This window comes from Collinsella sp. SGI.033 (assembly GCF_050315135.1).
Taxonomy (GTDB): Bacteria; Actinomycetota; Coriobacteriia; order Coriobacteriales; family Coriobacteriaceae; genus Collinsella.
The window spans coordinates 55,966-113,636 of record NZ_JBNPOK010000001.1; the positions used below are offsets into that span (position 1 = coordinate 55,966).

General features: G+C 60.3%; 54 protein-coding genes (2 of these 54 only partly in view). 3 read left to right on the forward strand and 51 right to left on the reverse strand.

Going from position 1 to position 57,671, the window contains the following annotated elements:
* The 32 genes from rimO to pyrR form a co-directional block, all read right to left on the reverse strand.
* Positions 1–285 carry the beginning of a 30S ribosomal protein S12 methylthiotransferase RimO gene (gene rimO / locus ACQRC0_RS00310; protein ID WP_154516325.1) on the reverse strand. Its footprint begins 1,065 nt before the window's first position, so 285 of the gene's 1,350 nt are visible here — the first part of the coding sequence; it begins with the start codon at positions 283–285; its stop codon lies off the left edge, out of view.
* A 26-nt stretch (positions 286–311) separates the two neighbouring features.
* Positions 312–809 carry a YajQ family cyclic di-GMP-binding protein gene (locus ACQRC0_RS00315; RefSeq protein ID WP_427726817.1) on the reverse strand — a complete coding sequence of 166 codons (498 nt, stop codon included), beginning with the start codon at positions 807–809 and terminating at the stop codon, positions 312–314.
* A gap of 26 nt (positions 810–835) precedes the next feature.
* Positions 836–2,326 (reverse strand): RodZ domain-containing protein, encoded by a 1,491-nt coding sequence (locus tag ACQRC0_RS00320; RefSeq protein WP_427726819.1) that lies wholly within the window; start codon positions 2,324–2,326, stop codon positions 836–838.
* A complete protein-coding gene (locus tag ACQRC0_RS00325; RefSeq protein ID WP_427726821.1) occupies positions 2,326–5,106 on the reverse strand; it encodes a DNA translocase FtsK 4TM domain-containing protein in 2,781 nt (926 codons plus the stop codon). The genes ACQRC0_RS00320 and ACQRC0_RS00325 overlap by 1 nt, the downstream gene beginning before the upstream one ends.
* 1 nt (position 5,107) lies before the next feature.
* The gene (locus tag ACQRC0_RS00330) at positions 5,108–6,778 is read right to left on the reverse strand and encodes a ribonuclease J (protein WP_117654800.1); all 1,671 of its coding nucleotides are present in this window, start codon (positions 6,776–6,778) and stop codon (positions 5,108–5,110) included.
* A gap of 653 nt (positions 6,779–7,431) precedes the next feature.
* The gene (locus ACQRC0_RS00335) at positions 7,432–9,678 is read right to left on the reverse strand and encodes a polyribonucleotide nucleotidyltransferase (RefSeq protein ID WP_427726823.1); all 2,247 of its coding nucleotides are present in this window, start codon (positions 9,676–9,678) and stop codon (positions 7,432–7,434) included.
* A gap of 150 nt (positions 9,679–9,828) precedes the next feature.
* Entirely contained in the window at positions 9,829–10,107 is a 279-nt protein-coding gene (rpsO, locus tag ACQRC0_RS00340) for a 30S ribosomal protein S15 (protein WP_154516313.1), read from the reverse strand.
* A gap of 138 nt (positions 10,108–10,245) precedes the next feature.
* Positions 10,246–10,995: a DNA repair protein RecO gene (recO, locus tag ACQRC0_RS00345; protein ID WP_154516310.1), complete on the reverse strand. Its 750-nt coding sequence runs from the start codon at positions 10,993–10,995 to the stop codon at positions 10,246–10,248.
* A 15-nt stretch (positions 10,996–11,010) separates the two neighbouring features.
* Positions 11,011–12,084 (reverse strand): GTPase Era, encoded by a 1,074-nt coding sequence (era, locus tag ACQRC0_RS00350; protein ID WP_195838553.1) that lies wholly within the window; start codon positions 12,082–12,084, stop codon positions 11,011–11,013.
* Between the two features lie 12 nt (positions 12,085–12,096).
* Positions 12,097–12,474, reverse strand: a complete 378-nt coding sequence (locus tag ACQRC0_RS00355; RefSeq protein ID WP_427726826.1) for a diacylglycerol kinase family protein — start codon at positions 12,472–12,474, stop codon at positions 12,097–12,099.
* A gap of 9 nt (positions 12,475–12,483) precedes the next feature.
* Positions 12,484–12,993 (reverse strand): rRNA maturation RNase YbeY, encoded by a 510-nt coding sequence (ybeY, locus tag ACQRC0_RS00360; protein ID WP_427726828.1) that lies wholly within the window; start codon positions 12,991–12,993, stop codon positions 12,484–12,486.
* Positions 12,990–13,976: a PhoH family protein gene (locus tag ACQRC0_RS00365; RefSeq protein ID WP_427717503.1), complete on the reverse strand. Its 987-nt coding sequence runs from the start codon at positions 13,974–13,976 to the stop codon at positions 12,990–12,992. The genes ybeY and ACQRC0_RS00365 overlap by 4 nt, the downstream gene beginning before the upstream one ends.
* Positions 13,957–15,249: a MiaB/RimO family radical SAM methylthiotransferase gene (locus ACQRC0_RS00370; RefSeq protein WP_427726830.1), complete on the reverse strand. Its 1,293-nt coding sequence runs from the start codon at positions 15,247–15,249 to the stop codon at positions 13,957–13,959. Before ACQRC0_RS00370 ends, ACQRC0_RS00365 begins: the two co-directional genes overlap by 20 nt.
* Before the next feature lie 9 nt (positions 15,250–15,258).
* Positions 15,259–16,407, reverse strand: a complete 1,149-nt coding sequence (gene dnaJ / locus ACQRC0_RS00375) for a molecular chaperone DnaJ (protein ID WP_427726832.1) — start codon at positions 16,405–16,407, stop codon at positions 15,259–15,261.
* An 81-nt stretch (positions 16,408–16,488) separates the two neighbouring features.
* Positions 16,489–17,592, reverse strand: a complete 1,104-nt coding sequence (locus tag ACQRC0_RS00380; protein WP_427726834.1) for a DnaJ domain-containing protein — start codon at positions 17,590–17,592, stop codon at positions 16,489–16,491.
* 58 nt (positions 17,593–17,650) lie between these two features.
* Positions 17,651–18,883 (reverse strand): radical SAM family heme chaperone HemW, encoded by a 1,233-nt coding sequence (gene hemW, locus ACQRC0_RS00385; RefSeq protein ID WP_427726836.1) that lies wholly within the window; start codon positions 18,881–18,883, stop codon positions 17,651–17,653.
* A 2-nt stretch (positions 18,884–18,885) separates the two neighbouring features.
* Complete coding sequence (gene dusB / locus ACQRC0_RS00390; protein WP_427726838.1) at positions 18,886–19,929, reverse strand: tRNA dihydrouridine synthase DusB; 1,044 nt, start codon at positions 19,927–19,929, stop codon at positions 18,886–18,888.
* A gap of 4 nt (positions 19,930–19,933) precedes the next feature.
* Complete coding sequence (gene lepA / locus ACQRC0_RS00395) at positions 19,934–21,745, reverse strand: translation elongation factor 4 (RefSeq protein WP_427726840.1); 1,812 nt, start codon at positions 21,743–21,745, stop codon at positions 19,934–19,936.
* Between the two features lie 96 nt (positions 21,746–21,841).
* Positions 21,842–22,108, reverse strand: a complete 267-nt coding sequence (rpsT, locus tag ACQRC0_RS00400) for a 30S ribosomal protein S20 (RefSeq protein WP_022094714.1) — start codon at positions 22,106–22,108, stop codon at positions 21,842–21,844.
* A 133-nt stretch (positions 22,109–22,241) separates the two neighbouring features.
* Complete coding sequence (gene holA / locus ACQRC0_RS00405; RefSeq protein WP_427726842.1) at positions 22,242–23,204, reverse strand: DNA polymerase III subunit delta; 963 nt, start codon at positions 23,202–23,204, stop codon at positions 22,242–22,244.
* A gap of 78 nt (positions 23,205–23,282) precedes the next feature.
* Positions 23,283–25,586: a DNA internalization-related competence protein ComEC/Rec2 gene (locus ACQRC0_RS00410; RefSeq protein ID WP_427726844.1), complete on the reverse strand. Its 2,304-nt coding sequence runs from the start codon at positions 25,584–25,586 to the stop codon at positions 23,283–23,285.
* Positions 25,583–26,293 (reverse strand): helix-hairpin-helix domain-containing protein, encoded by a 711-nt coding sequence (locus ACQRC0_RS00415; protein WP_427726846.1) that lies wholly within the window; start codon positions 26,291–26,293, stop codon positions 25,583–25,585. Before ACQRC0_RS00415 ends, ACQRC0_RS00410 begins: the two co-directional genes overlap by 4 nt.
* A gap of 214 nt (positions 26,294–26,507) precedes the next feature.
* Positions 26,508–27,752 (reverse strand): tRNA uracil 4-sulfurtransferase ThiI, encoded by a 1,245-nt coding sequence (thiI, locus tag ACQRC0_RS00420; RefSeq protein ID WP_427726849.1) that lies wholly within the window; start codon positions 27,750–27,752, stop codon positions 26,508–26,510.
* Positions 27,753–28,034: a DNA-directed RNA polymerase subunit omega gene (locus ACQRC0_RS00425; RefSeq protein WP_370450597.1), complete on the reverse strand. Its 282-nt coding sequence runs from the start codon at positions 28,032–28,034 to the stop codon at positions 27,753–27,755. It abuts the gene before it with no gap.
* Between the two features lie 5 nt (positions 28,035–28,039).
* Positions 28,040–28,609, reverse strand: a complete 570-nt coding sequence (gene gmk, locus ACQRC0_RS00430) for a guanylate kinase (RefSeq protein ID WP_370450596.1) — start codon at positions 28,607–28,609, stop codon at positions 28,040–28,042.
* Complete coding sequence (mihF, locus tag ACQRC0_RS00435) at positions 28,610–28,918, reverse strand: integration host factor, actinobacterial type (RefSeq protein WP_427726852.1); 309 nt, start codon at positions 28,916–28,918, stop codon at positions 28,610–28,612.
* 240 nt (positions 28,919–29,158) lie between these two features.
* Entirely contained in the window at positions 29,159–29,875 is a 717-nt protein-coding gene (pyrF, locus tag ACQRC0_RS00440; protein ID WP_427726855.1) for an orotidine-5'-phosphate decarboxylase, read from the reverse strand.
* A complete protein-coding gene (locus tag ACQRC0_RS00445) occupies positions 29,869–30,777 on the reverse strand; it encodes a dihydroorotate dehydrogenase (RefSeq protein WP_427717595.1) in 909 nt (302 codons plus the stop codon). The genes pyrF and ACQRC0_RS00445 overlap by 7 nt, the downstream gene beginning before the upstream one ends.
* 14 nt (positions 30,778–30,791) lie before the next feature.
* Positions 30,792–31,559, reverse strand: coding sequence for a dihydroorotate dehydrogenase electron transfer subunit (locus ACQRC0_RS00450; RefSeq protein ID WP_427726986.1), 768 nt, complete (start codon positions 31,557–31,559; stop codon positions 30,792–30,794).
* A gap of 116 nt (positions 31,560–31,675) precedes the next feature.
* Entirely contained in the window at positions 31,676–32,965 is a 1,290-nt protein-coding gene (locus tag ACQRC0_RS00455; RefSeq protein ID WP_427726857.1) for a dihydroorotase, read from the reverse strand.
* The gene (locus ACQRC0_RS00460; RefSeq protein WP_035138537.1) at positions 32,949–33,893 is read right to left on the reverse strand and encodes an aspartate carbamoyltransferase catalytic subunit; all 945 of its coding nucleotides are present in this window, start codon (positions 33,891–33,893) and stop codon (positions 32,949–32,951) included. Before ACQRC0_RS00460 ends, ACQRC0_RS00455 begins: the two co-directional genes overlap by 17 nt.
* A 4-nt stretch (positions 33,894–33,897) precedes the next feature.
* On the reverse strand, positions 33,898–34,482 hold the full coding sequence (gene pyrR, locus ACQRC0_RS00465; protein WP_138374176.1) for a bifunctional pyr operon transcriptional regulator/uracil phosphoribosyltransferase PyrR: 585 nt from the start codon (positions 34,480–34,482) through the stop codon (positions 33,898–33,900).
* 450 nt (positions 34,483–34,932) lie between these two features.
* On the opposite strand from pyrR, the gene rpmB reads away from it, so the two are divergent.
* Positions 34,933–35,121 (forward strand): 50S ribosomal protein L28, encoded by a 189-nt coding sequence (gene rpmB, locus ACQRC0_RS00470; RefSeq protein WP_022094725.1) that lies wholly within the window; start codon positions 34,933–34,935, stop codon positions 35,119–35,121.
* A gap of 195 nt (positions 35,122–35,316) precedes the next feature.
* Here rpmB and ACQRC0_RS00475 read toward each other — a convergent pair whose 3' ends face one another.
* Positions 35,317–36,093, reverse strand: a complete 777-nt coding sequence (locus ACQRC0_RS00475) for a transposase (RefSeq protein WP_427726860.1) — start codon at positions 36,091–36,093, stop codon at positions 35,317–35,319.
* Positions 36,094–36,423: 330 nt separating this feature from the next.
* On the opposite strand from ACQRC0_RS00475, the gene adhE reads away from it, so the two are divergent.
* Both adhE and ACQRC0_RS00485 read left to right on the forward strand, forming a co-directional pair.
* Complete coding sequence (gene adhE, locus ACQRC0_RS00480; RefSeq protein WP_154516260.1) at positions 36,424–39,072, forward strand: bifunctional acetaldehyde-CoA/alcohol dehydrogenase; 2,649 nt, start codon at positions 36,424–36,426, stop codon at positions 39,070–39,072.
* An 87-nt stretch (positions 39,073–39,159) separates the two neighbouring features.
* Positions 39,160–39,924 (forward strand): aminoglycoside phosphotransferase family protein, encoded by a 765-nt coding sequence (locus ACQRC0_RS00485; RefSeq protein ID WP_154516259.1) that lies wholly within the window; start codon positions 39,160–39,162, stop codon positions 39,922–39,924.
* Between the two features lie 187 nt (positions 39,925–40,111).
* Here the strand turns inward: ACQRC0_RS00485 and ACQRC0_RS00490 are convergent, their stop codons facing one another.
* The 18 genes from ACQRC0_RS00490 to ACQRC0_RS00575 form a co-directional block, all read right to left on the reverse strand.
* The gene (locus tag ACQRC0_RS00490; RefSeq protein ID WP_154516538.1) at positions 40,112–41,821 is read right to left on the reverse strand and encodes a proline--tRNA ligase; all 1,710 of its coding nucleotides are present in this window, start codon (positions 41,819–41,821) and stop codon (positions 40,112–40,114) included.
* Between the two features lie 12 nt (positions 41,822–41,833).
* Complete coding sequence (gene ispG / locus ACQRC0_RS00495; RefSeq protein ID WP_427726863.1) at positions 41,834–42,916, reverse strand: flavodoxin-dependent (E)-4-hydroxy-3-methylbut-2-enyl-diphosphate synthase; 1,083 nt, start codon at positions 42,914–42,916, stop codon at positions 41,834–41,836.
* A 13-nt stretch (positions 42,917–42,929) separates the two neighbouring features.
* The gene (locus ACQRC0_RS00500; protein ID WP_427726866.1) at positions 42,930–44,291 is read right to left on the reverse strand and encodes a M50 family metallopeptidase; all 1,362 of its coding nucleotides are present in this window, start codon (positions 44,289–44,291) and stop codon (positions 42,930–42,932) included.
* A 25-nt stretch (positions 44,292–44,316) separates the two neighbouring features.
* Positions 44,317–45,504, reverse strand: a complete 1,188-nt coding sequence (gene dxr / locus ACQRC0_RS00505; protein WP_427726869.1) for a 1-deoxy-D-xylulose-5-phosphate reductoisomerase — start codon at positions 45,502–45,504, stop codon at positions 44,317–44,319.
* Positions 45,504–46,403 (reverse strand): phosphatidate cytidylyltransferase, encoded by a 900-nt coding sequence (locus ACQRC0_RS00510; RefSeq protein ID WP_427726872.1) that lies wholly within the window; start codon positions 46,401–46,403, stop codon positions 45,504–45,506. The genes dxr and ACQRC0_RS00510 overlap by 1 nt, the downstream gene beginning before the upstream one ends.
* 2 nt (positions 46,404–46,405) lie before the next feature.
* On the reverse strand, positions 46,406–47,200 hold the full coding sequence (locus ACQRC0_RS00515) for an isoprenyl transferase (protein ID WP_427726874.1): 795 nt from the start codon (positions 47,198–47,200) through the stop codon (positions 46,406–46,408).
* A 1-nt stretch (position 47,201) separates the two neighbouring features.
* Positions 47,202–47,738 carry a ribosome recycling factor gene (gene frr, locus ACQRC0_RS00520; RefSeq protein ID WP_006236112.1) on the reverse strand — a complete coding sequence of 179 codons (537 nt, stop codon included), beginning with the start codon at positions 47,736–47,738 and terminating at the stop codon, positions 47,202–47,204.
* Positions 47,739–47,740: 2 nt separating this feature from the next.
* Positions 47,741–48,463 (reverse strand): UMP kinase, encoded by a 723-nt coding sequence (gene pyrH / locus ACQRC0_RS00525; protein ID WP_427717558.1) that lies wholly within the window; start codon positions 48,461–48,463, stop codon positions 47,741–47,743.
* A gap of 117 nt (positions 48,464–48,580) precedes the next feature.
* The gene (gene tsf, locus ACQRC0_RS00530) at positions 48,581–49,450 is read right to left on the reverse strand and encodes a translation elongation factor Ts (protein WP_022094736.1); all 870 of its coding nucleotides are present in this window, start codon (positions 49,448–49,450) and stop codon (positions 48,581–48,583) included.
* A 45-nt stretch (positions 49,451–49,495) separates the two neighbouring features.
* On the reverse strand, positions 49,496–50,224 hold the full coding sequence (rpsB, locus tag ACQRC0_RS00535) for a 30S ribosomal protein S2 (protein ID WP_055285135.1): 729 nt from the start codon (positions 50,222–50,224) through the stop codon (positions 49,496–49,498).
* 230 nt (positions 50,225–50,454) lie between these two features.
* Complete coding sequence (locus ACQRC0_RS00540) at positions 50,455–51,408, reverse strand: tyrosine recombinase (protein ID WP_427726988.1); 954 nt, start codon at positions 51,406–51,408, stop codon at positions 50,455–50,457.
* A complete protein-coding gene (gene trmFO / locus ACQRC0_RS00545; RefSeq protein WP_427726877.1) occupies positions 51,372–52,709 on the reverse strand; it encodes a methylenetetrahydrofolate--tRNA-(uracil(54)-C(5))-methyltransferase (FADH(2)-oxidizing) TrmFO in 1,338 nt (445 codons plus the stop codon). Before trmFO ends, ACQRC0_RS00540 begins: the two co-directional genes overlap by 37 nt.
* A gap of 14 nt (positions 52,710–52,723) precedes the next feature.
* The gene (locus tag ACQRC0_RS00550) at positions 52,724–53,656 is read right to left on the reverse strand and encodes a DNA-processing protein DprA (protein ID WP_427726879.1); all 933 of its coding nucleotides are present in this window, start codon (positions 53,654–53,656) and stop codon (positions 52,724–52,726) included.
* The gene (locus tag ACQRC0_RS00555) at positions 53,656–55,179 is read right to left on the reverse strand and encodes a YifB family Mg chelatase-like AAA ATPase (protein WP_154516248.1); all 1,524 of its coding nucleotides are present in this window, start codon (positions 55,177–55,179) and stop codon (positions 53,656–53,658) included. The genes ACQRC0_RS00550 and ACQRC0_RS00555 overlap by 1 nt, the downstream gene beginning before the upstream one ends.
* Entirely contained in the window at positions 55,179–55,664 is a 486-nt protein-coding gene (locus tag ACQRC0_RS00560) for a YraN family protein (RefSeq protein ID WP_154516246.1), read from the reverse strand. The genes ACQRC0_RS00555 and ACQRC0_RS00560 overlap by 1 nt, the downstream gene beginning before the upstream one ends.
* A 188-nt stretch (positions 55,665–55,852) precedes the next feature.
* Positions 55,853–56,641, reverse strand: a complete 789-nt coding sequence (locus ACQRC0_RS00565; protein WP_154516244.1) for a ribonuclease HII — start codon at positions 56,639–56,641, stop codon at positions 55,853–55,855.
* A 93-nt stretch (positions 56,642–56,734) separates the two neighbouring features.
* Positions 56,735–57,076: a 50S ribosomal protein L19 gene (gene rplS / locus ACQRC0_RS00570; RefSeq protein WP_117583231.1), complete on the reverse strand. Its 342-nt coding sequence runs from the start codon at positions 57,074–57,076 to the stop codon at positions 56,735–56,737.
* A 148-nt stretch (positions 57,077–57,224) separates the two neighbouring features.
* A protein-coding gene (locus ACQRC0_RS00575) for a hypothetical protein (protein ID WP_427726883.1) crosses the window boundary here: on the reverse strand, positions 57,225–57,671 show its end. 2,313 nt of this gene lie beyond the right edge of the window; 447 of the gene's 2,760 nt are visible here — the last part of the coding sequence; the start codon falls outside the window, past its right edge; its stop codon occupies positions 57,225–57,227.

Sequence of the window (57,671 nt, forward strand, 5' to 3'; positions counted from 1 at the left end):
CAGGTCGTCGCCGTAACGAGACGGCACGCAACCGCACATGACAATGGGGCAGGAGCGAACGCCGTCCTGCACCTCGTTAGCGAGCTCGAGCGTGGTCTCGATGCTCTCAGACGTCGCCGAGGTAAGAAACGAGCACGTATTGACAATGGCGATATCGGCATCCTGAGGATCGAATGCCTCCTCGTAGCCCGCAGCGGTCAGCAGCGAACGCATGCGGTCGGTATCGACCTCGTTCTTGGCGCAGCCAAGCGTGATATAGAGTACGGAACCCAACGGAGTATCCATGTTGGAGAGCGGTCCTTTCGAGTAAATTAGCGGTAGTTGGTAAACTGCAGCGGCTGGCCGTAGTCCTGTTCGCGCAGGAACTGAATCACCGTCTGTAAAGCGTCCTTAGAAGCCGAGGAAACGCGCAGCTTATCGGCCTCGATGGTCACCTTGACCTTAAGCTTTTGATCCTTGATGTCTTTATTGATCTTCTTTGCGGTCGTCTGGTCGATGCCCTCGACGATATGACCGAGCACGTGCACGGTACCGCCCGAAGCCGCCTGCGGGGTGTCCCAAGAGACAGCCTTGAGGTCGATACCGCGCTTGATGAGCTTGGAGCTCAAAACATCGATGATCTGCTTGGAGACAAAATCGGCCGGAGCGTTAATCGTAAAGAGCTTGTCGCCCTTCGAAAGCTCGATGGTGGCGCCGGAGTCTTTAAGGTCATAGCGCTGGGAAATCTCGCGGGCGGTCTGCTGGAAGGCGTTATCGACCTCCTGCATGTTAACCTCGGACACAACGTCAAAGCTGGAATCTTTAGCCATGGTTCTTCCTTTCGGTACGGGGAGCCTTAGTAGCTGTCGTACGAATAGTCATCTGTATTGTTCACTGTCTGGTCGTCGGATGCCGTGTCGGTGCCGACGGTAGACTGGGCATCGGTGCCGTCGGCATTATCGGTACCGCCGGCATTAACGCCGTTCTCGGAGTCGGCGGTCTCCTTCTTGGGAACGGTAATGGTCACGCGCGCCACACCCGATGTCTTGGTGTCATAGCGAACCTTTTCACCATTCTTGGTGACCGTGACATCGGAGGGCTTGGACGTGGTGATCTCAATCGAGGACTCGGGCGTGTACTCCTGCTCAAAAGGACCGGTCGCTTGAGCGCCATAGACCGATTTACCGTCGACCTTGACCTCGATCCAGGCGGTCTTGCCCTTGGCAACAGAGACCTTGACCTTGGTGACCTCGTCCTCTTCCTTTTCCACCGTCGCCTTGGCGGCATCGGAACCGGCCGCATCCGTCGCCTCGTCGGCGTCTTCGTCCTCGTCAGTGGATTCGGTCTCCTTGGAAGATTTCTTAGTCGTCGTCTTGGTAGCAACGGGTGTCTCGGGCGTCGACTCGGGTGCAGCAGAGCCGCAACCACGCAGGAGTACCACGATGAGCAAAATCAACAGTAGCACCACGGCACCGATGCCGACGTAAACAATGCGCGGATCGATCGTGTTGTATTGAGAGGCGCGCCCAACGCCGCGTCCGCGATTGGAGCTACCACGACCATTACCCTGCGGTATGCGGCCGCGACCGCTATCGGGACGACCACGATAGCTACTCTGGCGCTGCGAACCCCGCCGGCCCGGACGCGGCGCAAGCTCGCCACGGCCCTGATAGCCGCGCTGGCCAGAACGAGGCGCCGAAGAGCGCTGCCCATAGGGCTGGGATTGCGAACGGAGGCGCGGCGTCACCTGCGTGGTATCGGCGTCGGAATAGCCATCGCGGGAACGCCCGGCGGGTACTCCGCGATAGCTACGACCGGAGTATCCACCGTCGCCGTAACCGGCGCGAGGATCGCGACTCAACCCGCGAGCGGCGGGAAGCGCACGGTCATCTGGCAGGGGCGTACTGCGAAAACGATCTCGCTGAGAACGAATTTCCTCGCTGGAGCCCGTCTCGGTGATATAGCCCGCTTGCGGAGGGCGCTGGCCGTACCGTGTCGTACGACCACCCTGAACCATCAAAAAACGACCGTTATCGACCGAAGAACGCGAGTTAACGTAGCCGGCAGCATCCTGAAAACGACCGCCCTGCTGCGAGGTATCGCGTTCATATGCCATGAGGTCGTCAAAATAAGCGTTGACGACCTCGCGCGGGTTAAGCCCCAAAAAGCGAGCGTAGCTCGAAATCATGCCCTGCGCATAGCCACGCGGAGGCATCGATGCAAAATTACCAGTCTCGAAAAACTCGATGATCTGCGGCCTGATTTTGATGGTGTTGGCGACCTGCTGGATGGAAAGGCCCATCCGGCGACGCTGCTCGAGCAGCATGTCACCAAAGCGTGCAGCCATCAGAATCCTCCAAACTCACGATCTTCACGTACCATCTCGGCGTCGACAGACTCCAGCGCGGCAAGCCCTTCGTCATCCAGCAGGACCTCGCGCGGCTTGGAACCGTCGGGCGGGCCGACGACGCCCTTTTCTTCCAGCATGTCCATAATACGCCCGGCGCGCGCATAGCCAACCTTGAGGCGGCGTTGCAGGCCAGATGTGGAGCCAAGCTGCGATTCCACCACAATATGGGCGGCCTCCCAGATAAGCGGGTCGTCATCCTGCGGCTCGGCAACGCCCGTGCGAACAATGCCGCCACCAGCCATGGACATGGAAGCAGGCGCCACGGCAGACAGAATCTCCTCGTGATAGTCGGGCTCGCTTTGCGACTTAACGAACTCGACGATCTCGTTGATCTCATCATCCGAGACAAAACAGCCCTGGATACGGCGGGGCTTGCCCCAGTCGACCTTGGAGAACAGCATGTCGCCCAAACCGGTGAGCTTTTCGGCGCCCATCTGGTCGATAATGACGCGGGAATCGATGCCCGTGGCCACGTTAAAGGCGATACGATTGGTGATGTTGGCCTTAATGAGGCCCGTCACCACGTTGGAGCTGGGGCGCTGCGTAGCCACGATAAGGTGAATACCGGCGGCACGGCCCAGCTGGGCGATACGAACGATCGAGGCCTCGACATCCTTGCCGGCAACCATCATCAGGTCCGATAGCTCGTCGATGATAATGACCAGATAGGGCATCTTTTGCGGCGGGTTATCGTAGTGTTCGAACTCGCCGGCGGCCTGCTTTTCGTTATACGTCGAGATCTTGCGAACGTTGAGGCGCTCGAAGACCTTCAGGCGACGCTCCATCTCGGAAACAGCCCATTGCAAGGCACTCGCAGCCTGCTTGGGTTCGGTCACCACGGGCACATAGAGATGGGGCAGGCCGTTATAGCCGGCAAGCTCAACGCGCTTGGGGTCGACCATGATCAAGCGAACGTCCTCGGGAAGCGCGCGCATGAGCAGGGTCGTGATGATGGAGTTGATCATGACCGACTTACCCGAACCGGTGGTACCGGCAATAAGCAGGTGGGGCATCTTGGCGAGGTCGGCGACGACGGGCGTACCCTCGGCATCGCGGCCGATAGCCAGCTCGAGCGGACCGCCCTTCACATAGGGAAGCACGTCGCCCAGGTTAACGTTCTGGCGCTTGCGATTGGGAATCTCGATACCCACAAGCGAGGTGCCGGGAATCGGCGCAAAGATACGCACCGACTGGGCGGCAAGCGAAAGCGCGATATCGTCCTCGAGGCTCGAAATCTTGCTCACGCGCTCGCCCTCGCCGGGCTGCAGCTTAAAGGTCGTCACCGTGGGACCGGCAATCCAGCCGACGACACGAGCGCTACGGCCAAACTCCAGCAACGTGGACTGCAGCGACTCGGCAGTCTGCTCCAACTCCTTGTCAGAAGACGCGGCGGACGCCGACTGCGGGTTGGCGTGCAGGATTTCGAGCGGCGGGAGTTTGAGGCCATCCTCTTGCTCGCCCTCGACATCGGCAGCGGTGCCGTCAGCTCCCCCATCGCCGGCTGCAACAGGAGCAGCGGAAGCCGTAGGGGTGGGGGCATCGGCAACCTTGGGGTGTTTCAGGAAATCGGGGATCTGAGGGGCAGCAGAAACGGGGTTCACGGCAAACGGCGGCTCGGACTCGTCGACCTTGTCCGGGTCGTCTTCCATCGAAAGCTGTCCGGTGACCTGTCCTCGCCTGTCTTGGCGACGCGGCAGCAAAGTTGTCTTGGCGGTCTCGAGCGGACACTCGTCATCCTCGTCATCGCCCGCGGTGAGCTCGATTTCGCTGTCGGACCAAGACGGGTCGGGCTCACTCGTGTTGAGCTTAGGCGCGGACTTGCCATTCTTGGCATGGCGACGCGGCAGCAGCGTAGTCTTGGCGCGCTCGGCCTCCACAGCCTCGGACACGTCGACAAACGGATCATCGTCCTCGTCATCATCGTCCAAAACCGGGTCCGCATCATTGCCCATGACCGTGGTCACGGCCATATCGGAGCCCTTCTGACGAAGAATGCTCAGGTGCGGACGGGCGACGCCGGGAACCGACAGGGCCTCTTCGTCGCCCCACGGGCTCGCATTGACATCGGCACGACGGCGCTCGGCAAAATCGGCAGCGCGATCGCGCGCAGAGCGCAAAACGCCACCCACCGAAAAGCCGATGATGACAAAGCCAACGACGGCCAAACCCAACAGGACCACCATCGCGATAGGTTTACCCAGGGCATTCTGCAGCGCACTCGCAATAAACGCACCGATGTAGCCACCCGAGGCGGACAGGTTTTGCGGCACAAACATGAGGTCGCACGAATCGCTCGTGCCCGGCACCATCAACGAAAGAATGGAGACGACGGCGATAAAGACAACGGCGCCACCCGCGACCGAGCGAATGTTGAGCGGCGAGTCCTCACCCAAAAAGAGCGTGGCGGCAAACAGCAAAATGACGATCGGCAGCACGTAGGCGCCCAGGCCAAAGCCAAGATGGTAGAAACCGGCAACCGCTGCCGTCACGGGTGCCGTTGCCGGAGAAATCACGGCAATGAAAGACGCAATCGCCAAAACGGCAATGACCACGCCGGCGATATCGCGGTTGGCCGAAGGCTCGACCAGGGGCTCAAAATCGTCGAACTCGGCCTCGTGGCCCTTATTGGCACGAAGATGGGAACCGGCACCCTTAGCAGATGCCGGTTGGTTGTTGGCTTTATTGCCTTTGGCGTTATGTGCAGATCCGCGCGCCAAACTAAACCTCCATAACGACCGGGATGATCATCGGACGGGTGCGCGTACGGCTCCAAATGAAGTTGGAGAGCGAATCGCGCACGGCCTTGCGAATGGCATCGGAGCCGCTGCTCGTAAAGCTAAACTTGCCCTTCTCGATTGTCTTCATGATGGATGCGGAGGCATCTTCGGAGAACTGGTCATCGATGGCAAAAGAAACACCACGGCCCGAGAACTCAATAGCCTCGATCTTCTTATGCTTGAGCGAAACGATGGCGACAGCCGTGACCATACCGTCATTGGCAAGCTTCTGACGATCGCGCAGGACGATGGGGTCGGTATCACCGATGCGCAGGCCGTCGACGTAGACGACACCGGATTCGACGGGCGTGCCGCGCTTGACAATACCACCGCGCATCTCGAGCGTGTCGCCGTTATCGAGGATAAAGATGTGATCATCCTTAATGCCCATCTTACGGGCAAGCTGGGCATGGGCTCGCAGGTGCACGGCCTCGCCGTGAACCGGCATAAAGTAGGTGGGCTTGGCCATGGCCATCAGGAGCTTGAGCTCCTCTTGGCTGCCGTGACCCGAGACGTGAACGAGGGCGCGGTTCTTGTCCCACACGTCGCAGCCAAGCTTGGCCAGGCTGTTGACGACCTGCTGGACGGCCTTCTCGTTGCCGGGAACAGGGGTCGCCGAGAGGATGACGGTATCGCCCTCGTGGATGGAGAGCGTCTTGTGCTCGCCGTTGGCCATACGGGACAGTGCCGACAGCGGCTCGCCCTGAGAGCCGGTGCACATGACGACAATCTTGTCGTCAGGCAGGTTATCGATATCGAAGGCATCGATGATATCGGCATCGTCGATGTTGAGGTAGCCCAGCTCGCGCGCCACGCGGGTGTTGGTGAGCATGGAACGTCCGGTCACGACGACCTTGCGGCCGCACTTGCGGGCGGCGTCGCAAATCTGCTGCAGGCGATGGATATGGCTCGAGAACGACGCGACGAACACGCGGCCCGGGGCATTCTTGATGGCGTGCAGCAAGTTGGGGCCGACTTCGGCCTCGGACTTGGTAAAGCCCGGAACCGTGGCGTTGGTGGAGTCGGAAAGCAACAGGTCGATGCCCTGCTTGGCAAAGCGACTGATGGCGGCATAATCGGGCGTGACGCCATCGATGGGCGTCTGGTCGAGCTTAAAGTCGCCCGTGTGCATAACGGTGCCCTGGTTGGTGCGAATGAATACGCCCAAAGCGCCCGGAATTGAGTGCGTCATAGAGAAGAAGTCGAGCGAAATGCCACCAAGATTGACATGGCTACCGCCCTTGACCTCGCGGAACTTTGGCGCGCGGATGCGGAACTCGGAAAGCTTGCCCTCAATGAAACCAAGCGTCAGCTTGCTCGAGAAGATGGGCACCTTGTTGTTGAGGTCCTGCAGCAGGTACGGAAGCGAACCGGTATGGTCCTCGTGGCCGTGGGTGACGATGATGCCGCGGAGCTTCTCCTCGTTCTCCAGAACATAGGTGTAGTCGGGAAGCACCAAATCGATACCGGGCTGGGAGTCGTCGGGGAACATAAGGCCGGCGTCGACGAGCACCATGTCGTCGCCGCACTCGAAGACCGTCATATTCTTGCCGATGCCGTCAAGGCCTCCGAGCGGAATGATCTTCAAGGGAGATGATTTTTTAGCTGCCATAGGTTCGTGCGGTTTCCTTTCTTCGAAACGGGTCTGGAACAACCGACGGGGCGCTTCTGGCAAACCGACCGCCGGGAACGTACAAACATGCATCACGGAGTCGATGCAGTAACCGCATTATGATACCCATTTGCCCACCAACAGACCAGCCATGCATCAAAGCCCCATCCAAACCGGTCTATCCCGCCGGTCTGGGGCCATCGGGGGCCGGGGCGGGTTAAGTTTGCTGCTCTACAGTCCTGCGCAAGACGGAAAACACATTAAGTGCTTTTCTTTGCGTGCGGAACTCGCGACAAACTTAACCCGCCCCGGCCCCCGATGGCCCCAGACCTGCCAAAAAGGGACAGGTTTATTTTGGTCGGTTTTATCTGGGAATATGCCGAAAGTTCAGCTACCAACAGCTCGGAAATCTGATGACTATGTAGAAATGTCTAACCAAATCGCAAGCAGCACCCACCAGCCCTTTTGCTATTCCCGGCGGGGGCCGCGGGTAAAGTTTATCGCGAGTTCCGCACGAGCCGGAGAGCACTTAATGTGCTCTCCGTGCGAGCAGGACTGTAGAGCAGGAAACTTTACCCGCGGACCCCGCCGGGAATAGCAAAAGGGCGACCCCTATCCGGAGTCGCCCTTGTTGAGCCGCTTATGTGTAGCTGTTACTCGGCGTCGTGGTGACGGCGGGGCTTGCGGCCTCCGTTGTCACCGGGACGGCGCGGACGGTCGCTGCGCTCGGAGCGCTCGCGACGCGGACGCTCACGGCGCTGGAAGTGCTCGCCATCGCCCTCGGGGGCACCCTCGGCACGAGTCGGGGCCTCGGGCTTATCCAAACGATCGAGCGAGATCTTGCCGCGATCATCGACCTCGATGACGACGACCTTAACCTCGTCGCCCACATTGAGGACATCCTCGACCTTCTCCACGCGGCCCTTGGCGACGCGGGAAATGTGCAGCAGACCGTCCTTACCGGGCAGCAGGTTGACAAAGGCGCCAAAGGGCTGGATGGAGACCACGCGACCGGTGTACTCCTCGCCCGGCTCGGGGACCTTGATGATGAGCTTGATGCGCTCGACAGCCTGGTCGACGGACTCGCCGGTGCCACCGACAAAGACAGTGCCGTCCTCCTGGATGTCGACCAAAGCACCGGTCTCGTCTTGGATGCCGCGGATGACCTTACCGCCGGAACCGATAACGTCGCGGATCTTGTCGGTCGGAACCTGGATGGAGACGATGCGCGGAGCGGTGCTGCGCGTGGTGTGGCGCGGCTCGGGGATCACATCGAGCATCTTCTGCAGGATGAAGGCGCGACCCTCCTTGGCCTGCTGCAGGGCGCGGGCCAGGATGTCAAAGGTAAGGCCGGTGGCCTTGTTGTCCATCTGCAGAGCGGTAATGCCCTCGGTGGTGCCGGTGACCTTAAAGTCCATATCGCCCAGGAAGTCCTCAAGACCCTGGATGTCAGACAGGACCACGGTCTTGCCCTCCTCCTGGATCAGGCCCATGGCGATACCGGAGACCGGGCGCTTAATGGGAACGCCGCCGTCCATAAGGGCGAGCGTGGAGCCGCAGGTCGAAGCCATCGAAGAGGAGCCGTTGGACTCCATGACCTCGGAGACCACGCGGATGGCGTAGGGGAACTCGTTCTCGTCGGGGAGCACCGGAAGCAGGGCGCGCTCGGCCAGGTTGCCGTGGCCGATCTCGCGGCGCTTGGGGCTACCCATGCGGCCGGTCTCGCCGGTGCAGAACGGCGGGAAGTTGTAGTGGTGCATGTAGCGCTTGCCCTCGGTGGGCTCGATGGTATCCAGACGCTGGCCCTCGTTGAGCATGCCGAGCGACAGGACGGAGAGCACCTGGGTCTGGCCGCGCTGGAACAGGCCGGAGCCATGAACGAGCGGCAGGTAGTTGTCCTTCACCATAATGGGGCGAATCTCATCGGCGGCACGACCGTCGACGCGCTCACCGGTCTCGACGACCATGGTGCGCATGGCCTTCTTCTCGAGCTTCTTGAGTGCCACGGGGATCTCGCGCTCCCAAGCGGCCTGCTCCTCCTCGGTGAACTCGGCACGGATGGACTCCTTCAGAGCCTCGACCTTGCCGATACGGGATAGCTTGTCGGCGTCGCGAAGGGCGGCTGCCATCTCGTCGTAGTGGGCGAAGATGCGCTCCTGGACCTCCTCGACAGGCTGGTCAAGCGGGTACTCCTTCTTGACGATAGCGCCGTTGACCTGCTCCCACTCGGCAATGAACTCGTCCTGAGCCTGGCAGAAGGCAGCGAGGGCCTCCTGGCCAAACTTCATGGCGGCGAGCATATCGTCCTCGGAGATCTCATCGGCGCCGGCCTCGACCATCGAGATGAAGTCGGCAGAGCCGCCCAGCTCCAGGTCCAGATCGGAGTTCTCGCGCTCCTCATAGGTGGGGTTGACGATAAACTCGCCGGTCTCCACGTTGCGGCCGATGCGCACGCACGCAAGCGGGCCCTCGAAGGGCACGCCGCCGAGCGTCATGGCCAGGGAGGCACCCATGACGTTGATGACGTCGAAGGGGTTGACCTGGTCGGCGACGAGCGAGGTGGCGACGATGTGCACCTCGTTGCGGAAGCCGTCCGGGAAGCTCGGGCGAATAGGACGGTCGATCATGCGGGCCGTGAGCGTAGCCTTCTCGCTGGGACGGCCCTCACGCTTGAGGTAGCCACCCGGGATACGGCCGGCAGCGTACATCTTCTCGTTGAAGTCGACGGTCAGCGGAAAGAAGTCGTAGTTCTTGCGCTCCTTGGAGACGACCACGGTGTCGAGCATCGTGGTGTCGCCCTGCTTGACCAGACAGGCGCCGGTGGCCTGCTTGGCAAGCTCGCCCGACTCAAAGGTGTAGGTCTTGCCGTACAGCTCAAAGGTCTTGGATACGAGTGTCATTGTTCTCCTTTACCCCACAGGCCCCTTGCCTGCGGGCTTCTCATGTGACGCGGGCCCCCTGCCCCCGCCACGCTTCAGAGCGTGATTGTTCACGCCCTTACACAAAAAGAGCGCCCCGCTGCGCAGGACGCTCTTAGCATGTACAAATCCTTACTGGATGTTGTCGCGGATGCCCAGAGCCTTGATGAGCTCACGATACTCGACGACGTCGTTCTTCTTGATGTAGGAGAGAAGACGACGACGGCGACCGACGAGCATGAGCAGACCACGACGGGTGTGGAAGTCCTTCTGGTGGGACTTCATGTGCTCGGTCAGCTCCTTGATGCGCTCGGTCAGGATGGCGACCTGAACCTTGGGGTTGCCGGTGTCGACCGGGGTGTTACCGAACTGGGCAGTCAGCTCCGCCTTGCGCTCTTTGGAAACAGTCATTGTTTCACCTTTCGTTTCGCGTCGCCCGCGGGCGACTCTATTCGCCTCGGACTGGGAAGCCGCCGGTGGAGCGAGCATCCAAGGTCGAGGTACCAACAGGTCGGTATGTTACCACAAGCGGACCGCGTATGCCCATCATCACCGACCCAACATGAATTCCATCGCGCGAAGACGCTGATCGGTGTGCGTCGCAGCCCAAACATGCGAAAGCCCCAGCAAAAAGGCGGCAGTATGGGGATCGACCCTCTCGGCCATGAGCGCATCGAAGGTCATGGACATGAGGGCGCGCAGCCATGCGACCTCGCCGGTCGACACCAGCTCGGCACCCGGAACGCTCGACGCGCACGACCCGCACATGAGCCCGCCCGCCTGGGGCGAAAAATACGACAGCATGGGGTCTCCGCACAGTACGCAGGCCGAAAAATCGGGTCGATAGCCAACGTGCGACAACAGCTTAAAGACATATGCCGCCACAAGCAGGTCCATATGTGCCGTGTCGAGCCTGCTGCCCACCAGGGCAAGTGCTCGCTGCGTAATGGCAAAGGTAAACGGGTCCTCGGCGTCCTCGAACGAGCACACGCGCGCGACCTCGGCGATCGCGCTTGCGGCGCAGGTCGTCTCGTAATCGGGCGCGGCGCCGAGCGGCGCCTCCATAAGCTCGGCCTGGGAAACCACGTCGAGCGACCGTCCGTGCGCGAGCAGCATATCGACGGTACAGAACAGCTCGCAGCGCGCCGCCAGGCGCCCGCCGGGTTTGCGCGCGCCCTTTGCCACGGCACGGACCTGCCGACCACGCTCATCAAGCATCGTCAAGATCAGATCGGTCTCCTTGAGCTTGGTCTTATCGAGGACGAGTACCTTTGTGCGATATGTCCGTGAGCCTGCCATGAGCGCCGCGCGCCCTTAGTCCTCGGCGTTGTAGCCAAAACGGCGAATCTGGGCCTCGTCGTCACGCCAGCCGGCCTTTACCTTCACATCCAGCTCCAAAAAGACCTGCGTGCCAAAGATGCGCTCAAGATCGCGACGGGCGTCGATGCCGATATGCTTGATCATCTCGCCGCCCTTACCGATGATGATGCCCTTTTGGCCCTCGCGCTCGACGTAAATGGTGGCATGCACGCGCAGCACCTTCTTGGTCTGCTCGAGCGCATCGCAGATTACGCCAACGGAGTGCGGAATCTCATCACGGGTGCGGCGCAAGACCTTCTCGCGCACAAACTCGGCAACGAGCGTCTCGTCGGAAGCGTCGGTACCCATGTCCTCGGGGAACCAACGCGGGCCCTCGGGCAAAAAGTGCGCAACGGTCTCGATGAAGGCATCGACGTTAAAGTTCTTGACCGACGACGTCACGATCTCATCGTCATATTCCATGAGCTCGTGGGCGGCCTTAAGCTGCTCCATGACCTGTGCGGGATCGGCCTCATCGGCCTTGGTGAGCACCAGGACCTTCTTGGAACGGGCGCATCTAACGCGCTCGGCAACCCAGGCGTCTCCCCTGCCGATCGGTTTGGTGGCATCAATCAAAAACGCGACGACATCGACATCGTTCAGCTCGAACAGCGCGCTCTTGTTGAGCTCGGACCCCAGGCCGTCCTTGGGTTTGTGAATACCCGGGGTATCGACAAAAACCAGCTGGTAACCGGGGCGATTGACGACGGCGCGCATGCGACGGCGGGTCGTCTGGGCCACCGGCGAGGTGATGGCGACCTTTTTGCCATAGCAGGCGTTGAGCAGCGTGGACTTACCGGCGTTGGGGCGACCGACCAGGGCCACGAAGCCGCTGCGGAAACCGGGCTCAACGTCGCCAAAGCCCGCGAGGCTGTCGTCCTCGTCGCACAGGGCGTCGAGCTCCTCGTCACTCATGCCCTCAAACGGGTCGAACTCCTCGACCTCGCAAGCCTCAGTCGCTTCGGCATCCACAGCATCCAGGGGCTCGTCGTCCAGCGTTTCATCGATAGGCTGCATATTGTCGGACATGAAGATCCCTTTCTAAATAAAGCCGAGCGCGTGGGCAAATACCAACAAGCCCACAATCGCGGCGGTGATGGAAAGAACGTATACGGAGGCGGCGGCGATATCCTTTGCACGCTTTGCCAGCGGATGGAACTCCTGGGTCGCCAAATCGACAATCGCCTCCATGGCGGTGTTGCACAGCTCGCCGTGAATCACCAGGCCGCAGCAAATGATAATCGTAGCCCACTCGGCAATGTCGAGCCCCACGATGCAGCCGGCAATGACAGTGCACACACCCGCCACGAGCATGACCTTAATGTTACGCTCGGTCTTGACGGCGGTAACGAAGCCCTCCATGGCGTAGGAGAACGACTTTAAAAAGGACGGATGGTCCTTGTTCGATCCGGGAATCATAGACGGCTCCTAGTCGTGGGCATGGTTGGTGATGGGGCCGACGTGAACCAGCTTGGGGTCCTCGCCGCGCTCGAGCGCCAGATCGCGCAGGATGGCGTCCTCGCGGGCCTCCATGACCTCGGCCTCGTCGTCCACGATATGATCGTAGCCCAGTAAATGCAACATGCCATGCACGAGCATCAGGCGGCACTCATCGGCAGGGCTATTGCCAAAGCCGGGAGCCTGACGGGCAATGACCTGCGGGGCCAAGATGATATCGCCGAGCTCGAGCGTCTCGTCGGCTGGGATATCCTCGTCAAAGGCCGAGTCGCATTCGAACGAGAGGACATCGGTGGTACGGTCGATACCGCGCCACTCGTGGTTGAGCTCGCGCATCTCATCCTCATCGACATACGAAAGGGAAATCTCGACTTTTCGCTCAACGCCCTCGGCAGCAAGCACGACCTCGCAGATGTGCTCTACCTCCTGCGCGTCAAGCAGCGTATCGAGCTCGGCATCGTTGCTGATCAATACACTCAACGGGACTCCTTTCGGTCGCGCACGCGTTTCTCGCGCACGTCATCATAAGCATCATATGCCTCGACGATTCGCCCCACCAAGGCGTGACGCACCACGTCGGCACGCTCGAGGTGCGAAAACGCGACATCGTCGACACGACCCAAAATCTGCTCAACGTCTGCAAGACCGCCGCGACGACCTACCAAGTCACGCTGGCTCAGGTCACCGGTAATCACAAACTTGGAGTTAAAGCCCAAGCGCGTCAGGAACATCTTCATCTGCTCGGGCGTGGTATTTTGAGCCTCGTCGAGCACCACGAAGGCATCGCTCAGCGTACGACCGCGCATGTAGGCAAGCGGGGCGATCTCGATCACGCCACGCTCCATAAGCTCATCGGTGCGCTCGCGATCCATCATGTCAAAAAGGGCGTCGTAGAGCGGACGCATGTAGGGATCGATCTTTTCCTCGAGGGTACCGGGCAAAAAGCCCAAGTTCTCCCCCGCCTCGACAACCGGACGCGTCAAGATCAGACGGCCCACCTCGTGACGCTTGAGCGCGGCAACGGCGAGTGCCATGGCCAGATAGGTCTTACCGGTACCGGCAGGACCCAAGCCAAACGTGATGGTATGCGAGCGGATGGCATCCACATAGCGCTTTTGACCGAGCGTCTTGGGGCGAATGGCACGACCGCGATACGAAAGCAGCACATCATCGCGAAGCGACGTAGCCCCGTACTCACCGTCGCGCAAGACGGCCAGGCAGCGAGAGACATCGTCGACAGACAGCGTCCGTCCGGCGGCAACCTCGCGAAAAGCATGCTCGAAAAAGCGCGCCACAAGCTCGACCTCGTCCGGGTCACCGCACACGGCGATACTGTCGCCACGGGCGACCACGTGGGCGCGAACCAAGCTCTCGAGCGCACGAAGGACGCCGTCGCCGGCACCCAAAACGCGCGAGGGATCAATTCCATCGGGAACGGTAAGTCTAATCTTCGAGGCTTCCATGAACCTCCCTGCGTGCATGGACCAAGCCGGAATCATCGACTCCGATGATAGCAACATCGAGCAGGCACGGGGCTGTGAGTCCGCAGGTATCGTCAAGACGGGCATGATGGAACGAACCGAGCGTCAGGTTGTCGCCATACTCGAGCACGGCACGCTCGACGGTGCCCACGCGACGGCGGGCGTCGGCAATGGCGAGTTCCTGCGCCGCGGCTCGCATACGACGGCTGCGCTCAGCCATAACCTCGGGCGGCACCTGGTCGGGCATATCGGCAGCAAGGGTACCGGGACGCTTGCTATAGCGGAAGACATGCATGCGCGAAAAGCCCACGCGACGGCACAACGCCAGCGACTCCTCAAATTCCGCGTCCGTCTCGCCGGGAAAACCGACGATGACGTCGCACGAAAGGGACGCCTGAGGCAAGTTGGCGCGGATCATGCGCACCGTCTCCTCAAATGCCTCGGCGCTATAGGGACGGCCCATACGATGCAGGGTCGCCGTGCAGCCAGACTGCACGGGCAGGTGCAAAAACGGGGCGATGCGCTGCGGATAGCGCGCCATGACCTTAAGCAGGGGCTCGGAGATATCCATGGGCTCGACCGAGGAAATGCGCACATGAGGAATAGACGTACGCTCCATGATGGCCTCGAGCAGCTCGTCGATCTCGACGTGTTCGTCGGTCGCACTCTTGCCATCGTAGGCGCCCAGGTTCACGCCCGTCAGCACCACCTCGGGCACGCCGGCCTCCTGAGCCTCACGAACTTGTTCGAGCACAGACTCGACCGGCACGGAGCGCTCGGGGCCGCGGGCCTTCCACACAATGCAATAGGTGCAACGATGATTGCAGCCGTCCTGGATCTTCACACCCAGACGCGAGCGACCGAGCGCGTCGACCACATCGACGTCGCTACAGGCGGCCACACTATCGGACTCAACGCCCAGCACCTCGCAGACGCGTTCGGCGACATCGATCTTAGACGGCTCCGCGATCACGCGGTCCGAAAGCTCCAGAAGCTCCTCGGGGTGCAAATTGACAACGCACCCGGTCACGACCACATAGGGCTCTTTTGGATGAGCCAGCGCATGGCGGACGGCCTTACGGGTCTTGGCCTCGGCCTCACCCGTAACGGCACAGGTGTTAATGACGATCAGCTCCGCATCCTGAGGCTCCACCATTGCAAAACCCAGGCGCATAAGATCGGCAGTGATACGGTCGGACTCAACCCGGTTGACACGGCAGCCGAGGTTGACAACAGAGATATGAGGTGCGAGCACGCGGGCTCCTTAATCGAGGATGTCGTCGAGAGCGCTCTTAATTCGATCGGTCACCGATTTCTTGCCGGAAGCGACATCGTCGCCCGACTCGGCGGCGAAAGCCTCGAGCAGCTCGCGCTGCTTGGCGGAAAGGTTCGTGGGGACGAGCACGCGCAGCTGAACGATCAAGCGTCCACGCGAGCCGCCACCGCCTATACGGGGCATACCGTAGTTGTTGACACTCACGGTGTCGCCGTACTGCGTACCGGCGGGGACGCACACCTTGACGACCTCGTCGGGCAAAATGCCCTCAACCTTAATTTCGCAGCCGAGCGCAGCCTGCGCAATCGAGATATCGCTCACGAGGTACAGGTCGTCGCCGTTGCGTTTAAAACGCTCGTGATCGGCGACGCGCACGTTGACGATCAGGTCGCCCGAGGGCTCACCACGAAGGCCTGCCTCGCCAAAGCCGCTCACGCGCAGCTGGCGACCGGTCGAGACGCCGGCGGGGATATCGATGTCGATCTTTTCATGCGAAGGCGTGCGGCCCTGACCGTCGCAGGTCTCGCAGGGATGGTCGATGACCGTGCCTTCGCCATGGCAGTCGGGGCAGGGCGAAGAGGACTGAACCTGACCCAGGAACGAGCGCTGGACCGTCGTGACATAGCCCGTGCCGTGGCAACGGCTGCACTGCTTTTCGGCCGCACCCTCGGCCCTACCGGTGCCATTGCAATCATCACAGGGGGCAAGGCGGTCATAGCTGATCGTCTTTTTGCAACCGAGCGCCGCCTCCTCAAGGGTCACCGAAAGGGAGATGGCCATATCGCGGCCGCGACGACGCTCGCGGCGATTTCGGGCGCCACCGCCGGCGCCGCCGCCAAAGAACGACGAAAAGAGGTCGTCCATGCCCATGCCGCCAAAGATATCGTTAATGTCGACATAGCCGGAGCCACCGGGGCCGTCGGGCGAACCGTAGCGATCGTAGTTTGCACGCTTCTGCTCGTCGGAAAGAACGGAATATGCCTCGTTGAGCTCTTTGAACTTGGCCTCGGCATCGGGGTCGTCCGAAACGTCCGGGTGTACGATACGGGCCTTCTTTAGAAACGCGCGCTTAATCGTCCGCGCGTCGGCATCCTTGTCGACGCCAAGTACCTCGTAGTAATCCCTATTTTCCGACACGACCGAATCCTTCCGACTTTCATTATTGTCACAGTGCGTCCTATACCCAAGCTGGGCCGACCGCAAACAAAGGGTTTGATGTTATTGCATTACGTAGGGCGAAAGCATGGCACGTTGCGAGCAGCTCGCAAACCAAACCGACACGAGAGCAAACATAAATCCGTTGGCAAAACCGTTGGCAAACTGCATCGCGCCGCGCTTCCACCACAGCAGGCTGCGGTGAAGCACGCCGTCCGAGAGCACCATGAACAAGCCCATGGCAAACGGAACAAAGCACATCATGGCAAAGGCCGAGAACACGCCCGAGATGGCCGACAGCACCAAAAAAGGCGCCACGATGCCCATCAGGTAAAAACCGGTACGAGCCTTGCCCTCCAGGCGTTCGGCCTCGACATGGGCGCGCCCGACCAAATCGCCGCCCGAGGCACCGTTGGTGCCGGCGTGACCCATGCCGTCAATATGGACCTCGTCGCCATCATGCGTGCCGGCGGGAAACTCAATCGTCTGCTCGGAGGTCACACGGGTCCGCCCGCTGCCACCGCAATAGGGGCAGGGGTCGGCGACGACCTTACCGGAACCGCCGCACTCGGGGCAGACCGACTGGAACGTTCCGGCACCAAACAGGAAGGACAGGTCGACGTCGATGTGGCCGCGACCGCCGCAGCTCGGACAGGTATGTGCATGCTCGGACGAGACAGAGCCCGAGCCTCCGCAATGACCACAGGTATCGAAGCGCGTATAGCGGACGGTCTTGCGGGCACCGCCCTTGGCCTCCTTGGCGTCGAGCTTAATATCGACCACCACGTTGGCGCCGTTCTCGGGATTATAGGCAGCCTGGCTGCGACGCTGCTGGCCCCAGGCGCCACCAAAGGGAAAGCCGCCCTCAAAGGGATTGCCATAGCCTGCGCTGCCGGCGTAGCCGCCGCCATAGGGCGAAGCAGAAGGAGCGCCGGCGAAGGGATTGCCCGAGCGCATGGCATCATAGCGCGCACGCTTCTGCTCGTCCGAAAGCACGGCATAGGCCTCGGAAACCTCTTTAAACTTTTCCTCGGCATCCGGCTCTTTGTTGACGTCCGGATGGAGCTTGCGGGCCTTTTGCTGAAAGGCCTTCTGGATATCACGCGAGGTGGCGTCCTTGGAGACACCCAAGATCTCGTAGTAATCTTTTTCGTTCATCGTCGCCATGCGCGGCAACCTCCTGCTCACAGCAGCGTATATATTGCGGTAATTCTACCCGAGCGGCCTAAGCTAGACCCCAAAACAGCTCGAACAGCATATTTCCATCGAGCCAGCCCAAGTGGGTGGGCGCTAAACGGGCGCGGGCGCGACCTGCTACAACATCTTTTGAGGTGATGCGCCCCGCATGCCCCTCGACATTATCGGGTACCCAGGTGGCAAGGCCCAACTCGAGCGCACGGTCGCAGGACGCCGCCAGCTCGTCTGCAGGAATCACGCTTGCCGAGCGAACCAACAGGTCGGGCCCAATGCCACGCGTCATGCGGCAGGCGAGCATCAAATCCTCCGCCGCCGCCTCGCGCTGCGAGAGATACTCGGCATCAAACGTCGTCGCGGCATCGTCGCGTTGCACCAGACGCACGCGATACGCATCGCCGCGAGCGGGCACGTCGGGATAAAGCCCGGCCAAGCGATCGAAATCCTCGGCGTCGAGCATGCCCGCGGCAGAGCGACCCAGGCCCAGATAGCCCCGTCCGGTCCAATAGGCGATGTTATGCGAGCACTCATGTCCGTCGAGTGCATAGCTTGCCACCTCATACGGGTGATAGCCGGCCGCACCAAGACGCTCGCGCGCCGCTTCCATGCACGCAGCCTGAAAATCCTCGTCGGGCTCGAGCGACTCGTCGTAACACGCCATGCGGTAGAGCGGCGTGCCTTCCTCGAGCGTGAGCGGGTACACCGACACATGATGCGGCGCCGCTGTCAACATGCCATCGAGCGTGCGCTTCCAACTCGCTGCGGTCTGCCCGGGAAGGCCGCACATAAGGTCGCACGACACATCGAGTCCAGCGTCCTTAACCGTCGTGATGGCAGCGAGCGCCCGATCGGCATCGTGAATACGGCCGATGGCGGTAAGTTCGGCATTATCGAGCGTTTGCACACCCAGAGAGACACGTGTGACACCAACCTTGGTAAGCGCAGCGGCAAGCTCGGCGGTCAGCGACTCAGGATTAGCTTCGCAGGTAAACTCAACGGGCTTGCACCACATGCAAATACGCCGGGCAAGCTCCACCAGACGCTCTCCCGCCAGCGACGGTGTGCCGCCGCCAACATAGACGGTGCGGACCTGTGCAAGCGCCCCGGTGTCTCCAAAGGCATCTAGGCGCGTATACAGCTGCTCAAAATAGGCATCGAGCGCAGCGCTCAGGTCGCACGGAGCAAAGCTGCGTGAGTCAAAGTCGCAGTACCGACACTTTTGAGCGCAAAACGGCACATGCACGTACAGCGCGGTAACGGCCACCGTTAGGCCTCCAGCGGATGAGCGGGCACCGACTCGCCAGCGGCAAGTGCGGCCTCGCAGGCCACCACATCGTGCTCGATATCATCGACCAATGCCATGAACTCCTCATATGTGGAGCAACGCACCACCTGGGCACGCCAGGCGGCAGCATGGGGCATGCCCTTTAGATACCAGCTTGCATACGTACGGGCACGAGACATGAGCGGCAGAAGCTCATGCGTCAGCGTGAGATGCTCGCGCAGGGCGTCCAGGCGCTCGACAGAGCTGCGCACCGGCACCTGTACGCCATTGAGCGCAAGGGCGCGAGCATCACCAAAGACCCAGGGATTACCGTAGATACCGCGTGCGATAAACACCGCGCTGGCACCCGAGTTGCGCAGATGCTCCGCGGCATCCTCGGCCGAGAACACGTCGCCCGAACCGATAACGGGAATCTCGACGGCATCGGCCACCTCATCGACGACCGACCAATCGGCCTGACCCGTATAGAGCTGCGTGGCACAGCGACCATGCACCGCCACAGCAGCGGCGCCCGCCCCCTCGAGCATCTGGGCAAACGTCGCGGCATTGCGATCTTCGGCGTAAAAGCCTTTGCGGATCTTAACGGTCACGGGCACGTGCGCCGCGCCCACCGCCGCCTCGACGATCTTTTCGGCCAGCTCGGGCGTGCGCATGAGCGCCGAGCCCTCGCCTTTGGTGACGACCTTGCGAGCCGGGCAGGCCATGTTGATATCGATCAGCGACAGGCGATCGCCCACACGCTCCTCGACGGCAGCGACGGCACTCGCAAATTGATCGGGCTTGGAGCCAAAGAGCTGTACGCAGATCTGCCGCTCCTCGTCTGCCGGCAGCACCAGGCGCCACGTCTTATTGCTGGCATAGGCAAGGCCCGCCACGCTCACCATCTCGCTATAGGCAAGATTGGCGCCGCGGCGTCGGCACATGATGCGATAGGCGGGATCGGTCACGCCGGCCATGGGAGCCATAAGGAACGGCTGCTCGGCATAGGCACCCAGCAGCCGCGTACTGTATTCAGAAAGCGCCATGGAACTACTCGTCCACCTTGAGGATCGCCATAAAGGCCTCTTGCGGGACCTCGACCGAACCGATGGCCTTCATGCGCTTCTTGCCCTCTTTCTGCTTCTCGAGCAGCTTGCGCTTACGCGAGATATCGCCGCCATAGCACTTGGCCAAAACGTCCTTGCGGCGCGCCTTGACGGTCGAGCGGGCAATGATCTTGTTGCCGATGGCACCCTGAATGGGCACCTCGAACAGCTGGCGCGGAATAATTTCCTTAAGCTTGTCGCACAACCCGCGGGCCAGGCCATAGGCCTTGTCCTTGTGCACGATAAACGAAAGCGCGTCCACCTCGTCGCCCGAAAGCAGGATATCGAGCTTGACGAGCTCGGAGGGACGATACTCGTTGAACTCATAGTCGAGCGACGCATAGCCCTTGGTGCGGCTCTTGAGCTGGTCAAAGAAGTCCAGGATGAGTTCGGCGAGCGGCATGTCGAAGCGCATCTCGACCGATTTGCTCGTGAGGTGGATCATGTCGGTCGTAATGCCGCGGTGCTCGATAGCGAGCTGCATGACGGCTCCCGTATACTCGGGCGGGCAGATAATCTTGGCCTTGAGGTAGGGCTCCTCAATGCGCTCGATGCGCGTAGCCTCGGGCAGATCCTGCGGGCTGCGGACATCAATCATCGCGCCGTCGGTCTTGTAGACGTGGTAGTCCACCGAAGGGCTCGTGGCGATGAGGTCCAGGTTGAACTCGCGCTCCAGACGCTCCTTGACGACCTCCATATGCAGCAGGCCCAAGAAGCCAACGCGGAAGCCAAAGCCGAGCGCCACCGAGGTCTCGGGCTCCCACACCAACGACGGGTCGTTGACATGCAGCTTATCGAGAGCGTCACGCAGGTTCTCGTAATCCTTGTTGTCGATCGGGAACAAGCCCGTATAGACCATGGGCTTGGCCTCACGGTAACCGGGAAGCGGCTCAGGGCAGGGATTCGACGCCCACGTGAGGGTATCGCCCACGCGAACGGCCTCAGGGTCCTTCAGGCCCGTGACCACGTAGCCCACCTCACCGACCGTCAGCGCGTCGACCGGAGTCTCGGCGGGACGCTTGACGCCCACGCCATCGACCAAAAAGTCGCCCTCGGCCTGCATCATGCGCAGGGTATCGCCCTTCTTGATGGAGCCGTCAAAGACGCGGACCGTGGCGACGACGCCGCGGTACTCGTCAAAATACGAATCCAGGATGAGCGCCTTGAGCGGAGCCGTCGCATCGCCCTTGGGCGGTGAGATCAAAAAGACGATGGACTCCAGCAGATCATGGATGCCCTCGCCGGTCTTGCCCGATACGCATACGGCATCGTCGGCAGGAATCGCAAGGTCGTCCTCGATCTCGGTCTTAACCTCGTCGGGGTGTGCCGACGGCAGGTCGATCTTGTTGATAGCCGGCACGATATCCAGGTTGGCGTTCATGGCGAGCGTCGCGTTGGAGACGGTCTGCGCCTCGACGCCCTGCGTGGCGTCGACGACGAGCACCGCACCCTCGCAAGCGGCAAGCGAACGCGAGACCTCGTAGGTAAAGTCCACGTGGCCCGGCGTATCGATCAGGTTGAACTGATACGTCTCGCCATCGTCGGCGTCATAGGAAACGCGAACGGCATTGGACTTGATCGTGATGCCGCGCTCGCGCTCGATATCCATGGTGTCGAGCAGCTGCGATTCCATGTCGCGCTCGTCGACGGTATGGGTGAGCTCGAGGATGCGATCACTGATCGTGGACTTGCCATGGTCGATGTGCGCAACGATCGAGAAGTTGCGGATGTGGGAAATGTCAATTGAAGTATTCATGCGGACTATCTTACCCGAGCGGTACAAAAAATGGAGCCTGTTCCATAAAACAGGCTCCATTTATGCGCGTAATCTGTGTGGTGTGAAATTTACAACTTAGGCGTTGATGCTGTTCACGAGCTTGGCAAGACCGGACTTGCGGTTGGAAGCCTGGTTCTTGTGGATAACATGCTTGGCGGCAGCCATGTCGAGACGCTTGGTGACGGTCTTGAGGGCAGCCTGGGCCTTCTCGGCGTCGCCCTCGGCGACGGCGGACTGGACGTGCTTGGTCAGCGTCTTGAGCTCGGACTTGACAGCCTTGTTACGCATGCGAGCTGCCTCATTGGTGCGGATACGCTTCTTCTGAGACTTGATGTTTGCCACTTCTGGAGTTCCTTTCGAGTTCCTTGCAAAAAATGTATGACACCTCTGAGACACGGTGAGGTCATGCAAGCGCCTACTATAGCACGCTCCCCCTCAAAGGGATAGAACGAATTTGTCAAATAGACAGGTATCATCACGATTTTCTCAAGATGTTCGTAATCCAGAGCAAAAGCGCGTTCTGAGAATCGGCCGAACCCTTAAGAGCGAGCTCAACATCGACCGCGCCCTCGAGCGCCGCGACGAGCTCCGCCATCGAAAAGCGGCGTGCCCAGGTCAGGTGATTCTTAACCTGCCAGGGTTGAAGCTTGAGCGTCGCGGCAAGCTCGCGACCCTGCCCACGCGCATCGAGCGCCTTGGCGACGATAAGCTCGCGAATGCGTCCGCACAGCAGCGTGTAGGTCCACACATAGCTCTTGGCGGGTAGCAGCCCAAAGAGCTCAAGCGAGCGGCGCATATCACGAGCCGAGACCGCGTTGAGAAAATCCCAGGGCTGAACTTCGGCCGTGCGCACGATCCAGCGTTCCACATCGGCAAGCTCAATTTGCGGCGCATCGACCATCTGGGCAAGCTTGGCCAAGTCGTTATCGAGCATGCGAGTGTTTTCACCCGAACGCGAGACGAGTTCCTCGGCGGCCGCCGTCGAGATCGACTTGCCGTGCTGCGTCGCCATCTGCTGCACGCGGCGCGGTAGCTCCCAGCGCTTGGTGCCGGAGCAATCGATCACGGCCTTCTTGTCGATCTTGGCGATCGCCTTATACAGGCGCGTGTTCTTGGCAAGCGAGTCGGCGATGATGAGACAGACCGTTGTGGGGCTTGGACTCGCTAAATACTCGACAAGCGGCTCCGAGACCGCCTTGGCGAGCTTTGAGCAGCCGTCAAGGATTACCAAGCGAAACTCGCTGCCCATGGGAAACGTGTTGAGCGATCCGATAATGGAATCGATATCGGGGTCCTTGGTCATGTCGCGCTCGTCGAGGTTGAACTCGACCATACCCGACTTTTCCAGACGTGCTTTCATACGCGAGACGGCGTGGTCGCGCTTGACTCCGTCGGTACCGACGATCAGATATGCCGGCAGCAGACCGGTTTCAGACATCGCGCTCCCCTCCCGCAGGCTCTCCTGTTCGTACCGTGCCATTCTATCCCACGGGTTGGTCCCGCGCCAACGGCAGCATCACGGTCGCTGACATCGCATGGCAAAACCGGCCGCAGTCGGCGAGACGGTAATGTCGCCTCTCTCGATAGTGCATGCGAACGCGCCGCCCGCATCGCTAACGGCATCGATGCAGGCATCGGATGGATGGCCGTAGCGGTTGCCCTCGCCCGCGCTCGCAATAGAGAGCTCGGGCTTAAGGGTTTCCAGCAGGTCTGTATCGACAGAATCTTTTGAGCCGTGATGGCCCAGCTTGAGCACATCGATATCACCCACCTCCTGTACAAACTCGCGCTCCTGGTCGAGCTCGGCATCACCAGTGAGGAGCATACGCAGGCTTTTGCCTTCCTGAGCATAGGAGAGCAGCAAGACAAGCGAGTCCTCATTGCCCTCACCGTCAACCGTATCAAACGGCCACATCACACGAGCCCGAAATGCGCCGATATCGACTGTGTCTCCGCGAGCCACCTGCCGATACGTGACGCCTGGGCGATTCAGAACCTCAGCAGGCGCGCTGCCCAGCGCATCCGCCGCAACCGCAATGGTTCCCACCGAAAACCGATCGAGTACGTCGGGAAGACCGCCCCAATGGTCTTCATCCCAATGCGTCACGAAGACGGCGTCGATATCGTGGACGTTATTGCGAACCAACGCCGACACCACGCGCGCGTCGAGCCCACAGTCGACGAGCGCCACGGCGCCACCCTGACGAACCAGAATCGCATCGGCCTGGCCAACATCAAGGACTGTCACCGAAGGCGGCGCACATCGATCCCAATAGACATACGGAACGCCCGCCGCAAGCATCAAACACAGCAGCCCCACTGCCATGGGCCGCGCGCTGGGGCGTGGCCACAAGACCAAGAGGACCACCAGCGAAAAAGGCACCACGTATACCAAGGGCGTATCGGGCGGCACGCTTACGGATGCGCCCGGAACGGCAGCAAAGAGCTGCTCAAAGAACAGGGCACAGCGAGCGATAGCCATGGGCACCACAAGCGCCCCGTGGCGCAAGAGCGGCACAAGCGAGCAAGGCACCAGCACAACCGAAGATGCGAGAAGAACGCTTATCACCGGACCGATCACGGCATTTGCAAGCGGGGCAATGAGCGAAAACATCCCAAATGCGGGAATGGTTACGGGAAGTGTCGCGATCTGTGAGCACAGCGTGACGGACAAAATACTGGCAACCCCCGATGGCACGCCCAGCTCGCCCAAGGCGTAGGTAGCGTAGGGGCAAAAACAAAGGATGGCAAAAACACTGGCGCACGATAGCTGAAAACCCATCTCGAACAATACTGTCGGCCGCAGCAACATAAAGATTGTCATGGTTAAAAATAGAGCCGAAAGGCCATGCCGACGACGTCCGGCGCCGTTGACGACAAGCGTCATCGCCACCATACAGCACGCGCGCACGGCCGAGGGCGAAGCGCCCGTAAAGACGGCATAGGCAGCGAGGGCCAGCACCAACAGCCCTCTCTGCAGCCCACGAGAGAGGCGAGTCTTTTGCAAGGCGCTCTCAATCACAAACCCAACGATGGCAAGATGGCTGCCCGAGACGGCGATAAGATGTGCGGTGCCCGTTACCGAAAACAAATCGCCCGCCGGCTGAGCACGCAGCTCGGAGGAGCGTCCGCAGACAACGCCGGCAATGAGCGAGCGCGCCGGATCGGTCTCGGGCGCGATAGTGGCAAGGAGCTCGTTTCGCAGCCAAGGCAACGGCCCCGGAAAGCCCTCGTCAACCGATACCAGCCGGATGACCTTAACTTTTCGAAGCTCGCCCCGAAGCACGCGTGAGCGCCCATACGCATCATTCTCAAACCGCGACATTCGACCGATAGCATGCACATGCGAACCGGCACCGAGCTCACGATCACACGACAGCCGTATCTCGCCCAAGCGCTTTCCACCCGCATATGAATCACAGGTATAGGAGTACGTCCCGTCTTTGATGGATGGGTCACCCTGTACAACAAACTCGAGACTGCTCGCAGCTCGATTATCCAGTGCCGTCGAAGCACGCAGCGCCCCTATCGCCCAACCCGCGGACACGACCGCTCCCGCCAGGAGGCCGAGGGCCGCGGCATACAGCCATCGCCTCCACCGCACAAGACGCATGCAAAACCGAGCCGATACGATGCACGCGGCAGCCGCAACGGGAATGGCCATAAGCAATGTGACGGGCGCTGCCCGCTCTCCCAGCAGCAAATCGGCTGCCACGTTAAGTACCAGGCCGCAGCTCGCACACAAGCCAGAACAAAGGGCCATCGTCCACGGCATCAGGGGCCGCGGCGGCATCACATGCTCGCACTCGGACACACTCATACGCAGATGCAATCTTTAATTTTGGCGAGCTTTTTCTCACCGATCCCCGATACGCGCATGAGGTCATCGACCGAGGCAAAGGCCCCGTTTTGAGTCCGCTCATCGATAATCGACTGGGCCGTAGAAGGCCCGATGCCCGAAAGCGTCTGCAGTTCCGCCGCACTTGCCGTATTGATATTCACAAGCCCCGACGAAGACCCCGCACCAGCAGTCATGGCAGCACCGCTATCGACCCCGCCGACCGCCGCAGCCGCTTGTTGCTCCCCCACCATCGGAACATAGATCTTTTGACCGTCTGTGATCTTGGACGCACGATTAAGCCCTGTCACATCCGCCTCAGCCGTAAGCCCTCCGGCGGCATCGATCGCTTGGGACACCCGCGCTCCGTCTTTGAGCCGGTACACGCCAGGCCTTGCAACGGCGCCATCGACATCGACGTACACCTCAGCAGCAGAAGAACTCTTGGCAGACGACTCATCGGCATCACCAGGTAACCCATCCCCGGCTCCGCGCACATCCGAGGCGCCCGCCTCATCACTACGCTCAAACGACACGCCGCTGGAGCGGCCACCAAAACTTGCCATCGCCAAGCCGCTCGCGGCGGCAACGACAATCAGAATCGCCACGACCATCGCCTTATGGCCCAGCAGCTTTTCTGCCCAGCGGTCCATCCGTTTAACCCGTTCGTGTTGCTCGCGTTGCGCCATAGCAAACACCTCCCAACACCATCGTGTCAGGAAACGAGCGCCGTAGCCTCCGCACGCCCACACCGGTTATCGAAGTCAAACCAAAAGCTGACCAAAACCTTGCAGGATAGTGTCCATTTATTCAGATACACGTCGACAAATGAACCGTTTATCGCCTAATGCCCAGGTAGATTAAGACCGACGATGCAAATGCACCGCCGGTCTATACACAACATTATTCGTGATCTTGGTAAATCTCACGTGGAGCAAGCTGAGGATGTTTACGTTTTAAGGTCTTAGGGGCCTTGTACGTGTTGCTCTCGAAGTCGATGTACTCGGTCTGTTTGAGCAAGCGCTCAATCATCTCCTCGTGATCGAACAGCTCCCACGCCTCATGCACGGCATCGAGTTTTGCGTGCGTCTCGGGGCGGCGCGGCATAAAGAGCGTGCAGCAATCGGGAGCAGCCTCGGTCGAGATATCGAAGGTACCGATTTCCTCGGCACGCGCGATAATCTCCTGCTTGTCCGAACCGATCAGCGGGCGGAACACGGGGATCTTGACGGCCTCGTTGACGGCCATAATGTTCTCGAGCGTCTGGGAGGCAACCTGACCGAGCGATTCACCGGTCACGATAGCCTTGGCGCCCTCGATATGCGCAATGCGCTCGGCAACCGAATACATAATGCGGCGATACATGATCACGCGCAGGTTGCTGGGGCAGGCCACGGAAATCTCACGCTGGCAATCGCCAAACGGCACCACGTACAGGCGGCCGATCTGGACGCCCGGCGCAAGCGCACGGATAATGTCCTGCACCAAATACTCGCTCGTATCGGGTGTCTGCGGACGACCGGAGAAATGTACCGGCACGCACACCGCGCCGCGACGCGCGAGCATCCAGGTCGCCACCGGAGAATCGATGCCCGACGACAGAAGCGTCACAACCTTGCCGGCGGAACCCACCGGCAGACCGCCCACGCCGCGCTCGGAGCGCGCATACACGTAAACGCTACCCTGGACCACCAGCACGTGCACCATCGCGTCGGGGTCGTGCATCTGGACCTTTTTATCGGGGAAGGCCTCGCACAGCACCTCGCCAACCTGACGATTGATATCAATCGAGGTGAGCTCGTAGTCGGTGTTAGAGCGTTTGGCATGCACCTTAAACGAATCAAAAGGACCAAACTCGCGCAGCGCCTTCACGGCGGCGGCGCAGTACTCCTGCGGGTCGCGGTTGGTGTGATATGCCAGGGACACGCGGGCAACGCCGGGGACGGTGCGAATGACACGCGCCGCCTCGTCGGCCTGATGCTCGTTAAAGGTCACGAGGATATAACCGGAAATTCGAGACACGGCATTCACGGAAAAGGCGGCCAAGGCCGCCTTGATGTTATCCATGAGGATATGCTCAAAATGTGCGCGGTTCTTGCCCTTCAGTCCAACCTCGTGATAGTGGACCAGGCAGACGCGAGCTGCCATTTAGGCTTCAGCAACCTTGTGGCCGAGCGCCTTCTTGTAACGAGCCTCGTCGTAGGAGATATCGCCGTCGACAATCTCGTCCATAGCCATCGAGATGGTATCGGCGCCGGAGAGGCCAATGGTAATGTCATCGACATCCTGAACGGCAAGCACGCGGTTGTGCTGGCCACGCAGCATGCTGTTAATGTCGCAGGCGCGCTTGGAGGCAAGCGAGGCGAGCAGGAAGCGGTTGTGATCGGTCTTCTCCAGAAGATCGTCAATACAAGGCTTTACAACGGACACGGACCTCAGATCCTTTCATGCATATCGAGAACGCGAACGAGCTCATCGGTCGCGCGGTCGAGATCGTCATTCACCACGACGTCGTCGTAGCGGTCGGCAAGGGCAAGTTCATCGGCGGCGTTTGCCATACGCAGCTCAATCGTCTCGGGCGTCTCGGTACCGCGACCGACCAGGCGATCGCGTAACACCTCAAGCGAAGGAGGCTTGATAAAGATCAACACGGCCTCGGGGAAACGCTCCTTGACCTGCAGGGCACCCTGGACATCAATCTCCAAGATCAGAGACGAGCCAGAGGCGAGCTTGGATGCGACCTCGCTCACCAACGTACCGTAGCAGTTACCGTGGACCTCGGCCCACTCAACAAACTCACCGTTTGCCACGCGGCGGTCGAACTCCTCGCGCGTCAGGAAAAAGTAGTTGACGCCGTCGACCTCACCTTTACGTGGCGCTCGCGTGGTAGCCGAAACCGTCAGGCCCAGGTTCGAGCGGCGCTCGCGCACACGAGTGACGAGCGTGCCCTTGCCTGCACCTGACGGTCCAGAAATCACAAAGAGCTTTGAATCCTGAGCGCTCACTTATTTGGTCAGCTGCTCGAGGAGCTGCTCGCGCTGACGGGCGCCGAGGCCCTGGACGCGACGGGTAGCGGAGATGCCGAGCTCCTCCATGATCTTGGCGGCCTTGGCCTTGCCATAACCGGGCAGAGACTCGATGAGGGTGGAAACCTTCATGCGGGAAGCGATGGGGTCATCGGAGTTGAGCACGGACTCGAGAGACTTCTCGCCCTTCTTGATCTGCTCGCGAAGCTCAGCGCGAGCGTGACGTGCGGCGGCAGCCTTCTCAAGAGCCTGCTTACGCTGCTCGTCGGTAAGCTGAGGGAGTGCCATTCGAACCTCCAAATAGTTGGGTTATATCTGATGCAATAATTGGCATTTTAGCACGTCAAACGCACTAAATGCCCAATCGACGGCTCCATAGGTTAGACGATACCTGCGAAAAGTGCAATATACGGAGGTCAAAGTTGAGCCCCTGACCTGTGATTCCACACAAAGGATGGGAAAGTTTTCGCAGGCACAAGGGCTCATTTGTGCTAATAAGACCCAAAAGTGGTGACTTGAGGGAATCTTTTACGCGACGTTCTCGACCAGCTCGGCGACGATGGCGTCAAAGGCCGCAACCGGATCGTCGGAGCCGGTAATAGGACGGCCCACCACGATGTGGCTCGCACCGCGCTCGATAGCCTGGGAAGGTGTCGCCACACGGGATTGATCGCCCAGGGCGGCACCCACCGGACGCACACCCGGAGTCACGATCAGCGCGTCGGGGCCGAGCAGCTCACGCATGTCGTGAGCCTCCATCGGCGAGCACACGATACCGTCGATGCCGTTGGCCTGAGCGAGCTTTGCCAGGCGAGCGGCCTCCTCGGCCACGGGCGACTCGACGCCGATCTCCGCCAGCGCGTCCTGATTCATGCTCGTAAGTACGGTAATGGCGACGAGCTTGGCGCGGTCCTCGCGCGCCTCCTCGGCACCCTCGCGGCAGGCAGCGAGCATGGCGCCCGAACCCAAGCCGTGGACCGAGAGCAGGTCGGCACCGGCAAGCGAGGCCGAGCGAGCGGCACCGCGCACCTGATGCGGAATGTCATGGAACTTGAGGTCGAGGAAGACCTTAAAGCCCAAATCCTTGAACGTCTTGACGATCTCGGGACCCTCGGCGTAATAGAGCGTCATGCCCACCTTGAGCCAGGCGGCATGGCCCGAAAGCTCACGGGCGAGCTCGAGTGCGCGCTCACGGTCGCAGTCGAGGGCGACGATAACACGGTCACGGGCATCGGTCTCTAGCATTCGAACGCACCTACCAGCTCGTTGATGTCCTTTACGCCCTGGGACTCCGCCCAGGCCTCGAGCTCGTGCGCGATCTTAAGCGAAGCACACGGGTCGACGAAGTTGGCCATGCCGACCGACACGCAGGTGGCGCCGGCCAGGATAAACTCGGCCGCATCCTCGCCGGTCATGACACCGCCGACACCGTTGATGGGGATATCGACGGCCTGGGCGACCTCCCAGACCATGCGCACGGCGATGTGGTGGCACAGCGGGCCCGAAAGGCCGCCCTTGGGCTTGGCCACACGGGACTTGCGGGTGTGCACGTCAATGGCCATGCCCTGGATGGAGTTGATGACCGAAAGGCCGTCGGCGCCGGCAGCCTCGAGGGCGCGGGCGATCTCGGCGACGTTGACCGGAGCCATCTTAACGAACAGCGGCTTATCGGTCACCTTGCGGCAGGCAGCCATAACGGAAGAGGCGCCCTCGGGCGTGGAGCCCATGGCGGCACCGCCGGCGGCAATGTTGGGGCAGCTCACGTTGATCTCATAGCCGGCAGCCCAGGGGCACAGCTCGACATACATCTCGAGCGCGCGCACGAACTCATCAACGGAGTGACCGGCAACCTGGCAGATGACCTGGCAACCGTCCTTGGAGAGCTGCTCGAGCCACGGACCGGACTCGCGGGCGAAAGCGGCCACACCGGGGTTCTGCAGGCCCACGGAATTGATCATGCCGCCGGGGATCTCGGCCATGCGGGGTGCGGGATTGCCGGGCCAGGGCTCGGCAGCGCAACCCTTGGTGGTGATGGCACCCAGCTGGGAGACATCAAAGAAGTTCTGGAACTGCCAACCGTAGCCAAAGGTACCGGCTGCGGTGTTGATGGGGTTCTGCATCTTGACGCCGCCGAAATCGACGGACATGTTCACGGTACCCACTAGAAGACCACCACCTTGGAAGCATCGAACACGGGGCCGCACATGCAGGCGCCCTTCATACCGTCGACCGTCTCGACATTGCAGGTGTTGCAGGCGCCAAAGCCGCAGCTCATCATGCGCTCGAGCGACACCTCGCAGTACGCGCCGGCCTCGACGGCAGCGGCGGCGACTTTCTTCATCATAGGGGCGGGACCACAGCTGGCGACGTAGTCGTAACCGCCCTTGCCGAGCAGCTCAGCGGCAGGATCGGTGCATAAGCCATGCGTACCCAACGAGCCGTCGTCGGTGCACACGTTGACCGTGGCCCCCAGCGCGCGGAACTCATCGACGCCCACGACCTTGGACGCGGTGCCAAAACCCAGGCACACGTCAACGGCCACGCCCTGCTCGGCAAGCATGCCAGCGAGGCACAGCACAGGCGGAACACCGATGCCGCCCGCCACGAGCAGCGCCTTCCTGGTGCCCTCGGGTACCAGCCAGCCGCGGCCGCCAGGGCCCAACAGGTTGGACTTGGAGCCGGGGCCCATCTGCGACAGACGACGGGTGTCGTCGCCCACGACGGCGTACCACAGCTCGACGGTACCGGCCTCGGCGTCAGAGCGATAGAAGCTCAAGGGCACGCGAAGCAGCGAAGAGGCATCGCCGGGCACGGCGATGTTCACAAACTGACCGGGCTTGAGCGCACTTGCAAGCTTGGGGGCCGAAATAACGAGCGAGAAGATGCCGTCGGCGATCTCCTGGTTCGAGACGACCTCGAAGTCGTGCATGCGTGCAGTGGAAGGTGTGGGCATAGACGCTCCAATCCCCCATGCAGTTGCATGGACCAAACGAACAGAAAGCGCGGCACCGCAAGGGCACCGCGCACAAAAGCGATAAGGCTATGCTAGCAGATGCAGCCGTCGGCAAGCGTCTGTTTACCGCCGACAAACACATCGGTGGCACGACCGGTGAGCGTGCGACCGGCAAAACCGGAGTTCTCGGCGCGCGACTCGTAACCGTCCTCGCCGACCGTCCAGGTGACAGACGCGTCGAAGACGGTCAGGTCGGCAACAGAGCCCGCCCTGACCTGAACCTGGTCGAGGCCCAGGATCTCACGCGGCTTAATAGCCATGAGCTCAACCATGCGGCCCATACCCATCTTGCCCGTGTTGACCAGCTCGGTGAGCACGAGCGACAGCGAGGTCTCGAGGCCGATCATGCCAAAGGGCGCGAGCTCGAACTCACGGGCTTTCTCCCACGGCGTGTGGGGAGCGTGATCGGTGACGATGACGTCGACGGTGCCGTCGATGACACCCTGGCGGATGGCCTCGGCATCCTCATCGGTACGCAGCGGCGGGTTAACCTTGAGCGAGGTGTTGTAGGTCTCGTCCAGGTCGTTCTCGGTCAGGAACATGTGATGCGGGGTGGCCTCGCAGGTAACCTGAACGCCAGCGGCCTTGCCGGCACGCACGAGCTCCAGGCCATGGGCGGTGGAGATGTGCTGGATGTGCAGCTTGGCACCGGTCAGTTTTGCGATCTCGATGTCGCGGGCGATCTGGAGCTCCTCGCCGGCAGCCGGCCAGCCCTCGAGGGCCAGACGAGTCGAAACCTTGCCCTCGTTGATCTGGCCGTGGCCGACCAGGTCCTCGTCCTGGCAATGGCTCATGAAGACCTTGCCGAACATCTTGCCGTAGTCCATGCAGCGACGGAGCATGCCTGCACCCTGCACGCCGCGACCGTCGTCGGTGAAGGCGACGGCGCCGTGGGCGACCATATCGCCCATCTCGGACATAGCCTCACCCTTAAGACCGCGGGTCATGGCGCCGGAAGGATAGACGCGGCAGTGGCCGACCTCGGCAGCGCGGGACTTGACGAACTCAACAACGGTACCGTTATCGGTAACGGGGTCGGTGTTGGGCATGGCGCACACGCCAGTGAAGCCGCCCTTGGCAGCTGCGCGGGTGCCGCTCTCGATGTCCTCTTTGACCTCGTAGCCGGGCTCGCGCAGGTGGACGTGCATGTCCACCAGGCCAGGGACAAGGTACTTACCGGAAAGGTCGCGGACCTCGGCTCCCTCGGCGGCGAGGTTCTCGCCGACCTCGGCGATCTTGTCGCCGTCGATCAGGACGTCAACGACCCCGTCAAGCTCGACGGACGGATCGACGACGTGGGCATTCTTAAGAAGCAAGGCCATTATCGGCACCTCCAAGCAGCAGATACAGGATAGCCATACGCACGCAGATACCGGCGTAGACCTGCTCCAGGATGACGGAGCGTTGCGGGTGGTCGGCCATATAGGAGTCGAACTCGACGCCGCGGTTGATGGGGCCCGGGTGGCAAATGATCGCGTCGGGCTTCATGAGCTTCTCACGGTCCTTGGTCAGGCCGAAGAGCTTGTGGTACTCGCGAATGGTCGGGAACGGGGCACCCTCGAGGCGCTCCTGCTGTACGCGCAGCATGTAGACGACGTCCAGCTCGGGCAGGACGGAATCGAGGTCGCTCGTCACGTGGTCGCAGCCCAGAACCTCGGGCGCCGGCGGCAGCAGCGTGCCGGGGGCGACGGCGTAGGTCTCGCAGCCCATGATCTTCAACGCGGGGATCAGCGAGCCGCAAACGCGGGAGTGGGCGATGTCGCCGACGACGGCGACTTTCAGACCGTGGAAGTCACCCTTGTGCTCCCAGATGGTGTACAGGTCGAGCAGAGCCTGCGTGGGGTGATTGTGCTTACCGTCACCGGCGCAGATAACACTCGCGGGCGAATTCTGCGTGACGATGTAGGGAGCACCGGCATGTTTGTCGCGCACGACGATGCAGTCGATCTTGTAGGCGTTGAGCGTCTCGACGGTATCGACGAGGCTCTCGCCCTTGACCGTGGAGGTCGAGGAGCCGCCAAAGTTGAGGCTGTCGGCCGAAAGACGCTTCTCGGCGAGCTCGAAGGAGCTACGGGTACGCGTCGAGGGCTCGTTGAACATATTGACGATGGTCTTGCCCTTGAGCGTGGGGACCTTCTTGATGGCACGCTCGTTGACCTCGGAGAACGCCTTGGCGGTCTCGAGGATGAGCTTGATGTCCTCTTCGGAGTACTCGGTAATGTCGATCAGGTGCTTATGATTGAACGCCACGGTACTACTCACCTCCCAGCGGCGCGGAGCCCACGTGGGAACCCGGCGCGACGTCGTTGATCTCGACAGCGGTACGGCCGTCGACTTCCTTCATATATAGGTGCACGTTCTCCTCGTGCGACGAGGGAACGTTCTTGCCGACAAAGTCCGGCGAGATAGGGAGCTCGCGGTGACCGCGGTCAACGAGAACTGCCAGCTCGATGCGGCTCGGACGGCCCAGGTCCATAACGGCGTCCAGAGCGGCGCGGATGGTGCGGCCCGTGTACAGGATGTCGTCCACCAAAACGACGCGTTTGCCGTCGACGCTGAAGGGAATGTTGGTAGCGTGGATCGCGGGAGCGAAGTTAGTCGCATAGTCATCGCGATAGAAGCTGATGTCCAGGCTGCCGAGCGGAACGTCAACACCCTCGATCTCCTTGATCGCCTCGGCGAGCTTCTTTGCCAGAAGGTCGCCGCGCGTGACGATGCCGACCAGAGCGAGGTCTTCACAGCCCTCGTTGCGCTCGAGAATCTCGTGCGCGATGCGGGTCATCGCTCGGTTGACGGCGGTCTCGTCCATGATGACCGCCTTGGGGGAAGTCGTGCCCATCGATCTCCTTCCTCACATGTCTTGACTGCTGATACAGTCAAAAAAATAGATGCCCGACCGCTCAAAGCGGACCAGACACCCACAGGAAGGACTGCTCTATGGCAGCAATATAAATCCATGTGGGTATCTCGTACCCCTTTAATGGTCAAGGGATAGTGTAGCCAACCCCGAGCTTAATTGCGAGCATTAATACGGAGCAATCCGCAAACGGACTCAACGCTCCATAAACCTATATATATTTGCGGGACAAGCTTGAAAACGTCGATGCGAGCTGGCATAATCCCCTCTGCTACACGCAAATCGGATCTACGTCCAGGGCCGTAGCGTGGGCACTATCGCCATAAGAGAAATATCTCTGTGTAGATTACGCACAGGGAGCTGCTTCTGTGCTATAGTTCAGGCTTGTTTGTTAACGCGACATGTTCGTTTGTCGCCCAAGGAGGGTCAGTTATGTCCAAAGTTTGCGAAGTTTGCGGTAAGCACCCCGTTGCCGGTCGCTCCATCAGCCACTCTCACCGCGTCACCAACCGTAAGTTCCGCCCCAACATCCAGCGTGTCTACGTCGTCGTCGATGGTCACCGTCGCAAGATGAACGTTTGCTCCACCTGCCTTAAGTCTGGCAAGGTTGCGCGCTCCTAAATAAGGTCTTACCAACAAGTACCTCGGACTCTCCGGGTCAAAGACCTCGCGTTCATATAGAACTTACCAAAGGCGTCCTCTCTTGTGGAGGGCGCCTTTTTGCACTCATTGGGACAGACTTACATGGGTGTTTTTACTCATTGGGGACAGACATGATGCGTGTCTGCGGCGCCCCGACTAGCTCCGGCCCCCGCCTCACGCAGCTTCCTTCCAGCCCGCAGTGGCCTTGGTCACACTTGTAGCGCCGATACCGGTGATACGGGCAATTTGCTTGACCGTGAGATGTGCCTGCCTGAGCCTCAGCAGGCAGGCATCGCGTTCGGGGCGTGGCAGGGCCTTAAGCAGCGTAGGATCTATGCTCGGCAGGACTTCGCGCGCAACGGAAAGGGCCTCCTCATCGGGGATCCGACGGCGTGGAAGAACCTCCACCGACCAGATGCGGCCGGCAACTTCCTTGAGATGCTCGCAATAGCAACGGGAGCCTCCGACAATATCGAGCATAGGGGCCGCATCACAAATGTCAAAGGGATCGTAGCCCAGCTGATATGCCTTGAAGCTTGACCATCGGTACGCCTCGAGTGAGTCGATCGAACCTTTCACAGGATTGAGATGGATATAATCGAGCAACTGCACCGCCTGAGTGTCCGACTCAACCGCGACCCGCGAATAGCGATTGTCAAATAGATGACCCGTTCTTCCCGTTTTCCCATTGAAATACTTAGCATACGCCGTCAATGCGCACTGCATCGCCTTTGAAAGGTTGTCATAAGGGTCATCAACCATCAAATGGAAGTGGTTGTCCATAAGGCACCAAGCTAACACCGCCACTTTATGGCGTGCAAACCTGTCCGAGATATCCGACAAGAAACGATAGCGGTCGGAGTCATCTTCAAAAATAATCTGCTTGGAATTGCCGCGGTCATAAACATGGTAATAGCCGGTGATCGAAACGGCGCGGGCACATCGGGGCATAATCTCTCCTTTCAAAACTGTACAGGCAACACCTAAAAGGAGAGAAGCAACGCGAAATGCTGAGCCTGTGATCTATTTATATCCAATAAGCGGCAATAACAGGTCCAGAACAGCGAAATGGCAAAACGATGTCTGTCCCAAATGAGTGAAAGCACTCATATAAGTCTGTCCCCAATGAGCAGGCCGATGCCAGGCTGATATTTTTAATTAAAACGCTTCAGTAGATTGAAGCGTTTTAGTGTGCCTTTTACGGGAATCTTACCGTTCGCCGAATAATTTCTTGCTATCATGCAACACGTAGGGTAAATCTCCGATCGCAAGGAGACACAAATGGTGAAAAAGTCACCGGAAAACACTACTCCCGCAATTGTGGACAACGTAGAGGCGCTTGAGGCTAAGCTCGCTCAGATGCGAGAGGCCCAGGCGCTTTTTGCTACGTACACGCAGGAGCAGGTCGACAAGATCTTCTACGAGGCCGCCATGGCCGCCAACAAGGCTCGTATCCCGCTGGCGAAGATGGCCATCGAGGAGACCGGTCGCGGCGTTCTTGAGGACAAGGTCATCAAGAACCACTACGCCGCAGAGTACATCTACAACGCTTACAAGAACACCAAGACCTGTGGTGTCATTGAACGCGACGAGGCCTACGGCATCACCAAGATCGCTGAGCCCATCGGCATCGTGGGCGCCGTCATCCCGACGACCAACCCCACCTCCACCGCGATCTTCAAGACGCTGATCAGCCTGAAGACCCGCAACGCCATCATCATCTCCCCGCACCCGGCTGCCGCCAAGTGCACCATCGCCGCCGCCAAGCTCGTGCTTGACGCCGCCGTCAAGGCCGGCGCCCCCGAGGGCATCATCGGCTGGGTCGATGTCCCCTCCATCGAGCTGACCAACATGGTCATGCGCGATGTCGACATCATCCTCGCCACCGGTGGCCCGGGCATGGTCAAGGCCGCCTACTCCTCGGGCAAGCCCGCCCTGGGCGTTGGCGCCGGTAACACCCCGGTCGTCATCGACGACACCGCCGACGTGCTGCTCGCCGTCAACTCCATCATCCACTCCAAGACCTTCGACAACGGCATGATCTGCGCCTCCGAGCAGTCCGTGACCGTCATCGACACCATCTATGACCAGGTTAAGGCCGAGTTCCAGAAGCGCGGCTGCTACTTCGTCAAGCAGGGTGCCGAGATGGAGGCCCTGCGCGGCGCCATGTTCAAGAACGGCGCTCTCGATCACCGCATCCCCGGCATGGCTGCCGCCAAGATCGCCGAGCTCGCCGGTATCGAGGTTCCCGCCAAGACCAAGATCCTGATCGCCGAGGTCACCTCCACCGACCCCGCCAAGGAGGAGTTCTCCCACGAGAAGCTCTCCCCTGTCCTGGCCATGTATCACGCCAAGGACTTCCAGGAGGCCGTCGACAAGGCCGAGCACCTGGTACTCGCCGGTGGCCCGGGCCACACCGCCTCTCTGTACGTGCATCCCGCCCAGGCCGAGAAGATCAGCCTGTTCGAGCATGTCATGAAGGCCTGCCGCATCGTCATCAACACCCCGTCCTCGCACGGCGGCATCGGTGACCTGTACAACTTTGGCATGAAGCCGTCTCTGACCCTGGGCTGCGGCTCCTGGGGCGGCAACTCCGTCTCCGAGAACGTTGGGGTGAAGCACTTGATCAACGTTAAGACTGTGGCCGAGCGCCGTGAGAACATGCTGTGGTTCCGCGCTCCCGAGAAGGTCTACTTCAAGAAGGGTTCCACGCCCGTCGCTCTCGACGAGCTGGGCAGCGTCATGGGCAAGAAGCGCGCCTTTATCGTCACCGACCAGTTCCTCTTCAAGAATGGCAACACCCGCGCCATCGAGGCCAAGCTCGACGAGATGGGCATCGCCCACGACTGCTTCTACGACGTCGAGCCCGATCCGTCGCTGCAGTGCGCACGTCGCGGCGCCAAGCAGATGGCTCTCTTTGAGCCGGACGTCATCATCGCCGTCGGCGGTGGCTCCGCTATGGACGCCGGCAAGATCATGTGGATGATGTACGAGCACCCCGAGTGCAAGTTTGAGGACATGGCCATGGACTTCATGGACATCCGCAAGCGTATCTTCACCTTCCCCGAGATGGGCAAGAAGGCCTACTTCGTCGCCGTCCCGACCTCTTCGGGCACCGGTTCCGAGTGCACGCCGTTCGCCATCATCACCGACAAGGAGACCGGCATCAAGTGGCCGCTCGCCGACTACGCGCTGCTCCCCAACATGGCTATCGTTGACGCCGACAACTGCATGACCGCCCCGCGCGGCCTGACCGCCGCCTCCGGCATCGACGTCATGACCCACGCCATCGAGTCCTATGTCTCCATCATGGCCTCCGACTACACCAAGGGCCTCTCCGAGCGCGCTGCCAAGCTCGTCTTCGAGAACCTGCCCTCCAGCTTCGAAAACGGCGCCAAGGACCCGCATGCCCGCGAGGAGATGCACAACGCCTCCTGCATGGCCGGTATGGCCTTCGCCAACGCCTTCCTGGGCCTCAACCACTCCATGGCCCACAAGCTCGGTGCCTTCCATCACCTGCCCCACGGCATCGCCAACGCCATCATCCTGACTCGCGTCATGCGCTACAACGCCGCCGAGGCCCCCGTCAAGATGGGCACGTTCTCCCAGTATCCTTACCCCAACGCGCTGCACAACTACGCCGAGATGGCCAAGTACTGCGGTATCGAGGGCAAGGACGACAAGGAGGTCTTCGAGAACTTCATCACGAAGCTCGAGGAGCTCAAGGACTTCATCGGTGTCAAGAAGACCATCGCCGACTACGGTGTTGACGAGCAGTACTTCCTCGACACCCTCGACGAGATGACCGAGCAGGCATTCAACGACCAGTGCACCGGCGCTAACCCGCGCTACCCGCTCATGAGCGAGATCAAGGAGCTCTACCTGGACGCCTACTATGGCCGCGAGCCCCAGGACTACGCCGTCTGCTAGTTTTTAGCACGGTTATTTCGGCGGGGGTGAACGGGCGCACGCACGCCCCCGCCGCTGCTTCTATCGCATCGTTGAAAGGATGCAATCATGCTGCTCCCCGAATCCAAGACCGAGCTCGTCCGTCGCGGCAACAAAGTCGTTTACGACCTGGGCGACAAGATCGTCAAGGTCTTTAACGAGACCAAGCCCGTCTCCGACGTGTTCAACGAGGCTTTGAATCTTGCCCGCATCAATGAGTGCGGCATCCGCAGCCCCAAGGCTCTCGAGGTTTCTCAGCTCGAGAACGCCAACGGCTGGGCGCTCGTGACCGAGAAGGTTCCGGGCACCACCCTTGCCGAGAAGATGACTGCCGAGCCCCAGCGCTTTGGTGAGTACCTCGAGATGTTCGTCGACCTCCAGATCGAGATCCACGGCTACACCTCCCCGCTGCTCAACCGTCAGCGCGACAAGTTCGCCCGCATGATCGACAGCCTCGATCAGCTCAATGCCACCACGCGCTACAACCTTCAGGAGCGTCTGGACGGCATGACCAAGGAGTTCAAGGTCTGCCACGGTGACTTCAACCCCTCCAACGTCATCGTTGGCGACGACGGCCAGCTGTACGTCTGCGACTGGGCACACGCCACCCAGGGCTCCCCTGCTGCCGACGTTGCCACCACCTACCTGCTCTTTGCCCTCAACAGCAAGGATCAGGCCGAGGCCTACCTGGAGCTCTACTGCGATCGCGCCGACATGCCCATGCAGGTCGTGCGTCAGTGGACGAGCATCGTCGCCGCTTCCGAGCTCGCTCGTAAGCGCAACGTGAACGATGAGTTCCTGAAGAACTGGATCGACGTCGTCGATTATCAGTAATATCTGAGCGATTTATTTCGCATCGGAGGCACAAAGGAAAACCCCACAGCTCGCATGGGCTGCGGGGTTTTCCTTTTAGCAACAAATGTCCCTTAGACGCAAAAGCGGCCCTGCATCTCTACCTCGAGAGACGCAGGGCCGTTTAACAAGTGCACTAAAACAAGTGCACTAAACGCAGCGGACTCGATTAACGGCGTGCTGCTTTCACAAGCTCAGCCACCTTGGCGACAACCTCATCGATCGCCACATCCTCGCGCTCGCCCGTGGCACGATCCTTGAGCTCGACGGTGCCGTTCTTAAGGCCGCGCTTGCCGAGCACCACCTGATAAGGGAAGCCCATAAGGTCGTTGTCGGCAAACTTAAAGCCGGGACGCTCGTCACGGTCGTCAACGACAACCTCGATACCCTCGGCGCACAGACCCTCGACGATTTGATCGCAAACAGAAGCGCACTCCTCCTTCTTGGGGTCGAGCGGAATCACCGCAACCTCGTACGGGGCAACGGAGACCGGCCAAACGATACCGTGCTCGTCGTTGTGCTGCTCCACGACGGCAGCGAGCGAGCGGGACACGCCCACGCCGTAGCAACCCATGATAAGCGGCTTCTCCTTGCCGTCCTCGTCCATAAAGGTGGCACCCATGGCCTCGGAGTACTTGGTGCCCAGCTGGAAGACCTGGGAAACCTCGATACCGCGAGCAGCGGAGAGCGGCTTGCCGCAGTGCGGGCAAGGGTCGCCGGCAACGACGGTAACCAGGTCGGCCCACTCGTCGACGGTAAAGTCGCGCTCGGGGCAGGCACCGGTAAAGTGATAGTCGACTTCGTTGGCACCGCAGGCCCACTGCTTGGACTCGCGCAGGCTCTCGTCGCAGACCAGACGAATGCCCTCGGGCAGGTTAACCGGTCCGATAAAGCCCTTATGCAGACCGTAGGTCTGGAGCTCCTCGTCGGTCATCATGCGATAGCCCTTGCCAAAGACATGCTCGGCCTTGCAGTCGTTGAGCTCATGATCGCCCGGAACGATGGCCACAACCGGCTTGCCCTCGGCGTCAATGAGAGCCAGCGACTTGCGCGTACCGTTCTCGGGGAAGCCGAAGAACTTGGCGACGGCCTCGATGGTGCCCATACCCGGAGTCTCGACCTTGGTGAGCGTGCCGTCGCCGGGGCCCTCGGTCACAACGACCTTGGTGCTTGCCGCCTCGTCATCGGCAGCAAAGCCACAATCGTCGCAGTAGACCAGCGAAGCCTCGCCGGCATCTGCCAGCGCCATGAACTCGACGGAGGTGTCGCCACCGATCTCGCCGGAATCGGCGACGACGGGCAGGGCCTTAATGTAGCAGCGCTCGCAGATATTGGCGTAGGCCTGCTTCATCTTGTCATACTCCTCCTGCAGGCTCTCCTGCGTGGCAGAAAAGCTGTAGGCGTCTTTCATGATGAACTCGCGACCGCGCATCAGGCCAAAGCGGGGACGGAACTCGTCGCGGAACTTGTCCTGGATGTGATAGAGATTCACCGGCAGTTGCTTGTATGAACGCAGCTCGTTGCGCACCAGGGCAGTCACGGTCTCCTCGTGCGTGGGGCCGAGCACGAACTCGCGGCCGTGGCGGTCATCAAAGCGCACGAGCTCCTTGCCATAGGCATCGATACGGCCGGACTCACGCCACAGCTCGGCATCGACCATGATGGGCATCATGAGCTCCTGGGCCCCGGCGGCGTCCATCTCGTCGCGCACGATGTTCTCAATCTTGCGAATCGAGCGCCACGCGAGCGGCAGATAGGAATAGAGACCGGCGGCCTCCTTGCGGATCATACCGGCACGGAGCAGCAGGCGATGGCTCGCAAGCTCAGCGTCGGCCGGATCCTCTTTGAGCGTCGGAGCATACAGCTTAGACATATACATTGCTCGGGTCATTTATTTCTCCTCAATAAGCTTGTCGACCTCGGCCATAAGCGCGTCGACAATTTGGTCCTCCGCTACTTTACCAATGATCCGGCCGTGCGAAAAGAGCAGGCCCTGACCACGTCCGCAAGCAACGCCCAGGTCGGCATCAGAAGCCTCACCGGGGCCATTGACGGCACATCCCATGACGGCAATCGAAAGCGGCGCGGCATAGTTCTTAAGCCGCTCGGTTACTTCCTCGGCGATTGCGATCAGGTTAACCTGACAGCGGGCGCACGTGGGGCACGAGACAATCTCGGGGCCGCGGCGACGCAGGCCCAGCGACTGCAAAATTCCCCAGGCGACCGGCGGCTCCTCAACCGGATCGGCCGTGAGCGAAACGCGCATGGTGTCACCGATTCCCTCGGACAGCAGGATTCCAAGGCCCACCGAGCTCTTGATGGTGCCCTGCAGCTTGGTACCCGCCTCGGTTACGCCCAGGTGGAGCGGAACGTGGGGAATCTCACGCGACAGGGCACGATAGGTGTCGAGCGTCGTTTGCACGCTATGGGCCTTGGCCGAAAGCACAATGTTCGTAAAGCCGCGGTCTTCAAAATGCTTGACGAAACGTTCGCTCGACATCACGAGCTTTTCGGGCTGCGTGAGGTCGTCGCGCTCAGCGATATCCTGCTCAAGCGAACCAGCATTGACGCCGATACGAATCGCACAGCCCGCGGCACCCGCAGCATCGATCACCGCGTCAACCTTGGCCCAATCGCCGATATTTCCGGGATTGATGCGCAGCTTGGCAGCACCGGCCTCAACGGCACCAATGGCGAGCTTATGGTTAAAGTGGATATCGGCAACGATCGGCACCGGAGACTCGGCACAGATGGTGCGGAAACCCTCAAGTGCGGCCTCGGTGGGCACGCTCACGCGCACGATATCGCAGCCAGCCTGCGCCAACGCGCACACTTGCGCAAGCGTTGCCTGGGTATCAGCGGTATCGGTGCAGGTCATAGATTGGACCACCACCGGCGCGCCTCCACCGATCTGCACGCCGCCCACATGCACGGGGCGCGTCAACTCGCGAGGCAAAGGATGGGATAAAGACAACCCAAACACTCCCCTACAGAATAAATCGAAGGATGTCGGAACGAAGCATATAGACAAACAGCAGCGCAAAGAGCGCGATGCCCACATAGCTCACAATCGTCTGGACCTTGAGCGGAAGCTCGCGGCCCGCAATCTTTTGAATGATCTCGATGACCAACTTGCCGCCATCGAGTGGCGGGATGGGCAGCAGGTTCATAAAGCCAAGCGAGAACGAAATGAGGGCGGCAAACGAAAGGAACGTGGCAGGGCCGGCAGCAGCAGCTTGTGAGGACATAACGCTAATACCCACGATCGAAGAGGACTGATCGAGAATCTCCATCGTATGCTGAGGCTGGAGCAGGCGCATCACGCCCTGCGCTGTCTGCACGACATAGGAGAACGACAGGCGAGCCGACGTGATGGGGTCTAAACGGACCACCTGCGTAGAGACATACACACCTAGGCGTTCGTCCTCTTTGAGCGCAACCGTGGTCGAATGCTTCTTGCCGTCACGCTCGTACTCAATGGCGATATCGTCCTTACCGGCAGCCTTGCCAATGGCATCGTAAACGTCCATCCAGGTAGAGCACGATACTCCGTCGACCGAAAGAATCGCGTCGCCATCCTCGATTCCCGCCGCGGAGGCAATCGAGCCTTCATCAACCTGGCCGATCACATTGGTGTCCACCGGCACCGTGACACCCGCGATGGAATAGATGCTCATAAGGAGCAAAAAGCCCGTCAGGATATTGACGATAATGCCCGCAAGCAGCATAAAGGCACGCTTGACAAAGCCCTGACCCAAATAGGTGTGCGAGCGCTCGCGTGCAAGGAATTCGGCCTCGCCGCACGGCAGTTCCCATACATCGCCCTCGGCAGTCGCGTGCTCGCGATCGAACCGACGGCCGTCAAAGGTGGTATAACCCGCCGCATCACGCGGCAGGGTCTGGTACTTGGTGGGATAGTAACCAGGCGAAGGCTTTTCTCCTTCTTCATACCAAGGAGCTATGGAGCCCCAACCCAGCAGCAAAGCACAGGCCTCGAGCACATCCTCCTCGGACAGCTCAAGCTCGACGGCAAGATCGGCCACCGTCACACGGCCGTGGCGATAGATGGCGGCAAGCACGCGATCGGCATACGAGACATCGGTCGGATCCATGCCACAGATGGCAGCATACCCACCCAGCAACAGCGGGGTCACGCCAAACTTGGTGCCGATCCGACGAGACGTATGGTGAATATCAAAGCGACACGGCAGGCCCAAAAAGAACTCAGTCACCCGGACGCCGCAGGCACGCGCCGCCAAAAAGTGGCCGCCCTCGTGCAAAAACACGAGGACGGAAAGCATCAGCAGGCCCCAAAAGACCGATGAGAGAACGCTCAGAACAGTTTCCATAAAACGAAAAAGCAATCCTTATGGGTTAAAAACGGGTTGCGGCGAGCACTTGCGCGGCCTTTTCACGCGCCCACGCATCGATACCGCGAAGCTGTTCAAACGAATCGACCGTCTGCGCATCATGCGCATCCATACAGGATTCCACAATGCGATCGATATCGGTAAAACTGCAGCCATCATGCAGGAAGGCATCGACGGCGACCTCGTTGGCGGCATTGAGCACGCACGGCATGGTGCCGCCCGTCTTGCCCGCACGCTCGGCCAGCGCCAGGCAGCGGAACGTATCCATGTCGGCCGCAGCAAAGGTAAGCTGACCCAACTCGCGGAAATCGATGCGCGGAGCCGGAGTATCCCAGCGCTCGGGATACGAGAAGGCAAACTGGATGGGAATGCGCATGTCAGATGCCCCGAGATGCGCCATCACGGAGCCGTCGGCAAACTCGACCATCGAATGGATCTTTGACTGGCGCTGCACGACCACGTTGATAAAGTCGAGGCCGCAACCGAACAGGCGCATCGCCTCGATACGCTCCAGGCCCTTGTTCATGAGGGTAGCCGAGTCGATCGTGGTCTTGGCACCCATAGCCCAAGTGGGATGCGCCAAGGCGTCATTACGGGTCACACGGTCGAGCTCCTCGCGCGAACGGCCAAAGAACGGACCGCCCGAGCAGGTAAGCCAAATACAGTGGGCCTCGCGCGGATTCTCACCCAGATAGCACTGGTAAATTGCAGAATGCTCGGAATCGACCGGGATAAGCTGACCGGGCTGTGCCAACGGCATCAGCAGGTCACCGCCAACAACGAGCGACTCCTTATTGGCAAGGGCAAGGCGCTTATTCGAGATCAAGGCAGCATGGCTTGCCTCGAGACCAGCCGCGCCAACAATGGCAACGAGCACGCAATCGACATCATCACGGCACGCGAGATCACAGACCGCCTGCGCACCAACGCCGACGTTCGTGCCCTGAGGCAGCTCCTGCAGCACGGCATCAGACCCGTGAGCGGTATCTGCGATGGCAACAGCCGGAACCGAAAACTCACGGGCAAACGCAACGAGCTCAGTGGTACTGGAATTAACGGAAAGAGCCGTCACCTGCAGACGATCGGCATGCTGACGGCAAACATCGAGCGCCTGGGTACCGATAGAGCCCGTACAGCCCAGGATGGCAACACGGAGACGTCCATCGGAGCCATAGGTCGTCTGGAAGGACATTACAGCACGCCTCCGATCATCAGCATCAGCTGCGCGGTGATGCAGCCGAAGATAAGCGAATCGCTACGATCGAGCATGCCGCCGTGGCCCGGGATAAGGTTGCCGGAATCCTTGACGCCCACACCGCGCTTGATGCGCGACTCGATAAGGTCGCCGATAACGCCCAGGATGGACACAACCACGCCGCAAAGCAGCGCATAGGGCAAGCTCAGCTTATAGAAATGCGTCACCCACAAAATGAGCCAGATGAGAACCGAGCCCAAGATGCCACCAACAAAGCCCTCCCAGCTCTTTTTGGGAGAGATCTTGGGAACCATCTTGTGTTTGCCGATACGACTGCCCACGATGTAGGCAAACGAATCGGAGACCCAAAGGGACGCGCAAACACCCACTGAAAGCAGGGCGCCGGCAAAACCGGGCACGGCATCGCGCAGCAGCACAATAGCCGACAGCATAAAGCCTGTGTAGATGGGACCCATGAGCGTCACGGCCACATCAGAGATGCGGGTACGCGGCGACCAAACATACCAAATGCCCACCGCGAGCATCAGTGCAAAAAGCAGGGCGTTCAGCAAAAGCGAATCGCCAAGCGCCGATAACGGAAAGAGCACGGCGGCAATAATGCCCAGATGCTCGTTGGCGACCTTGCCATCGAGCCTCGTCATACGGAAAAACTCAAAGCAGCAAAGCCCGCTCATGACAGAGACAAAAATGGCGGTGGGCACGATACCCAAAACCAGGCACAGGATAAAGACGACGGCGTAGACGATACCGGCGGCGGCACGGGTAATAAAGCCCGCAAGCCACGAACCGGTGCCGTTCTTCGCTGCAGGCGCTCCCGCAGTGGCAGCTTTGCGCGCAGGCGTCTTGGGAGCAGATGCCTTGGGACGATCGGACACGATTAAGCCTCCTCGGTCTTGCTCAGTCCACCAAACCTACGGTCACGGCCCTGATAGGCCAAAATGGCGTCAACAAGGCCCCAACGATTAAAGTCAGGCCAATAGGTATCGGTGACATAGAACTCGGAATAAGCCACCTGCCACAGCAGATAGTTCGAAAGGCGAAGCTCACCAGAGGTGCGAATGACCAGCTCGGGATCGGGAAGACCGGCGGTGTACAGGTGCGAAGCAACCATATCATCGTCGATAGCAGCAGGGTCGATCTTGCCGGAGGCGGCATCGAGCGCAAGCTGACGGGCGGCACGGGTAATCTCGGCACGCGCGCCGTAGTTGACGGCGAGCGCCAGCGTCATACCGGTGTGATTGGCGCACTCGGCAAGACCGCATTCAAAAACGTCGCGGGTCTTCTTGGGCAGCGCGGAAATATCACCCAAAAAGACAACACGGACGTTTTCGCGCTTCAGAAGCGGCAGCTCATCGATAAACGTCTTGGCAAACAGATGCATCAAGACGTTAACCTCATGCTGCGGGCGGTTCCAGTTTTCGGTTGAAAACGCATAGGCGGAAAGCACGTCGACACCCAGACGCACGCAGGCAGTAATAATCTCACGAAGGGAGACGATACCCGCCTTGTGACCCTCGGTACGGGCAAGACCTCGCGCCGTAGCCCAGCGACCGTTACCGTCCATGATGCACGAGATATGGCGCGGAATGTTATTGAGGTCAAGGTCGGAAAAACCGACGCCCGCAGGGGCGTCGGCAAAGTACTCGACCAGTTTGTTCTCGTCGTATTGCACCTTAGATCTCCATGACCTCGGCTTCTTTTTCCTTCAGAAGCTCCTCGACCTTGGCGACATACTCGTCGGTATGCTTCTGCACCTTGGCCTGCTCACGGCGGACGTCGTCCTCGGTGAGCTCCTCATCGCGCTCGAGCTTGTTGTTAAAGTCGCGACGGATGTTACGGATAGACACCTTGGCCTGCTCGGCGTACTCGCGGCACTCCTTGACGAGCTCGCGACGGCGCTCCTCGGTGGGAGCCGGGAACGGAAGACGAACAACGGTGCCATCGGAGTTGGGGGTAATACCCAGATCGGAAGCGCCGATGGCCTTGACGATGGCGTTGATAAGCGCCTTATCCCACGGCTCGATGAGCAGCATGTGGGCCTCGGGGGTCTTTACGGCGGCAACCTGCGTGACCGGCGTGGGAACACCGTAATAATCGACGGTGATGTCGGACAGAATGTTAGCGTTGGCTCGGCCGGTACGGACCTTGGAGAAGTTATGCTTGAGGGACTCGAGCGACTTGTCCATGTGGGCGGTGATGTTCTCTGCCATGCTTAATCCTCCTGATAGACGAGCGTGCCGACGGGCTCACCCGAAAGCGCGCGCTTGACGTTGTCCTCGCCATCGATGTTGAGGACCAAAATGGGCATACGGTTATCCTGGCACAGGGCCGTAGCCGTGGAATCCATAACCTGCAGGCCGCGGACGAGCACCTCGTGATAGGTGATCTTGTCAAAGCGGACGGCATCGGCGCACTTGACGGGATCCTTGTCGTAGATACCGTCGACCTTGGTGGCCTTAATCAGAATCTCCGCACCGATCTCGCAGGCGCGAAGGGCCGCGGCGGTGTCAGTCGTAAAGTACGGATTGCCCGAGCCGGCTGCGAAGATAACGACATTGCCCTTGGAGAGGTGATTGATGGCGCGACGACGAATATAGGGCTCGCAAATCTCGTTCATCTGGATGGCGCTCATAACGCGGCAAGGAACATCGTTATGCTCGAAGGCATCCTGCAGGGCGAGCGCGTTCATAACGGTTGCAAGCATGCCCATGTAATCGGCCTGAGCACGCTCCATACCGCCGGCAGCCCCAGCCATGCCGCGGAAAATATTGCCGCCGCCGACAACGATGCCGACCTCATGGCCAACGGCGAGCAGCTCCTTGACCTGCTTGGCAAGATGGTCGGTAACCTTGGGGTCGATGCCATAGTGGCCATCGCCCATCAGTGCTTCGCCGGAAAGCTTCAGAAGCACGCGTTTATATCGGATGTCGGACAAAGCGATCCTCCTTTAATTAGACTCTCAATATGATAGCAAAGGCTCTGCTTGGAGCCATGAAAAAGCAGGCTGTGAGTAAAACCCACAGCCTGCTCATTACCAGCTACAAGAGCTTATTTACTCGCCACGGACCAGACGGTCGAAGGCAACGACGGTAATGGTATCGCCGAGCTCCTTGGAGACCTGCTCAGCGTACTTCTTGATGGTGAGGGAGCTGTCCTTGATGAACTCCTGCTCGGTGAGCACGGACTGCTTGTAGAACTTCTCCAGGCGGCCAACAGCCATCTTCTCCTGGATGGCCTCGGGCTTGCCGGACTCGGCAGCCTGAGCCATGTAGATCTGCTTCTCATGCTCGACGGTCTCGGCCGGAACCTGATCGCGGGTAGCGCAGATCGGAGCGACAGCGGCAACCTGAAGGGCAACGTCGTGGGCAAAGGTCTTGAAGGACTCAGCCTGAGCGGTCTCAGCCTTCTCGAAAGCAAACTCGACGAGGACGCCGATCTTACCACCCATGTGGATGTAAGAAGCGAGAGCGCCGTTCTCGGCCTTGCGGGCGGCGAAGCGGGAGATCTTCATGTTCTCGCCCATGATGTGAATCATCTCGGTGAGCTCGGAGGAAACGGTCTCCTCGCCCATCGGCTTCTCGAGCAGAGCGTCGACATCGGCCGGCTCGGTGGTGGCGACAACCTCGGCGACCTTGGAAGCAAAGCCGGTGAACTTGGCGTTGGAGCCGACGAAGTCGGTCTCGCAGGAGAGCTCGAGCAGAGCGCCGGTCTTGCCATCCTCGGAGACGAACGCGGCGACAGCGCCCTCGTTGGTCTCGCGGCCAGCCTTCTTGGCAGCCTTAGCGAGGCCGTTCTTACGCAGAACGTCAACAGCGGCGTCCATGTCACCGTCAGCCTCGACGAGAGCCTTCTTGCACTCCATCATCGGGGAGTCGGTCATCTCGCGGAGCTGCTTGACCATAGCGGCGGTAATCTGGGCCATTGTGGTTCCTTTCAAAGAGATGAAAAAGACTTAATTAGGACTGATTTACTCGGCCTTGGGCTCGGCGGCCATCTCGGCCTCGGAGACCTGCTCCTTGCCGGAGCCAGCGAGGCAAGCGTCGGCCATGAGCTCGCACATAAGGGTGACAGCGGAGATGGCGTCATCGTTGCAGGGGATGCCGTACTCGACCTCGTCGGGATCGGAGTTGGTATCGATCAGAGCGACGACGGGGATGTTCAGGCGCTGGGCCTCCTTGATGGCGTTCTCCTCGCGCTTAGTGTCGATGACGAAGAGAGCCTGGGGCAGACCCTTCATGTCGCGGGCGCCACCGAGGTTGGTCTGGAGCTTAGCGAGCTCCTTACCCAGAACAGCCTGTTCCTTCTTGGGAAGAACAGCCATGCGGCCGTCCTCGACCATGGCCTCGAGCTCCTCCATGCGGTTGATGCGGGAGCGGATGGTGACGAAGTTGGTCAGCATGCCGCCGAGCCAACGCTGGTTGATGTAAGGCATGTTGGCGCGCTCAGCGGCGTTCTTGACGGCCTCCTGAGCCTGCTTCTTGGTGCCGACGAACAGCACGTTGCCACCCTTGGCAACGTTCTTGACGAAGGTGTAAGCCTGGTCGGCGTCAAGAATAGTCTGCTTGAGGTCGAGGATGTAGATGCCGTTGCGCTCACCGAAGATGAACGGCTTCATCTTGGGGTTCCAGCGACGGGTCTGGTGACCGAAGTGGCAGCCGGCCTCGAGCAGGGTGCGGATATTAATCTTGGTAGCCATGTTAAACCTCCTGTGGTTTGCCTCCGCGCGGGGTCATCCTCCAAAACCAACCCGGACATGTGCTACCAAAGCCCGGGCACCACGGTATGAAGTAGCCGCGCGTGCGTGATAAAAACCTGTTGCCGTGAAGCAACCCGATGAATGATAGCAGGATTACATCTTTCTGCCAACCCGAAATCAAAACCACACACACGGACGCGCGATCGATTGGATAGAACCCCTCTCCTGCCTTATTCGCCGCGCGGAAGAGCTTGGGTAACGGCGCGTTTGAGCCGATCGGGCGTGAGATGCGTATAAATCTGCGTGGTTGACAAGCTTGCATGCCCTAGCAACTCCTGGACAGAGCGCAAGTCCGCTCCGCCCTCGAGCAAATCGGTCGCAAAAGTATGGCGCATCGCATGCGGGGCGATATCGGAAGGGATACCCGCAAGCGTCGCCAACATATGAAACCGTCGCCTAAGCATGGCGGCGCTCATACGGTTGCCGCGTGCCGAGATAAACAGCGGATGCACACCGTTCGTACCGTCGCCACGCTTTGCCTGAGCAAGAAGCTCCGGTCTTCCTTCCTCAATATAGCGGTGGGTCACATCGAGAGCACGCCGATACAGGGGCACGATACGCTCCTTGCTCCCCTTACCCCAAAGCCGCAGCGTTCGCTCGGACCAAGCAATGGACTCGACATTGAGTGCCGCAAGCTCAGAGATGCGAGCCCCAGATGCATAGAGCAATTCGAGCATCGCCGCATCGCGCAGTCCCGCAGGCGTTGAAACGTCTGGCGCCTCAAGCAGTGCCTTAACCTGCTGGGTGGTCAGCACTCCAGGCAAATCGCGTGGAAGCTTGGGCGAGGCAATCGCAGACACAGCGTCTCCATCGATAAGACCCTCGGCAGCCATCCATCGATAGAACGAACGAATGGCAGACAGGTGCGCCGCAATCGTCCTGGGCGCCACCTGCTCGCGCGACAGCTCTGCCAGATACATACGAACGGTACGTACGTCCGCCGTGCGCGCATCGATATCCCCACGCTCGCACCAAGCGGCAAAACGCTCCAGACGAGAGCCGTAAGCGATAACAGTGTTAGAAGAAAGCCCCTCGACGCGTGCAATATAGGCTATGAACGAGTCGACGGCACCGTACAGGTCAAAGGCTATGACCGGTCGCCCCCAAACAGGTCGGAGCGCGATTCCAGATAGGAATCCAAGGCCTTAAGGGCGCGATCCGCATAGGCCTGATAGCGCTCACGTTTGCTGCGGCGTTTACCGTCCTCGAGGGGAGGCACCAGGCCAAAATTAACATGCATGGGCTGATATCCGACCGTAGCAGGATCGGTCGCATAGCCCACGAGCGCGCCGAGAGCGCCCACGCGCGGCAGCTCGACAGGAGCAACCTCGATAGCCTCGGCATAGGTATTGAGCGCAGCGAGGAGACCCGTGGCGACCGCTTCCATGTAACCCTCCGTACCGGTAATCTGTCCGGCAAGGCGCACGCCCGTGCCGGGCACGGCGAAGGTCCCATCGAGCACATGGGGAGCATCGACAAAGGTATTGCGATGCATGACGCCATAGCGGAAAAACTCGGCATTCTCCAGACCGGGAACCATATGAAAAACGCGCTTCTGCTCGCCGAAGGTCAGGTTGGTCTGAAAACCAACCAGGTTATAGGCGGTTTTCTCCTTGTTCTCGGCGCGCAGCTGAATCGCCGCCCAGGGACGGCGACCGGTGCGCGGGTCGGTGAGCCCGACGGGCTTCATAGCGCCAAAGCGGATGGCATCCTTGCCCGTGCGCGCAACCTCCTCGGCAGGCTGACAGGCCTGGAAGAGGTCCCCGCCCTCAAAGTCCTTGAGCACCACGCGATCGGCCGAGGTAAGTGCCTCGATAAAGGCCTCGTACTCCTCCTTGTTGAGCGGGGCATTGAGATAGTCGCCACTCCCCTGCTCCTCGTAGCGCGACTGCGAGAACAGCACATCCATATCGAGCGTCGAGGCATCGACAATCGGGGCCGCGGCGTCAAAGAACGCCAGGGAATCACCACCGACGAGCTTCATGACCTCCCCGCTCAACGCCGGCGAGCACAAGGGACCCGCGGCGATAACCACATGGCCCTCGGGAATCTGGGTGACCTCGCCGTGAACGACCTCGATATTGGGACGGGCGGCAACCTCGGCCTCGACGAGCTCGGAGAATTTAACACGGTCGACCGCCAAGGCGCCACCAGCGGGAACGGAAGCGCGATGAGCGCAGTCGAGCAGCACCGAACCCATACGCTCGAGTTCGGCCTTCAACAGGCCGGCGGCGGAATCGGGTCGGGTCGACTTAAACGAATTGGAGCAGACGAGCTCCGCCAAGTGATCGGTATGGTGGGCAGGAGAGGTCACCAGCGGCCGCATCTCGCACAGCTTTACGGCAAACCCGCGATCTGCCAGCTGAATCGCGCATTCCGATCCCGCCAGACCGCCACCGATAACCGTCACTTGATCAAACAGCATCTGCAAACACCTTTCTAATTGACACGCTTTCCATTGTGACCGAAGGGCGTCTGAGCGTGAAGCGCAAACTTTGAGGGCGCATACCTTCCATCCATCATGCGCTCGATGAGTCCCCCGAGCTCGAGTGAGCCCAGGAGTTTGAGCACGCCGACGGCATCGAGGGAGACGAGCGCGGCAATGTCATCGACCTTGAGCGGCGAGGCAATGAGCGCGTGCATCACGGACTGCTGCGTGGGGTCCAGATCGGCGATACCGGGCGCATCGGGACGCGAATAGCGCAGGGTGCCGTAAATTCGCGAGATGGCCATCTCAATAGACTCCTCGTCAACAATGCAGCAGGCACCGTTGGCGATGAGGTAGTTGGTCCCACGCGACTCTGGTGACAAAATGGAGCCCGGTACCGCGAGCAGTTCGCGCCCCAGGTCCATGGCGGCCTCCGCTGTCGAGAACGTGCCCGAGGGCATGCCGGCCTCCGACACGAAGAGCGCCTGCGAAAGCGCGGCAATCACCCGGTTACGCCGCGGAAAGGCAAATTTGCGTGGCCCCATACCCCAAGGCGAGATGGACACGACCGCGCCGCCCGTATCGATCGTGCGCGCGATGAGCCCTGCACTCGAGCGCGGGTAAACCACGTCGGCGCCCGTACCCAACACCACGACGTGCCTGCCACCAGCGTTGACCGCGGCCCAACCCGAGGCCTGGTCGCAGCCGACCGCACCGCCCGAGACCACCGTCACCCCCGCCTCGACCGCAACTTTCGCGGCCAGCTCTGCCACGGCAAGGCCGTACGGCGAGGCCTTGCGAGCGCCGATGATGGAGAGCGCAGGCGTCGACAGTGCGGCGGGATCGCCACGCACATAAAGCGTCTGGGGTACATCAGAGAGCTCCAAAACGGTAGCTGGATACAACGCATCACCGGGATGCAGCTCAAAAGTCTCCTCGGGCATTACTGGTCCCTCCTCCCCTGGTACATCGCCGCCTCGAGCACGTGGTCTTGGGTTACCCGCTCACTTTCGGCGACATCGGCAATCGTGCGCGCGATACGCACCAAGCGCACGATGCCGCGCCCTGTGAGATGTGTGCGCCTCGACAGGCCGAGCACGCACTTTTCCGCTGCCCCATCGAGCGCAAAGGTCGAAACGACGCCGTCGATGGAACGTGACTCATCGTCCTCGGCCTCGGCATCTGCATCGTCCATACGGGACTCGCGCCAGGCGCGAAATGCCCGACCCCGCACAACATAGTCACGTAGTTCAGCTGACGACATACCCTCGGCGCCCTCGATAATTACCTGCGGGTCGGGTCGGGTCACGTCAATCATAAGGTCAATACGATCGGCCAAGGGACCACGTAGCTTAGACCGATAGCGCTCAACCATCGAAGCCGAGCAGCGGCACGGTACCTCGCGATCGCCCAAAAAGCCGCAGGGACAGGGATTGCTCGCGGCAAGCAGCTGGAACCTCGAGGGAAACGTGAAAGCCCCATCGACGCGTACGATCTTGACGTAGCCGCGCTCGATGGGCTGGCGAAGCGTCTGCAGCACGCTGTTGGGAAACTCGGCAAGCTCGTCTAAAAAGAGCACGCCGCCGTGCGCTAGGCTAATCTCGCCCGGGTGCACCGGCCGTCCGCCGCCAATAAGTCCCGCAGTCGAAATGCTGTGGTGGGGGCTACGGAACGGCCGGTGTCCCGCCAGCAAACCATCGATGTTCTCGCCCAAGACCGAATGGATGCACAGCGCCTCTTGCTGATCCTCGAGAGAAAGCTCGGGCAAGATACCCGTCATGCGGCGTGCGAGCATGGTCTTGCCCGAACCCGGCGAGCCAATCATAAGCAGGCCGAGCTCCCCCGCCGCCGCGAGCGCAATGCCGCGCTTGGCAACCTCCTGCCCCAGCACATCGGCATAATCAAGTTCTGGTTCAAACGACGCCTCGACACCCTCGGAATCCAGATAATGCCGAGCCGCCTCGCCCATACCGCGGGCGAGCTGAGACAGATGGTCGATAAAGCCACAGTCCACACCGGCAAGCGGTACATGTTGATCCGACCTTCCCGCAATAAAGGACAGGCCCATATCACGCGCCAACAACTGAAACGCAACCTCGCCTTTTACGGGCAGCACGCTACCATCCAGCCCAAGCTCACCGGCAATAAGGCAATGGTCTAGATGGTCGCGGGGAATCTGCCCATCGGCCGCCAGTACCGCGATGGCAATCGGCAGGTCAAAACCACTGCCCGTTTTACGGATATCGCCCGGAGCCAAGTTGACGGTAATGCCCGCCCGTGGAATCTCAAATCCCGCCGAGCGCATTGCGCAGCGTATGCGGCCACGCGACTCCATCACCTCCATACTTGGAATGCCAAGCATTTGGATACCCGGAATACCGCCGGCAAGCGAGACCTCGACCGTGACGGGAATCGCCTCGACGCCACGAATACATGCAGCGTGGACGGCAAAGGTGTCAAACGCCATCACGATACCTGCCAATCGAATGCGTTGTATTGATGCTCAATCTCCGCAATATGACCGCCGCGGATAGTAACGCCCACCGCGTCGAAGCGAATCGCCTTAAGGGGATAGTGATCCATAAGGTAACAACTCGCGATACGGCGGTAGCGACGCTGCTTCTGGGCGTCCACCGCCTCCTCGGGAAAGACCCGCGTGTTGCAATCTAGGGCAACGCGCCTTGTCTTGATCTCAGCCATCACCACGACATCATCAAGTTCATCAAGCAGTACCAGATCGGCCTCGCCCTCGGGACACCGGTAGCCCTGTTCCAAGAGGGCATAACCGCGCTCACGAAAGTAATCGATTGCAATAAGCTCGCCCAGCATGCCCAGTTCTCGAGGACTGAGGCCCTTAATGAACCCAGGTGTAATCGACGCGCAATCAATCTCCCCGCTCTCCCAAAGCTCTTTGAGCTGTTGCGTCTTGCTCTTTGCACTTGCGGCGCACATGGGGTCTCCTTTCCCGCGCACGATATTGACCCGATCATGGGGCCGCCTTTCTTGCGGGTAAGTACCAAAAGAAAACCAAAGTCCAACAAAAAACAAACAAAAAAGGGACCGCATGCAACAATTGCGTTGCATGCGGTCCCCACCAGCTGGTTTATAAAATCCCAGAAGTCCCTGTCTCCATATTTGCCTTAAAAAAGACGCTCCGTCTGCAAAAAATTTCCGCAGAAGCTCACACGATGCAACGGAGAAAGGCCATGTTTACGAATAGCCTCAATGTGCTCGGGGCTCGCATAGCCCTTTGACTCAGCAAGATGATATTCGGGATACTCGGCATCGTACTCGACCATCATCTCGTCACGCGTGACCTTGGCCATAATGGAAGCAGCGGCGATGCAGGCGATTTTGGCATCTCCCTTGACCACATCGCGCTCGTTAGGGACGGCGCCCAAGGGGTTGCCGTCCATAAGCACGCAATCGGGCTCGAGCCCCGTATCGGCCACCGCGCCCGCGACGGCAGCGCGGATGGCGCGGGCCATGCCCATCTCATCGATGTCCGCAGGCGCGATATGGCAAAAACCAATGGCCGTAGCCACCTCGGCAATCTGCACCGAGAGCAGCTCACGACGGGCAGGCGTGAGCTTTTTGGAATCGTTAATGCCCCAAACGCGCGGCTCCATGGGAAGGCAGACAGCGCAGACCGTCAACGGGCCGGCGACAGAGCCGCGCCCCACCTCGTCAACACCAACGACCACGCCATCGCCGCCGAGCTCATGCATCAGCTCGTACATGCCGTTGACGCGCTCGCGCTCGGAAAGTTCCTTGGCATGGCGCTTAAGTGCGCGTTCGCAAGCCTTGATCACCTGCTGGCGCGGATCCTCGCGATAGTGCTCCACGAGGGCGGGAATCTCCTCGAACGTGGCACTCGCCAGCTCGCCGGCAACCTGCGATGCCGAAATCGAGCTCGTCATATTGGCCATACCAGGCCCTCCTTGCATGGAAATCAGATAAAAAGAAGGGCCACCCGAAGGTGACCCTTGTGTCCAAACGAGTGGACAGACGCTGCGATCTTCTTAGCGCTTCTCGGGGATACGAGCAGCCTTGCCCACCTTGTCGCGGAGGTAGTACAGCTTGGCGCGACGGACGCGACCATGACGGACGACCTCGAGCTTGGCGATCTTGGGGCTGTGAAGCGGGAAGGTACGCTCAACACCGACACCGAAGGAAATCTTGCGGACGGTGAAGGTCTCACGGGCACCGGCGCCGGCCATGCGGATGACGTCACCCTGGAAAACCTGGATGCGCTCGCGGTCGCCTTCCTTAATGCGGTAGTGAACCTTGACGTTGTCGGCAACGCGGACCTGCGGGATGTCCTCGCGGATCTGCTGACGCTCGATTGCGCGGATGTAATCCATGTGCAATTCCTTACTCTTCTAGAGGTGCCGTACCACCTTGGCCGGCACGTAGTTGAACAAACGTATTCGAGTATACACGCCACGACCTTGGCTGCAAGAACTATTTTGCCCATGCGCAAAAAGACAAAAACACGCACTCTTTCTGCACTTATGCGCCGTCCGCAGCATCAGTCGTCGGCGTCGTCACGGTCGTTCCGGGCGCGATATAACCGTATTCGAGCAGCACCGAAAGCGCATGCTGCTTCCAGGTGGCAAGCTCTTCGTCATTATAGTTGTCATGAGCCCATTCGTTCATCGCGTCCTCGGCGGCTTGGGGCACCAGGTCCTGGCTGTCTGCCATCAGGTACAGGATGCCTAAGATGTCGAAGTCCTGCTTGGTCATCTCTTCCTTGTTTGATGTGCCGATGAGGCCGTGATCGATGCCGTAGCGGCAGATATCGGTCAAAACGGTAACGAGGCCCGTAGGAATCGGCGAGGCATCTTTTGCGGCAGCGGGCGCGGTGCCGTCAGTCACTGCAGTGGCATCGTCGCTCGCCGGAGCAGAATCGGCCGCGTTCGCATCGGAAGCCGCCTGCTCTCCCTGGGCAGGAGCCGC

What these genes read in the sequence shown, in the direction of transcription:
- ACQRC0_RS00315 (WP_427726817.1), bottom strand. Translation starts at nt 809, where the DNA reads ATGGCTAAAGATTCCAGCTTTGACGTTGTGTCCGAGGTTAACATGCAG.
- ACQRC0_RS00320 (WP_427726819.1), bottom strand. Translation starts at nt 2,326, where the DNA reads ATGGCTGCACGCTTTGGTGACATGCTGCTCGAGCAGCGTCGCCGGATG.
- ACQRC0_RS00330 (WP_117654800.1), bottom strand. Translation starts at nt 6,778, where the DNA reads ATGGCAGCTAAAAAATCATCTCCCTTGAAGATCATTCCGCTCGGAGGC.
- ACQRC0_RS00335 (WP_427726823.1), bottom strand. Translation starts at nt 9,678, where the DNA reads ATGACACTCGTATCCAAGACCTTTGAGCTGTACGGCAAGACCTACACC.
- rpsO (WP_154516313.1), bottom strand. Translation starts at nt 10,107, where the DNA reads ATGACTGTTTCCAAAGAGCGCAAGGCGGAGCTGACTGCCCAGTTCGGT.
- recO (WP_154516310.1), bottom strand. Translation starts at nt 10,995, where the DNA reads ATGGCAGGCTCACGGACATATCGCACAAAGGTACTCGTCCTCGATAAG.
- era (WP_195838553.1), bottom strand. Translation starts at nt 12,084, where the DNA reads ATGTCCGACAATATGCAGCCTATCGATGAAACGCTGGACGACGAGCCC.
- ACQRC0_RS00355 (WP_427726826.1), bottom strand. Translation starts at nt 12,474, where the DNA reads ATGATTCCCGGATCGAACAAGGACCATCCGTCCTTTTTAAAGTCGTTC.
- ACQRC0_RS00365 (WP_427717503.1), bottom strand. Translation starts at nt 13,976, where the DNA reads ATGGAAGCCTCGAAGATTAGACTTACCGTTCCCGATGGAATTGATCCC.
- ACQRC0_RS00380 (WP_427726834.1), bottom strand. Translation starts at nt 17,592, where the DNA reads ATGGCGACGATGAACGAAAAAGATTACTACGAGATCTTGGGTGTCTCC.
- dusB (WP_427726838.1), bottom strand. Translation starts at nt 19,929, where the DNA reads ATGGCGCTTTCTGAATACAGTACGCGGCTGCTGGGTGCCTATGCCGAG.
- lepA (WP_427726840.1), bottom strand. Translation starts at nt 21,745, where the DNA reads ATGAATACTTCAATTGACATTTCCCACATCCGCAACTTCTCGATCGTT.
- holA (WP_427726842.1), bottom strand. Translation starts at nt 23,204, where the DNA reads ATGTCTGAAACCGGTCTGCTGCCGGCATATCTGATCGTCGGTACCGAC.
- ACQRC0_RS00410 (WP_427726844.1), bottom strand. Translation starts at nt 25,586, where the DNA reads ATGAGTGTGTCCGAGTGCGAGCATGTGATGCCGCCGCGGCCCCTGATG.
- ACQRC0_RS00415 (WP_427726846.1), bottom strand. Translation starts at nt 26,293, where the DNA reads ATGGCGCAACGCGAGCAACACGAACGGGTTAAACGGATGGACCGCTGG.
- thiI (WP_427726849.1), bottom strand. Translation starts at nt 27,752, where the DNA reads ATGGCAGCTCGCGTCTGCCTGGTCCACTATCACGAGGTTGGACTGAAG.
- mihF (WP_427726852.1), bottom strand. Translation starts at nt 28,918, where the DNA reads ATGGCACTCCCTCAGCTTACCGACGAGCAGCGTAAGCAGGCTCTTGAG.
- pyrF (WP_427726855.1), bottom strand. Translation starts at nt 29,875, where the DNA reads ATGCTAGAGACCGATGCCCGTGACCGTGTTATCGTCGCCCTCGACTGC.
- ACQRC0_RS00445 (WP_427717595.1), bottom strand. Translation starts at nt 30,777, where the DNA reads ATGTCCGTCGATTTCGGCGGCGTCAAGATGCAGAACCCCATCAACACC.
- ACQRC0_RS00450 (WP_427726986.1), bottom strand. Translation starts at nt 31,559, where the DNA reads ATGCACGACTTCGAGGTCGTCTCGAACCAGGAGATCGCCGACGGCATC.
- ACQRC0_RS00455 (WP_427726857.1), bottom strand. Translation starts at nt 32,965, where the DNA reads ATGGCCTTGCTTCTTAAGAATGCCCACGTCGTCGATCCGTCCGTCGAG.
- pyrR (WP_138374176.1), bottom strand. Translation starts at nt 34,482, where the DNA reads ATGGGCACGACTTCCCCCAAGGCGGTCATCATGGACGAGACCGCCGTC.
- rpmB (WP_022094725.1), top strand. Translation starts at nt 34,933, where the DNA reads ATGTCCAAAGTTTGCGAAGTTTGCGGTAAGCACCCCGTTGCCGGTCGC.
- ACQRC0_RS00475 (WP_427726860.1), bottom strand. Translation starts at nt 36,093, where the DNA reads ATGCCCCGATGTGCCCGCGCCGTTTCGATCACCGGCTATTACCATGTT.
- adhE (WP_154516260.1), top strand. Translation starts at nt 36,424, where the DNA reads ATGGTGAAAAAGTCACCGGAAAACACTACTCCCGCAATTGTGGACAAC.
- ACQRC0_RS00485 (WP_154516259.1), top strand. Translation starts at nt 39,160, where the DNA reads ATGCTGCTCCCCGAATCCAAGACCGAGCTCGTCCGTCGCGGCAACAAA.
- ACQRC0_RS00490 (WP_154516538.1), bottom strand. Translation starts at nt 41,821, where the DNA reads ATGTATATGTCTAAGCTGTATGCTCCGACGCTCAAAGAGGATCCGGCC.
- ACQRC0_RS00500 (WP_427726866.1), bottom strand. Translation starts at nt 44,291, where the DNA reads ATGGAAACTGTTCTGAGCGTTCTCTCATCGGTCTTTTGGGGCCTGCTG.
- dxr (WP_427726869.1), bottom strand. Translation starts at nt 45,504, where the DNA reads ATGTCCTTCCAGACGACCTATGGCTCCGATGGACGTCTCCGTGTTGCC.
- frr (WP_006236112.1), bottom strand. Translation starts at nt 47,738, where the DNA reads ATGGCAGAGAACATCACCGCCCACATGGACAAGTCGCTCGAGTCCCTC.
- tsf (WP_022094736.1), bottom strand. Translation starts at nt 49,450, where the DNA reads ATGGCCCAGATTACCGCCGCTATGGTCAAGCAGCTCCGCGAGATGACC.
- rpsB (WP_055285135.1), bottom strand. Translation starts at nt 50,224, where the DNA reads ATGGCTACCAAGATTAATATCCGCACCCTGCTCGAGGCCGGCTGCCAC.
- trmFO (WP_427726877.1), bottom strand. Translation starts at nt 52,709, where the DNA reads ATGCTGTTTGATCAAGTGACGGTTATCGGTGGCGGTCTGGCGGGATCG.
- ACQRC0_RS00550 (WP_427726879.1), bottom strand. Translation starts at nt 53,656, where the DNA reads ATGCCCGAGGAGACTTTTGAGCTGCATCCCGGTGATGCGTTGTATCCA.
- ACQRC0_RS00555 (WP_154516248.1), bottom strand. Translation starts at nt 55,179, where the DNA reads ATGGCGTTTGACACCTTTGCCGTCCACGCTGCATGTATTCGTGGCGTC.
- ACQRC0_RS00560 (WP_154516246.1), bottom strand. Translation starts at nt 55,664, where the DNA reads ATGTGCGCCGCAAGTGCAAAGAGCAAGACGCAACAGCTCAAAGAGCTT.
- ACQRC0_RS00565 (WP_154516244.1), bottom strand. Translation starts at nt 56,641, where the DNA reads ATGGCCAATATGACGAGCTCGATTTCGGCATCGCAGGTTGCCGGCGAG.
- rplS (WP_117583231.1), bottom strand. Translation starts at nt 57,076, where the DNA reads ATGGATTACATCCGCGCAATCGAGCGTCAGCAGATCCGCGAGGACATC.